The sequence below is a fragment of the Lacticaseibacillus sharpeae JCM 1186 = DSM 20505 genome (assembly GCF_001436225.1).
GTDB classification, from domain to species: Bacteria; Bacillota; Bacilli; order Lactobacillales; family Lactobacillaceae; genus Lacticaseibacillus; species Lacticaseibacillus sharpeae.
This window is the reverse complement of sequence record NZ_AYYO01000055.1, coordinates 1-57,671: the sequence shown is the minus strand read 5'-3', so window position 1 is coordinate 57,671 and position 57,671 is coordinate 1. Positions and strand designations below refer to the sequence as shown.

General features: G+C 55.1%; 45 protein-coding genes (1 of these 45 running past the window's edge). 32 read left to right on the top strand and 13 right to left on the bottom strand.

All coding sequences use genetic code 11. The features are described from left to right. Both FC18_RS10025 and FC18_RS10020 read left to right on the top strand, forming a co-directional pair. Positions 1–214 carry the 3' portion of an NAD(P)H-binding protein gene (locus FC18_RS10025; RefSeq protein ID WP_054677040.1) on the top strand. It extends 407 nt beyond the left edge of the window, so 214 of the gene's 621 nt are visible here — the last part of the coding sequence; its start codon lies beyond the left edge, outside the window; the stop codon is at positions 212–214. Between the two features lie 234 nt (positions 215–448). Continuing rightward, positions 449–5,896 (top strand): MucBP domain-containing protein, encoded by a 5,448-nt coding sequence (locus FC18_RS10020; protein WP_082620502.1) that lies wholly within the window; start codon positions 449–451, stop codon positions 5,894–5,896. 71 nt (positions 5,897–5,967) lie between these two features. On the opposite strand, the gene FC18_RS10015 is transcribed toward FC18_RS10020, so the two are convergent. Next, complete coding sequence (locus tag FC18_RS10015) at positions 5,968–6,369, bottom strand: winged helix-turn-helix transcriptional regulator (RefSeq protein WP_056976206.1); 402 nt, start codon at positions 6,367–6,369, stop codon at positions 5,968–5,970. A gap of 145 nt (positions 6,370–6,514) precedes the next feature. Between FC18_RS10015 and FC18_RS10010 the strand changes: the two genes are divergently transcribed. Next, a complete protein-coding gene (locus FC18_RS10010; protein ID WP_054677058.1) occupies positions 6,515–7,492 on the top strand; it encodes an aldo/keto reductase in 978 nt (325 codons plus the stop codon). Positions 7,493–7,569: 77 nt separating this feature from the next. Here FC18_RS10010 and FC18_RS10005 read toward each other — a convergent pair whose 3' ends face one another. The 3 genes from FC18_RS10005 to FC18_RS09995 form a co-directional block, all read right to left on the bottom strand. After that, positions 7,570–7,917, bottom strand: a complete 348-nt coding sequence (locus FC18_RS10005) for a helix-turn-helix domain-containing protein (protein ID WP_054677061.1) — start codon at positions 7,915–7,917, stop codon at positions 7,570–7,572. A gap of 144 nt (positions 7,918–8,061) precedes the next feature. Next, positions 8,062–8,889: an NAD(P)H-hydrate dehydratase gene (locus tag FC18_RS10000; RefSeq protein WP_054677064.1), complete on the bottom strand. Its 828-nt coding sequence runs from the start codon at positions 8,887–8,889 to the stop codon at positions 8,062–8,064. A gap of 87 nt (positions 8,890–8,976) precedes the next feature. Further along, the gene (locus tag FC18_RS09995) at positions 8,977–9,495 is read right to left on the bottom strand and encodes a GNAT family N-acetyltransferase (RefSeq protein WP_054677067.1); all 519 of its coding nucleotides are present in this window, start codon (positions 9,493–9,495) and stop codon (positions 8,977–8,979) included. Between the two features lie 130 nt (positions 9,496–9,625). Here FC18_RS09995 and FC18_RS09990 point away from each other — a divergent pair, with 130 nt between their 5' ends. The 13 genes from FC18_RS09990 (at position 9,626) to FC18_RS09930 (ending at position 19,969) form a co-directional block, all read left to right on the top strand. Beyond that, entirely contained in the window at positions 9,626–10,486 is an 861-nt protein-coding gene (locus FC18_RS09990) for an AAA family ATPase (RefSeq protein ID WP_054677069.1), read from the top strand. 13 nt (positions 10,487–10,499) lie between these two features. Beyond that, positions 10,500–11,450 carry an NAD(P)-dependent oxidoreductase gene (locus FC18_RS09985; RefSeq protein WP_054677072.1) on the top strand — a complete coding sequence of 317 codons (951 nt, stop codon included), beginning with the start codon at positions 10,500–10,502 and terminating at the stop codon, positions 11,448–11,450. Then, positions 11,450–12,025: a uracil-DNA glycosylase family protein gene (locus FC18_RS09980; protein WP_054677075.1), complete on the top strand. Its 576-nt coding sequence runs from the start codon at positions 11,450–11,452 to the stop codon at positions 12,023–12,025. Before FC18_RS09985 ends, FC18_RS09980 begins: the two co-directional genes overlap by 1 nt. 87 nt (positions 12,026–12,112) lie before the next feature. Next, complete coding sequence (locus tag FC18_RS09975) at positions 12,113–12,394, top strand: bacteriocin immunity family protein (RefSeq protein WP_054677077.1); 282 nt, start codon at positions 12,113–12,115, stop codon at positions 12,392–12,394. Between the two features lie 127 nt (positions 12,395–12,521). Then, positions 12,522–14,462, top strand: a complete 1,941-nt coding sequence (locus FC18_RS09970; protein ID WP_056976204.1) for an elongation factor G — start codon at positions 12,522–12,524, stop codon at positions 14,460–14,462. Between the two features lie 11 nt (positions 14,463–14,473). Then, entirely contained in the window at positions 14,474–15,073 is a 600-nt protein-coding gene (locus FC18_RS09965; protein WP_054677082.1) for a YdcF family protein, read from the top strand. A gap of 88 nt (positions 15,074–15,161) precedes the next feature. Next, complete coding sequence (gene pepI / locus FC18_RS09960) at positions 15,162–16,040, top strand: proline iminopeptidase (protein ID WP_054677085.1); 879 nt, start codon at positions 15,162–15,164, stop codon at positions 16,038–16,040. 139 nt (positions 16,041–16,179) lie between these two features. Continuing rightward, positions 16,180–16,467, top strand: coding sequence for a hypothetical protein (locus tag FC18_RS09955; protein ID WP_054677088.1), 288 nt, complete (start codon positions 16,180–16,182; stop codon positions 16,465–16,467). Positions 16,468–16,469: 2 nt separating this feature from the next. Then, on the top strand, positions 16,470–16,802 hold the full coding sequence (locus FC18_RS09950) for an ASCH domain-containing protein (RefSeq protein ID WP_054677150.1): 333 nt from the start codon (positions 16,470–16,472) through the stop codon (positions 16,800–16,802). A gap of 3 nt (positions 16,803–16,805) precedes the next feature. Then, complete coding sequence (locus FC18_RS09945; RefSeq protein ID WP_054677090.1) at positions 16,806–17,354, top strand: hypothetical protein; 549 nt, start codon at positions 16,806–16,808, stop codon at positions 17,352–17,354. A 201-nt stretch (positions 17,355–17,555) separates the two neighbouring features. Further along, positions 17,556–18,446 carry an ABC transporter ATP-binding protein gene (locus FC18_RS09940; protein WP_054677093.1) on the top strand — a complete coding sequence of 297 codons (891 nt, stop codon included), beginning with the start codon at positions 17,556–17,558 and terminating at the stop codon, positions 18,444–18,446. A 16-nt stretch (positions 18,447–18,462) separates the two neighbouring features. Then, positions 18,463–19,242: an ABC transporter permease gene (locus FC18_RS09935; protein ID WP_054677095.1), complete on the top strand. Its 780-nt coding sequence runs from the start codon at positions 18,463–18,465 to the stop codon at positions 19,240–19,242. 52 nt (positions 19,243–19,294) lie between these two features. Then, positions 19,295–19,969 (top strand): TVP38/TMEM64 family protein, encoded by a 675-nt coding sequence (locus tag FC18_RS09930; RefSeq protein ID WP_056976202.1) that lies wholly within the window; start codon positions 19,295–19,297, stop codon positions 19,967–19,969. Positions 19,970–20,022: 53 nt separating this feature from the next. On the opposite strand, the gene FC18_RS09925 is transcribed toward FC18_RS09930, so the two are convergent. The 3 genes from FC18_RS09925 to thiD form a co-directional block, all read right to left on the bottom strand. Then, complete coding sequence (locus FC18_RS09925) at positions 20,023–20,931, bottom strand: hypothetical protein (protein ID WP_054677100.1); 909 nt, start codon at positions 20,929–20,931, stop codon at positions 20,023–20,025. A 66-nt stretch (positions 20,932–20,997) separates the two neighbouring features. Next, positions 20,998–21,516: a sigma-70 family RNA polymerase sigma factor gene (locus FC18_RS09920; RefSeq protein ID WP_054677102.1), complete on the bottom strand. Its 519-nt coding sequence runs from the start codon at positions 21,514–21,516 to the stop codon at positions 20,998–21,000. A gap of 249 nt (positions 21,517–21,765) precedes the next feature. Continuing rightward, positions 21,766–22,578: a bifunctional hydroxymethylpyrimidine kinase/phosphomethylpyrimidine kinase gene (gene thiD / locus FC18_RS09915; protein ID WP_054677105.1), complete on the bottom strand. Its 813-nt coding sequence runs from the start codon at positions 22,576–22,578 to the stop codon at positions 21,766–21,768. A gap of 156 nt (positions 22,579–22,734) precedes the next feature. Between thiD and FC18_RS09910 the strand changes: the two genes are divergently transcribed. Both FC18_RS09910 and FC18_RS09905 read left to right on the top strand, forming a co-directional pair. Next, positions 22,735–24,141, top strand: coding sequence for an aminotransferase-like domain-containing protein (locus FC18_RS09910; RefSeq protein ID WP_054677108.1), 1,407 nt, complete (start codon positions 22,735–22,737; stop codon positions 24,139–24,141). A gap of 130 nt (positions 24,142–24,271) precedes the next feature. Next, on the top strand, positions 24,272–24,550 hold the full coding sequence (locus FC18_RS09905) for a hypothetical protein (protein ID WP_054677110.1): 279 nt from the start codon (positions 24,272–24,274) through the stop codon (positions 24,548–24,550). A 57-nt stretch (positions 24,551–24,607) separates the two neighbouring features. On the opposite strand, the gene FC18_RS09900 is transcribed toward FC18_RS09905, so the two are convergent. From FC18_RS09900 to FC18_RS09890, 3 genes are read right to left on the bottom strand one after another with little or no spacing between them, the layout of a single operon-like run. Then, on the bottom strand, positions 24,608–25,222 hold the full coding sequence (locus FC18_RS09900; RefSeq protein ID WP_054677112.1) for a histidine phosphatase family protein: 615 nt from the start codon (positions 25,220–25,222) through the stop codon (positions 24,608–24,610). Between the two features lie 12 nt (positions 25,223–25,234). Further along, complete coding sequence (locus FC18_RS09895) at positions 25,235–25,963, bottom strand: DUF4097 family beta strand repeat-containing protein (RefSeq protein WP_054677113.1); 729 nt, start codon at positions 25,961–25,963, stop codon at positions 25,235–25,237. Then, on the bottom strand, positions 25,960–26,574 hold the full coding sequence (locus FC18_RS09890) for a TetR/AcrR family transcriptional regulator (protein ID WP_054677115.1): 615 nt from the start codon (positions 26,572–26,574) through the stop codon (positions 25,960–25,962). Before FC18_RS09890 ends, FC18_RS09895 begins: the two co-directional genes overlap by 4 nt. A 449-nt stretch (positions 26,575–27,023) precedes the next feature. Between FC18_RS09890 and serC the strand changes: the two genes are divergently transcribed. The 6 genes from serC (at position 27,024) to FC18_RS09860 (ending at position 32,276) form a co-directional block, all read left to right on the top strand. Beyond that, a complete protein-coding gene (gene serC / locus FC18_RS09885; protein WP_054677117.1) occupies positions 27,024–28,100 on the top strand; it encodes a 3-phosphoserine/phosphohydroxythreonine transaminase in 1,077 nt (358 codons plus the stop codon). Between the two features lie 12 nt (positions 28,101–28,112). Then, positions 28,113–29,285 (top strand): phosphoglycerate dehydrogenase, encoded by a 1,173-nt coding sequence (locus FC18_RS09880; protein ID WP_054677120.1) that lies wholly within the window; start codon positions 28,113–28,115, stop codon positions 29,283–29,285. A 284-nt stretch (positions 29,286–29,569) separates the two neighbouring features. Next, a complete protein-coding gene (locus FC18_RS09875; protein WP_054677121.1) occupies positions 29,570–30,100 on the top strand; it encodes a helix-turn-helix domain-containing protein in 531 nt (176 codons plus the stop codon). Positions 30,101–30,161: 61 nt separating this feature from the next. Beyond that, the gene (locus tag FC18_RS09870; protein WP_056976199.1) at positions 30,162–30,605 is read left to right on the top strand and encodes a GNAT family N-acetyltransferase; all 444 of its coding nucleotides are present in this window, start codon (positions 30,162–30,164) and stop codon (positions 30,603–30,605) included. A gap of 115 nt (positions 30,606–30,720) precedes the next feature. After that, positions 30,721–31,419 carry a hypothetical protein gene (locus FC18_RS09865; RefSeq protein ID WP_054677123.1) on the top strand — a complete coding sequence of 233 codons (699 nt, stop codon included), beginning with the start codon at positions 30,721–30,723 and terminating at the stop codon, positions 31,417–31,419. Next, positions 31,416–32,276: a sce7725 family protein gene (locus tag FC18_RS09860; protein WP_054677125.1), complete on the top strand. Its 861-nt coding sequence runs from the start codon at positions 31,416–31,418 to the stop codon at positions 32,274–32,276. Before FC18_RS09865 ends, FC18_RS09860 begins: the two co-directional genes overlap by 4 nt. Positions 32,277–32,300: 24 nt before the next feature. Here the strand turns inward: FC18_RS09860 and FC18_RS09855 are convergent, their stop codons facing one another. Then, complete coding sequence (locus FC18_RS09855) at positions 32,301–33,095, bottom strand: hypothetical protein (protein ID WP_054677127.1); 795 nt, start codon at positions 33,093–33,095, stop codon at positions 32,301–32,303. Positions 33,096–33,310: 215 nt separating this feature from the next. Between FC18_RS09855 and FC18_RS09850 the strand changes: the two genes are divergently transcribed. Then, positions 33,311–35,539: an ATP-binding cassette domain-containing protein gene (locus FC18_RS09850; protein ID WP_056976196.1), complete on the top strand. Its 2,229-nt coding sequence runs from the start codon at positions 33,311–33,313 to the stop codon at positions 35,537–35,539. A 697-nt stretch (positions 35,540–36,236) separates the two neighbouring features. Here FC18_RS09850 and FC18_RS09845 read toward each other — a convergent pair. Then, positions 36,237–37,046 (bottom strand): putative ABC transporter permease, encoded by an 810-nt coding sequence (locus tag FC18_RS09845; RefSeq protein ID WP_056976194.1) that lies wholly within the window; start codon positions 37,044–37,046, stop codon positions 36,237–36,239. Positions 37,047–37,398: 352 nt separating this feature from the next. Between FC18_RS09845 and FC18_RS09840 the strand changes: the two genes are divergently transcribed. From FC18_RS09840 to FC18_RS09830, 3 genes are all read left to right on the top strand, one after another. After that, a complete protein-coding gene (locus FC18_RS09840; RefSeq protein ID WP_054677129.1) occupies positions 37,399–40,947 on the top strand; it encodes a KxYKxGKxW signal peptide domain-containing protein in 3,549 nt (1,182 codons plus the stop codon). A 361-nt stretch (positions 40,948–41,308) separates the two neighbouring features. Continuing rightward, positions 41,309–47,422, top strand: coding sequence for an Ig-like domain-containing protein (locus FC18_RS09835; RefSeq protein ID WP_056976192.1), 6,114 nt, complete (start codon positions 41,309–41,311; stop codon positions 47,420–47,422). Positions 47,423–47,540: 118 nt separating this feature from the next. Continuing rightward, positions 47,541–48,755, top strand: coding sequence for an Mbeg1-like protein (locus FC18_RS09830; protein ID WP_054680573.1), 1,215 nt, complete (start codon positions 47,541–47,543; stop codon positions 48,753–48,755). Between the two features lie 49 nt (positions 48,756–48,804). Here the strand turns inward: FC18_RS09830 and FC18_RS09825 are convergent, their stop codons facing one another. Next, on the bottom strand, positions 48,805–49,467 hold the full coding sequence (locus FC18_RS09825; RefSeq protein WP_054680570.1) for an EAL domain-containing protein: 663 nt from the start codon (positions 49,465–49,467) through the stop codon (positions 48,805–48,807). 256 nt (positions 49,468–49,723) lie between these two features. On the opposite strand from FC18_RS09825, the gene FC18_RS09820 reads away from it, so the two are divergent. The 4 genes from FC18_RS09820 (at position 49,724) to FC18_RS09805 (ending at position 57,620) form a co-directional block, all read left to right on the top strand. Continuing rightward, on the top strand, positions 49,724–51,202 hold the full coding sequence (locus FC18_RS09820) for an MFS transporter (RefSeq protein WP_156660907.1): 1,479 nt from the start codon (positions 49,724–49,726) through the stop codon (positions 51,200–51,202). A gap of 625 nt (positions 51,203–51,827) precedes the next feature. After that, complete coding sequence (locus tag FC18_RS09815; protein ID WP_056976190.1) at positions 51,828–55,433, top strand: SpaA isopeptide-forming pilin-related protein; 3,606 nt, start codon at positions 51,828–51,830, stop codon at positions 55,431–55,433. 1 nt (position 55,434) lies between these two features. Beyond that, positions 55,435–56,607 (top strand): pilin N-terminal domain-containing protein, encoded by a 1,173-nt coding sequence (locus FC18_RS09810; protein ID WP_054680561.1) that lies wholly within the window; start codon positions 55,435–55,437, stop codon positions 56,605–56,607. A gap of 2 nt (positions 56,608–56,609) precedes the next feature. Next, on the top strand, positions 56,610–57,620 hold the full coding sequence (locus FC18_RS09805) for a pilin N-terminal domain-containing protein (RefSeq protein ID WP_056976187.1): 1,011 nt from the start codon (positions 56,610–56,612) through the stop codon (positions 57,618–57,620). Positions 57,621–57,671 lie beyond the last annotated feature (51 nt).

Sequence of the window (57,671 nt, the reverse complement as noted above, 5' to 3'; positions counted from 1 at the left end):
CACCAAGCTCGCCTACACAATTTTGCAGCCAGGGACATTGGTTGAGGCGGCGGCCACGGGTACGACGACGTTCGCACCTGAAGCGGGCAAAAATGCCATCGCTGACGTAGCGGATGTACTCGCTAAGCTGGCGCACGCAGGCAACACGGTGGGGAAGGTCATCATCATGCATGACGGCAAAACGCCAATCGCGGATGCGGTGGCGCAGGTTTAACGATTAATGAACGTAGCGCGGTGACGTTTGGTCGCCACGCTATTTTTTTGCCCAAAATTGCCGTCAATTCTCTAACTTAAGCGATAAGCCCACGCCAATCATTCGGCAGGATAGCCGAAAACGCTTTGGGATTACTGACCGTTGCAACGCACCCGCTATGATTATATTAATAGTGGATGTGGTTGTTGCGAATATGCAAATTTATTGTTGAGCATGGCTTAAGGAGGGGTTAACATGCACAGAACGCACGGAGAGCAAATAACCAGCGAGACAAAGTTACGTTACAAAATGTACAAGGCGGGCAAGCTATGGCTGTTTGCGGGCATCAGCACGGCTTTGATGCTGCTCACGCTGGGAGCTAGCCCGGTAGCGGCGGCGACGAATACGACTGCGGACACTGCCACGACGACGGCCATTGGCGCAACGAATACCGCGGCGTCGGAAGAGACAGCCACGGAAGCAGACCCAGCCGCATCGACGCCGGACGCAGCAGAATCCACCACGCCGGCAGAAACACCAGCACCGGCAGTCACACCGCAAACAGATGCAACGCCGGCAGCGGCGGAAGAGACGCAAACGGAAACGCCGACTGATCAGAATCAGACTGCACCAGAAACGAGTCCGGCAACCAAGACCTGGACGCCACCGGTTGTGATTCCGGCGGACACGACCCGGGCGAGCATTAAGCTGAGCGCGGAGCAGGCGACCATTCAGTCCGGAACCACGGCGACCTTCGACCTGAAATTGGACGTGACGGGGATTGCGAGCGACGGTACACCGCAAAAATTAATCGTCAACTTACCCGCAGATTTCGCCTTATCTGCCGATACTGACCTCACGATTAACGGGGTGACGCCGACTCTGGACAAGGCGAACCATCAATTGATTTATAACTTCACGGAGCCACAAAACGGGCTTAGTGTCAGCAAGCAGCTGCACTTCGCCACCACGTCTGGGGCCATCGTGAACGGAACGCAGCTGACGGTATCTGCCCAGTGGGTGCGCGGGGACGAGACGGTTAACGTGAACCCGGCAACGGTCACGGTGACGTCCAAGGCCGTCTACGGTGTGACCAACCAGTTCGATGGCGTAATGCCGGCGGATGATGATGGCAACCTGGTCACGGATGCCGCGGGGAACGCGACGATTGATCGCAGCAAGCTTAGTGGCCGGGCCGGCGACCTCGTGGTGTACACGTTCGGGGTGTCCGCACCGAAGAAGGCGGCTGGGCAAGCGTACTTGGCGGAAGGGACACCGGTGCAGGTCGCATACATGCTGCCGAAGGGCCTGACCTTCATGGGCGTCGACAATAGTACGCAAAAGCCAGATTCCGTGGTGGTTGACGCTAACGGGAACACGACGTTGCGCTTTTACTTTGCCGCACCAAGCATTGCTGATCAAGTGGCAGCTACCACTAATCTTGTCAGCAAACAATTTAACGTGCTCGCCCGCATTGATGCGGACACGCCGTTCAATACCGTCCTGACGACGCAGGCAATCATGGGGGCCACGTCCATTAACGGGCAAGAGCAGTCGCCGATTGCAAACAGCACCATCAAGACGGTGCCGGACATGAGCAAGCTGGGATTCGCCACTGACGGCGAAACTTTCTACTTCTACAACTGGGGCCCCAAGGATGGTGTCGGACACGTCACCGATAATTCGCAGGACAACACGGACCCACAAGTTAACGCTAATGCAGACCTGTCCTTCCTCATCATGGCCGGGTCAGCCGACTTTAATTACCAGCAGGACAAGCATGACCCGCAATACTTCGACGACACCGCGCTGCTCACCAATGACGGTTGGGTGCGAACCGTGCAGAAGTACGTGGTGACCTATGACGTGGACGATCACCTGAACGTTAACAACATGTCCGTGGGCGTGCCGTATGCGGTCATTAAGGGCAATACGCTGGCGCTGGACGAGGCGCCGAAGTTTAGTTTGTTCGTGAAGTATCAAGATTCTGATCAATACGAAAGCACGCCGATTCTCAGTGACATTACCGACACTCAGGGCCAGCTAGTTGATTTGACCGACTTAATCGACAATGCACGCGGCGTCGACAAGCTCCAATTCGTGTGGACCACGCCGGTTGCGGGGATGTCGTATGACAATATTCGCTTTGGTATGAGTCCGAAGTCCGGTTATTACGGAACCGTGGGGAATGCACTGACTGCCAATATCGCGGGGTTCAACGGCCTGGGTTGGGTCGAAGTTGAGTACAGCGAGAAGGGCGCATATGTGGTGAAGGAGGGCGTTGCTGGGCATTCATCAGTAGGCCACTTGGGTGAAGAGATTCACATGCTGGACGAGACGGGGAACTTGGTCGCAGAAGGTAGTGCCGGTGATTGGCGGGCAGCGTACAATCAGTTCATGACCACCAAGACCGCCGAAATCGTCCCGCCAGCCAAGAACACGCCGCGGGTCATTAACGAAGACCTTGGCTACACCGGGGTCACGAACGGTAAGGTTGATGTTGGCGCCAACCAGTTGGTGGTGCGGGTTGAAAACAACAAGGCATCACTGCAGAGCTTCACCGGATTGACCAGTTACGTCACCCTGCCAGAAGGGGTCACGTACACCGGTAGTAATGCACAGGTGACCGCCAAAGTGGTTGGCAAACAGACGCTACTCACGATTAATTGGGACCGCACTGAACTGGGACCGAATGAAGCAAACAACATCAAGCTCGACATTAACGTGAACGACACGCTCGATTTGCCAACGGTGGCGGTGGGCCTCTACTCCATCGTTGATCAGAGCGATACGGTGGTGCCCAAGTCGATTGACCCGGCACTGGATTCCGACGTGCGCGTGCTTCTCGGGGTGGATTTGCCTGGCCTCAGCATGATGCGTTCCGTTTACGCACTGGAAACGGTGGCGGGGGTGTACCAAGCGGCCGGACATCAGGTGCAGGCGCTGGCCGCAGCTGCGAACAACACTGGCGACCAGGGCGCGTTGGTCACGGTGCGGGCAAATGAGGATGGCCAGTACATTCTCAGCCTGGCAAATACCAGCGACAACGCCCTGCAAAATTTCCGCTTAACCGCCACAATGCCGCAGCTCAATGACCGGTCAGTTCTGCACAGCGATTTACGCGGGTCGACCACTGATGGTGTGCACATGACGGGGCCGATTGAACTGCCAGCAAGTTGGACGGATAAAGCCAATATCGACGTGCGCTACACCACCAAGGACGACCAGTTTGGGGTGCCCGCAGCGCAGATTGCCGACTTCAGCACGGTCACGGGCTTCGTGGTCACCTTTGTTGATCCGGATGCCTACCTGGATGGTGGGCTGCAGTCGCTGATTGTGCCTGTGCACGTGGACGGGGATGCAACACCTGGTACCCAAGCGTTTATCAGTTACTCGCTGATGGCAAATGACCTTACGATGACTGAGGGGCTAAAGGCAGGCATCGAAGTTGGTGCGCGGCAACAAGCCAGCGCCACGGTCACCTACCACGACGACACTACGGATACGGACCTGCTGGTGGTTGATGCTGCAGCTGATCCGAGCTTGACCGGGTTTGTGGGCGGCACGAGCACGTATAATAGTACACCCGTAATTGCTGAATTTAGCGCGCAAGGGTACGCACTAGTTAGCGATGGCACCAAGCAAGCTGATGGGACGTCCGCGATTACCTTCGATACGGACGGCGCAACCACTAATTATGTCGTGCACCTGCAGCACACGTACACCGTCGCCGCACCGCACACGCTGACGCGGACGATTCATTATGTGGCTAAAGGCGGCAAACAACTGGCTCCAGACCACGTTGACGCAGCCAGCTTTGCGGTTGTCACCGACAACGTCACGGGCGCGGCAACGACCTACGTGGCAAACGGGCAGGTGACGTCAGCGACACTAACTAACGGTGTGCCGGATGCAGCATGGCAGCGCGACGATTCAGCAGTTTTGCCGAATGTGGTCAACCCTAAGATTGCCCAGTACGTTGTCGCGCAAACCACTGACCCGAGTGGCGACCTGGAGCAGACCCCAAGCATGGTGGTAACGGCGAAGAACACTGATACCGTCGTGACGGTCACTTACACCCGCGCAGTAGGCCAGGTGGCGCAGAATCGCGATGCCCAGCTGACGGTGCAGTATGTTGACAAATATGGCAAAGAGTTGCGGCCGACCCTGACTAAGGCGGGCTTCGTGGGTAATGGCTACACGGTCACCGCGCCGGACATTGCGGGTTACACGCTGACCACTGACCGGACGGCGACGGGTAAATTTACCCCAGATGGTCAAATCGTGACGTTCGTTTACGACTTCACGCAGGGACAAGTGGAAATTAACCAGCCGGCCACACTGACGGTGCGGTACGTCAGCAAGTATGGGAAGGAACTGCAGCCAACCATCACTAAAGAAGGTGCTGTGGGTAACGGCTACTCAGTTACCGCGCCAGACATCGCGGGCTACACGCTGACCACTGACCGGACGGCGACGGGTAAATTTACCCTGGATGGTCAAACTGTGACGTTCGTTTACGACTTCACAAAGGGCCAAGTGGGCACGAACCAACTTGCTAAGTTGACAGCGCAATACGTCAACAAATACGGCAAAAAGTTATTAACCAGCAAAACCAAAATTGGCGTGGTTGGTAATGGTTTCGCGGTCACAGCTCCGGATATTACTGGTTACACGCTAACCTCTGAGCGGACCGCGACAGGCAAATTTACGCCGGCAGATCAAACCGTAACGTTCGTGTACGACTTCACGCAGGGCCAGGTGGGCATTAATCAGCCGGCTACGTTAACGGTGCGGTACGTGAACAAGTACGGTAAAGAACTGCGGCCAACCATCACGAAGGACGGCGTTGTGGGCAACGGCTACACGGTTACCGCACCGGATATTGCGGGTTACACGCTGACCACTGACCGGGCGGCGAAAGGCAAATTTACGCCGGATGGCCAAACTGTAACGTTCGTTTATGACTTCACAAAAGGTCAAGTGGGCATCAATCAGCCAGCTACTTTGACGGTGCGGTACGTGAACAAGTACGGTAAGGAACTGCAGCCAACCATCATGAAGGAAGGTGTTGTGGGCAACGGCTACTCAGTCACGGCCCCAGACATCTCGGGTTACACGCTGACCACTGACCGGACGGCGACGGGTAAATTTACCCCGGATGGCCAAACTGTGACATTCGTGTACGACTTCACGCAGGGCCAAGTGGCGGCAACTCAGCCGGCAGCACTCACTATCCGCTACGTAACCGAAACGGGGACCGAACTGCAGCCAGACAGCAATAAAGCGGGCTTTGTGGGTAACGGCTACGGGGTTACGCCACCGCTACTTGCGGGCTACACTTACATTGGCCTCGGGACTGTTTCCGCCCAGTTGACGGGCAAAATGACGGCGGAGGGCACAACTGTGGTGCTGGTTTACCGGCTGAATGCTCTGCCTGACACCGGAACGGAATTGCCGCCACAGAAGGATTTGCCAGCAACCGGCGGCACAGACACGCCGGCGAAACCGGGTCAACAAACTATCACCCCTAAGCAAACGGGTCTGCCAGTGACCGGCGGCAGCGCGACGCCAGCGGCAACGGGCCAGCCAGGATTGCCAGCAACCGGTGACGAGCACGCCGGGGCACTCGCAACGCTTGGTTTCGGCCTGCTCGCGCTGGTGAGTGGTGCGTGGTTCCGGCAGCGCAAAGAGCAAGACTAATTAATTTCCTTATGTAAAATTAAATGCCCCGCAACGGTTAGCAAACTGTTGTGGGGCACTTTTGATGTCAATCATGCGCGTGGCTGGATGGTTTCATCGACAGAAAATTCGGCCGCGACCTGCCACTCCTTAATCCGCGCTTTGCCCCAGTCGCACATCGAGTTCACGATGGGCATGAGCGACTGTCCGAGTGGCGTGATGCTGTAGTAGACCTGGGTCTGCTTGCCGGCGACCACTTTGCGGGTGATCAGCCCGTCCTGTTCGAGTTCGCGCAGCTGGCTGGTCAGTACCTTGTGCGTGATTTTCGGTAGTAGCCGGCGCAGGTCGTTGAAGCGGTACGTGCCGTCGTTTAGGTGACAAATCAGCGGCAACTTCCACTTGCCAGAGAACATCGCGAGGGTGAATTCCTTCTCGCAGCTGTAGTCGCCGTCAGCGAGGCGGGTGAGAACGTCTTTGCGGATTACGTCAGTCATGATTATGGTTCCTCCTGTTAGGTATTAGTTTAATTGTAGTGGTGCCAGTGCAAGGCACCCATAAGTGCGTTATTGTGCATGTTTCTCGGTAAGTATAAATTAGATACCTGTAAAGAACAAACGGCATAATGGAGGATTATTATTTATGAAATATCGTAAGTTAGGTAAAACTGGCTTCAACATCAGTGAAGTGTCCCTGGGCACATGGCAACTTGGCGGAAAGTGGGGTGCACCATTTGACCGCGCCGAGGCGGACGCCACGCTGGAAGCAGCATACGAACACGGCGTGAACTTCTTCGATACCGCGGATGGTTATCAGGATGGCGAAAGTGAAAAGGCGGTCGGGGCGTTCATCAAGAAGCACCCGAATGTGCACTACACCACTAAGATTGGGCGCAAAGAGACGCCGCTGAGTGATGCGCACTTCACGCCCGCAGCATTGCGCCGGTATGTGGATGACTCGCTGCAGAACATGGGCGTTGATTCTCTCGACCTCGTGCTGCTGCACTGCCCACCAATGGCCAAGTTTTACGATCCCGAGATGTTTGCGGCGCTGGATGCCATGCAGGCGGAAGGCAAGATTCAGCATTACGGCGTGAGTGTGGAGCGCGTTGAAGAAGCAATCAAGGCGCTGGATTACAACGTGGCGGCGGTCGAAATCATCTTCAACATGTTCCGCTTACGGCCTGCAGAACTATTCTTTAAACTGGCTAAGGCGCACAACGTCGGGATTCTGGCGCGAGTGCCCCTGGCAAGCGGCCTGCTGACGGGGAAGATGACCGCCGACACCAAGTTTGCCCCAACTGATCAGCGGAGCAACAACCGCCACGGCGAACTGTTCGACAAGGGCGAGACCTTCTCCGGCGTGGACTACCTCACCGGGGTCAAGGCCGCGGCCGAGCTCAAAGAACGCCTGCACACCGACAACCTCGCAGGTACGGCGCTGCGTTACATCCTGATGTACGACGCCGTTTCCGCCGTAATCCCAGGTGCCAGCAACCCGACCCAGATTGAGCGCAACACGATTGCCTCCGACCTGGCGCCATTGACCCCGGCACAAATGGACGTGGTCGCGGATGTTTACAACAAGGAAATTAAGAATCCTGTGCACTATCTCTGGTAAACAATGTGGCGTAAATCAACTAAATAACAGCAAAAATCCCCGGAACATTGATAATCGTGTTCCGGGGATTTTGCGTATTATCGGTTCAAAATATTGCCAACCGATGTTTTCGAGATGTTCAGTAGTGCCGCAATCTTGCGGTAGCTTAGCCCTTGATCGCGCAGGGTGACGATTTGTTTTTGCACGGCAACGGGGATGCCGCGGTGTTTGGTGGCATCTGGGTTGAAGGCCAGCGGCGTTAGGTTCAGTGCGCACGCCTGGCCGCCAGATTGGTGCGCCACTTTTTGTGCATCGAGCTGGCTGGTGGTGACCCACATGGCGTGAATGTCGCGCGTCCATGACGGTAGCAGCAGCAAGTTGTCGGATTCAAGGAACTCGCCGCGGTCGTTGACGACGGTGTACTGGTTTAGTTCAATTGTTGTCATGTGTGGTCGCCTCCCGTAGTTATTAACTTCATTATAGCGCTTTTACGGCCGAAAAATGGCAAGAAAAATGCCCGGTATGACTGGAATTAGGGTATACAAAAGCCAGTTATGCCGGGCGTAATATTTAATGATTAATCGGAGCAACTATTGCTGACTTAGACGCCGCATAATCTTGGGCACTGCGGCAGCAACCTGCGATGGCACAGCGACGTACTGGTCCGCGGCCAGCAAATCAGCGGCGGCGCTGTGGGTCCACACCGCGGCGGCGACAACGTGCACATTAAAGCCAAATTGCCCGCAAAATGCCGCGATGACGCCGGTCAGCGTGTCGCCCGTTCCGCCGGTCGCCATGGCGGGGCCGCCGCTAGTGTTCCGGAATGCGGCGTGATCGGCGATGGTGCGGGTTGGCGCCCCCTTGGCCACCAAAATGCCGGGCAGTTGGTCGTGGGCCACGACTGGGAGCACGATGTCGGTTTGGGCGGGTGGGGCCAGTTGCACCAGCCGCTGTAGCTCAATCGGGTGCGGGGTCCAGATGGTCTGCTGATGCAGCACCTTAATGTGATTTTCTGCAATCAGGGTGATAGCTGAACCATCGATGATGAGCGCAGCACTGTCAGTGACCGCACTGAGGACCAGGGACAGGATGCCGAGTGCGGCAGCATCAACGCCGAGGCCGGGGCCGACGACGATGACGTCGGCCTGGCGCAACAAAATCGGCAGGTTAGCGTCAGCCCAGTCGATGACCATTGCTTCGGGGAGCCGGGCGTGCAGTGGGGCGTGGTTCTTAGCCGCCGTGGCGACGGTGACCAGACCGGCCCCAGCGTAAACTGCAGCTTGCGCACTCATGATGGCCGCGCCGCCGAAACGTTCGTTGCCAGCTACGATGACGATGTGGCCGTTTTGGCCCTTGTAATTCGCGTTGTTGCGGGGCCGCACCACCTGGGCCGCCATTGATTCCGTGAAGTCTTGCATGGCAATTTCCTTTCTCAATCAATCTACGTTAAGTGTACTGCTAACCGGAATTATTGGGCAGATTTTCACGCGGATAATGCGCCCAAATTACGCCTGCGGATTGGCTACGACAAAGCCGAAATGCGGCATGTCGATTCCGTAGTAGTGCTTCACGATTTTGCCGCGCACCAGCATCCCGTTCCTAATCGCTACGTTCATCGAGGCCAGGTTGTTGTCGCGGATGATGGACCAAACTTCCGGGACGTGGAGTTCATTAAAGGCGTACTCCTTGGCACCGCGGGCCGCTTCGATGGCGTAACCCTGGTGCCAGTAATCGCGCTGAAGCAGGTAGCCGATTTCAACCACGCGCTGACCGGCGAAGTCCTGCATGGTGAGTCCGCACTGGCCGACGAACTGGTCGTCAGCTTGGCGGATGACGGCCCACAAGCCGAAGCCGTCTTCGCGGTAGCGCCGCAGGTTGTTGGCCAGCCACGCATCCACTTCGGCATCCGTGAACGCGTGGGCGTAGGCGTACATGGCCGTCTGATCCTGCAGCGTTTTGCGTAGCGCTGGGACATCGGCAGCGGTCATTTCTCTGGTGTAAAGGCGCGCAGTGGTGTAAATCATGGCAATTCCTCCCTGGTGGCGTTGCTGTTATTGTAGCATTTCGTCGGCACCTGATTCGGGTGAGCATGCAATAATAATGGCGTATAATCAACTAATACATAGTTTACCGTTATGGAAGGAGGCTGCCGCCATGGTTTACCTGGAGGATTTCACGCTGGCCAATGAGGATCAGGAGTGGGAGTTTTTCATCGCGCAGAAGAGCCGTGCGTACTCGAATTACTATCCGTTTCAATTGTTCCCTGTGAAACAAGTGCCGACGCTGACCTTTGAACCCATCACGATTCTTTACGGGGACAACGGGTCGGGGAAGTCGAGTCTGCTGAACGTGATTGCTGAAAAACTGGGGCTGAAGCGGGGCGCACTGTACAACCGTTCCAGCTTTTTCGAGGATTACCTTGCTCTGTGCAATTACACGATGCATGTGCCGTTGCCGGAAGATTCGGCCATCATTACGAGTGACGAGATTTTCAACTACATGCTTGATTTGCGCGCCCTGAACCAGGGCATCGACAACAAGCGCGACGAAATGTTCAAGGACTACCTGGACCACAAGTTCGGCACGGTTGAATACCATGACCTCAGCGATTACGACGAGTTGAAGAAGACACTGGAGACGCGGCGCAAAACGCAGTCGCGGTACGTGCGCGATAACTTACAAAAGAATGTGGTGGAACATAGTAATGGCGAGTCAGCGATGCAGTTTTTCACTGAGCGCATTCAGGACAATCAGTTGTACTTGCTGGACGAACCAGAGAATTCACTGTCCCCGGCGCGGCAACAGGAATTGGTGCAGCTGCTAACGGACAGCGCGCGGTTCTTCGGCTGTCAGTTCATCATCGCGACGCACTCGCCGTTCGTTCTGGCGCTGCCCGGCGCGAAGATTTACGACCTGGACACTGTGCCGGTGGTGACGAAGAAGTGGACGGACTTGCCTGAGGTACAGGTGTACGCGGAGTTCTTCCGCAAGCACGCGGACCAGTTCGAGCAATGAGATGGAGGCAATTATGGCAAAAGTAGTGGTGTTGAACGGTGATGTTGTCAACTACGACGGGCAGATTGACTGGCAGGCCTTGGCGGATGATGTGACGGTGTACGGCGTAACGGCGACGGACGAAATTCTGGCGCGCGTGGCGGGGGCTGAAGTGGTGGTGACCAAGGAAATGCCGTTGCCGGGCGCGATTGTCCGGCAATTTCCCGCCAGCGTACGCCTTGTGGTCGAAGCCGGGACGGGCTACAACAATCACGACCTGCACGCACTGCGAGACATGGGTATCACCTTAACCAACATCCCCGCCTACAGCACGCAGCGGGTTGCCCACACGGCAATCATGTTGATGCTGAACCTGGCCAGTTCCATGCAGGTGCAGCTGCGGATGCTGGCGCGCGGCGACCACCGCAACTTTAGTAATCACCTGCTTGTGCCGCACGTGGAGTTGAACGGCAAAACGCTCGGGGTGGTTGGCTTTGGCCATATTGGCCGCGAAATCATCAAGGTGGCCCAAGCACTGGGGATGCACATCCTGGTTGCCACGCGCACCAAGCGGGCGGATCGGGATGGCATTCACTTCACGACGCAGGCGGAATTACTGGCCCAAAGCGATTTTGTTTCGCTGAATTTGCCGTTGACGGAGCAAACGCGGCACATGATTAACGCGGAAACGTTGGCGCAGATGAAACCGAGCGCGTTCCTGATTAATACCGCGCGCGGCGGCCTCGTGGATGAGCCGGCGTTGATTACGGCGCTGCAGGCTGGAACCATTGCGGGGGCTGGCCTGGATGTCCAGGAAGTGGAACCCCTGCCCGATGACAGTCCGCTGTTTGACCTGCCGAGCGTGATTGTGACGCCGCACATGGGCTGGCGGGGCCTGGAGACACGGCAACGGTTGGCCCGTTTGGTGGGCGCAAACATCACGGCGTTTCTTGCCGGTAAGCCGATTAACGTGGTGGGGGACTAATGAAACAAACAGCTAACGATATTTTCAACGCAATCAAAAATGATCCGGATAACGCCGAATTCACCGCGGCTGGCATTGATCCGCTCTATCATTTTGAACGGGACGCCACGATTCTGATTGTTAGTCAGGCACCCAGCCGTTCCGCTCAGGCCGCCAATACCTACTGGCGGGACGCTTCCGGTGACCGGCTGCGCGCGTGGATGGGCGTGACCAGTGATGAATTTTACAATGCTGGCAAAATCGCGGTGGTACCCCTAGATTTCTACTATCCAGGCAAGGGTAAAAGTGGCGACTTGCCGCCGCGCAAGGGCTTCGCGGAGAAATGGCACGCCCCGCTGCTGGCCCTCATGCCGCACGTGCAACTCACCCTGCTCATTGGCATGTACGCGGTGAAATATTACCTGCCAAACCGCGAGAAGACGCTCACGGAAACGGTGCGTCACTATGCCGATTACGCGCCGTACATGCCGCTGGTGCACCCATCCCCGCTGAACTACGGCTGGCTGCACAAGAATCCGTGGTTTGCGGCCGATGTGCTGCCGGATTTGCAGCAACAAGTGCGGACGCTGTTGTAATAGCCACGCGATTTGACACCTGAATTATGTTAACTCTTGCACAATGTCCATTTGTGACTATAATCAGTGGATATTGGAGGGGTAATTATGACACAACTTAATGCAGATAACTTAGCGGTGCGGGTGCACGCGTTGTTGGCTGATGACGCGGTGCCTACTAACGAACGCGAAATGCTCGCGGCAGCTGAGGCAGAACTAGCTAAGGGGACGAACACAGACCGCGTGGTTCGCAAATTAAGCAGCCAGCTTGGCGGCCTGGCGATGCAGCAGAAACTGAGTAAGCACACCCTGAGCTTCTTTAACGAGCTTGGCCAGGTGCAAACCGGCGTCAGCAAGCGCGGCACTGGCCTTAGTCAACTGGGTATTTAAATATTTATCAATTGCACGCTCACAGTGATGTGGGCGTGTTTTTTGTGCAGCCGCAAGTAGTCTGTCCGTTTATGACTGCGGTAATTTAGCGTATTATCAAGATAATTAATCGATTGGAGCGCGAATCATGAAGCACATCACTGCAGGCATCATCGCCCACGTGGACGCGGGCAAAACAACATTATCTGAAGCCATGCTCTACCAGACCGGCGCGGTGCGGAAACTCGGCCGGGTGGATAATGCGGATGCGTTCTTGGACACGGACAGTTTGGAAAAGAAGCGCGGGATTACCATTTTCGCCCACCAGGCTCAGGTCCAGTTTGACGACCTTGAGCTCACGCTGCTGGACACGCCGGGGCACGTGGACTTCGCCAGCCAAACCGAGCAGGTACTGAGTGTGCTGGATTACGCAATTCTGGTTGTGTCGGCAACTGATGGTGTGCAGGGTTACACGCGAACTTTGTGGCGCTTGCTTGCGCGTTACCACGTGCCCGCCTTCATCTTCGTGAACAAGATGGATGCAAGCGGCGTGGATCAGGCGGCCGTGCTCACACAGTTGCAGAGCGAATTCCCTGGAGCCGTGGACTTCACCGCGGCCGCTGATGGGCAGTTGCCAGATGCGGCGCTGGAAGAGATTGCGCTTCAAGATGAGGCATTGCTAGATGCGTACATGGAGAGCGGGACGGTGGCGCCGGCGCAGATTCAGGCGCTAATTAAGCAGCGACAAGTGTTCCCCGTGTACTTCGGTGCAGCGCTCAAACTCACCGGTGTGGATGCGATCATGACGGGGCTGGCGCAGTGGACGCAGGAACTGATGCCCGTCAGTGCTGACTTTGGCGCCCGCGTGTTCAAGATTACCCACGACGATAACGGCGAGCGGCTCACCTGGCTGCGCGTGACCAGCGGGGAATTGCAGACCAAGGCGGTGCTGAACGACGAAAAAGTGAACCAACTCCGGGTGTACAACGGGGCGAAGTTCACGGTCATTCCGGTTGCCACAGCGGGGACGGTGTGCGCAGTCACTGGGCTCACAAAGACGTACCCCGGGCAAGGGCTGGGCGCACTGGCGGCCGGCTTGACCCCCGCCATTACCCCAGTGTTAACCTACGCTGTGCAGCCACAAGACGGTGACATCCACGCCTGCCTAACCGCTTTGCGCGTGCTGGAGGACGAGGACCCACTGCTCAAGGTGACCTGGTCGGAGCACTTGCAGGAGATTCGGGTGCAAATCATGGGGACGGTGCAGCTGGAAGTGCTGCAACAGCTATTGCAGGATCGCTTTAACCTCAATGTCCAGTTCGATGCCGGCAGCATTTTGTACAAAGAAACCATTACGGACACGGTCGAGGGTGTCGGTCACTTCGAACCGTTGCGGCACTACGCGGAGGTGCACTTGTTGCTGGAACCGGGACCAGTCGGTAGTGGCGTACAGTTCGCGACGGATTTGCCGCTGGATATTCTCGGCCGCAACTGGCAGCACCAGGTCATTGCCAATCTTGGCGCCAAGGAGCACCTCGGCGTACTGATTGGCGCGCCCGTGACTGACATGAAGGTGACCCTCATCGGCGGTCGCGCCAGCATCAAGCATTCCGTCGGCGGCGATTTTCGTGAGGCCACTTGGCGTGCAGTGCGACAGGGACTGATGGAGTTGAAACAGCGTGGGGCGTGTGCGCTGCTGGAACCCTGGTATCACTTTCGCCTTGAGGTCGCCCAAGACCAGGTGGGTCGGGCGATGACGGACATTCAACGGATGAGCGGCACGTTTGCGGTCAGTGATGCGAGCGGTGATGGCAGCCGGGCCGTGTTGACCGGTGATGCACCCGTGGCCGAAATGCAAAGTTACGCGCAGGACGTGCGGGCGTACACGCACGGTCAAGGCCAGCTGGAGTGCATCGTGGCGGGCTACCGGCCGTGTCACAATGCGGATGCGGTGGTTGCAAACGCCGCTTACGACCCGGTGCGTGACCTAGAAAATACGCCGGATTCCGTCTTTTGCGCGCACGGCGCTGGTTACCCGGTGGCGTGGAATGACGTCCCGGCAATGGCGCACGTGGCGTACCGAATTTAACGGAGGAGCTTATGCTGTATTCGCAAGTTGACCTGACTAAATTGACGGACAACCAAATCACACACCTGCTCTATGACTTTCGGGATGATGGCCAAGATGGGGATATTATTCTGGTGGTTGGTAGCCGCAAAACGCTTGTCTACCGCATGCCACTTGCGGTTAACCTGTACCATGCTGGGCGTGCACCGCGGATGTTGTTATCAGGCGGTGTGCAGTGGCCAGATTGGTCCGACACTGAAGCCCACTTGATGCGGCAGTATGCGTTGGATTGCGGCGTGCCAGATGCGGCGATCACCGTCGAAAACGAGTCCGATAACACCATCGAAAATGCGGAATTTTCGGCGCGAATACTGACGAAAACGGGGATGCCCCAGCGAATTTTGGTTGTGACCAACAGCTTCCACATGTTCCGCTTGGTGGCATTGCTGCGAACGTACCTGCCAGCGTCAGTTGCGTTAACTTACTGTGCGGCGGATGACACGAATACGCGGGAAGGTAACTGGTTCAAGACTGATGTTGGGCGCATGCGGGTGGCACACGAAATGACTAGCGTGCAGGCGGGGATTGCTGCGGGTGTGATTCGGGACTTTGAGGTGGAACTGAAAGATTAATACTTGAATCCTCAAGTTCTATACGCTCCACTCCGCTCTGTGGTGTACAATCGACTCGTACATATTTCACAAAAAGGATGGCTACAACATGAAGATTGAAGAAGGCTACATGCCATTTCGCGGGTTCAAGACGTATTACCGCATTGTGGGCGAGAAGACGCCGGGGAAGGCACCGCTGCTGCTGATTCACGGTGGCCCTGGTTCCTCGCATAACTACTTCGAATTGATGGATGATTACGCTGAAACTGGCCGCCAGCTCATCATGTACGACCAGGTGGGCTGCGGGAAGTCCTCACTGCCTGAAGACGAGTCCATCTACGTGAAGGAAACCTGGGCGGAAGAACTGATTGCGCTTCGCAAGTACCTGCACCTGGACGAGATTCACATGCTGGGTCAGTCCTGGGGTGGGATGCTGGAAATGTTTTATCTGACCCAGTACGAACACAAGGGCATTAAGTCCGTTATGATTGACGGTTCGCCGGCCTCCATCAAGCTGTGGACTAAGGAACAGCACCGCCTGATTTCCTACCTCAGCTACGAAGACCGCGCGGCGATTGCTGAAGCGGAACGGACCGGCGACTTCTCCGGCCCCAAGTACCTGGCTGCCAACGACCGCTACATGGAACGCTACTGCTGGGACGACCCAACGGCAGATTCCCCAGAGCCATTGCGCCGGCCAACTAACGGCAAACGCGCCAGCTTGATTGCTGAAGGACCCAACGAATTTACCGAGAACGGCACGATTAGCGACTTCGAAGTGACCGACGATTTGCACAAGATTGATGTGCCCGTTCTGGTTACCAACGGGACCGACGACCTGTGCACGCCACTCATCGCCAAGTCCGTATACGACCACATTCCAGGCGCCAAGTGGCACTTGTTTGCAAACAGCCGCCATCTGGCCTTGCTCGATCAGCACGATGAGTTTATTTCCGTGCTGGATGGCTGGTTGAAAGCGAACGATTAATAAATTAATCAAGAGTCACGATTTACGTAAATTACGTATGTCGGGGCTCTTTTTTAACGCGTGCCATGGGTTTCCCGTGCTGCATGTTGTACACTCGAAGTAACGATTTTGCGCAAAACTATTGACGGGAGTGACCAGCATGCGGAATAAATTCGAGGCGTTTGGGTTCTTGTTCTCTGCCGCGCTTTTCGTGCCCATCATCGCGGCAAGCGGCATCGTGCTGAGCGACGTGCGCATTGCCGGGCTGAACATCCTCGACTCGATGACCTTCATCACGGTGGTCATGACCGTTGTGTATGGCGTGCGCGGTGCGTGGCTGGAGCACCGGCATAAGGAAGATGAACAGGCGCACGACAAGATAATGATGTTCTATGCGTGCTTGATGTTGGTGCTCGGTTTAGTGATTGCGGAGGTATGGACGCGATGAAGATGCAGATGGGTTTGGCCCACGACCAGTTCTTGCTGGTAGCGGCGGGCACTAAGACGGTGGAGATTCGGCTGAATGATGCCAAGCGGCGGCAATTGCAGGTCGGCGACACCATTGAGTTTGTGGATACGACAACGGAAAAGATGCAAGTCAAGCGGGTGCGGGGGTTGGAAAAATTTGCCACCTTCACCGAACTTTACACCCGCTACGGTGGCCGCCAAGTAGGTAGTGCGCCGGAAGATTCAGTTGCCAAGATGGTGGCGGACACGTACACGATTTACACGCCGGCCCAGGAACATGAATTCGGAGTGCTGGCGATTCATATTGGAGGCTAAAGTATGGACGAGAGTAACTACCGCGCCGAGCAGCTGCAGGCGCGGCTGAACGAGATGAGTCGCACGGACTTGCTGCGGGCCATCATCGCCATTGATGACTTGGCTCCGGATGCAGTCGGCCGCGTTCTGGGACTGACGAGCATTGCGCAACTGGGTGCGGAGGCCCACGCGCACCAGGACGAACTAATTGCGGACGTGCGGCAGCAGCTGGCCGACAAACACCTCGGTAGCGCCGATGCGTACGACATGCTGGATGATTTCAGTGAGCTGGTTTCTCAAGACATGCGCGTGGCGGCTGGCGGTGAGTACGCTGAGGGGATTGGCCAGATCCTTGAGATTATTCAGCTGTTCCCGTGGTTTGCGGATCGCACACACAATGTGATTCAGCCGGGCATGGGCGGCATGTGGCTCGACAGCGTGGCGGAGAACCTGGCGCCGCTGCCCGACACGGAAGACGCACAGAAGGCCAAGCAGCTGGTTGCGCGCGCGCTGGCTGATCCGCAGTTTGCGGGGATGCAGAAGTTCTTGCAGCAGTTTCAGGCAAAACTATAAACGCAGTAACGGGCTGGCGGTTGGGCGGCCCGTTTTTTTGCGCGAAATTTTACATCCGGTTGTTGACAGTTAGTGGTACCTTGTTTTAATATATACCGGTACCTAGCAAAAGAAAGTAGCAGAGAGCTAGGACGCAGATTTTGCGTGCAAGTAGGTTAGCTACCTAGTAATACAACTTAATCGATGAAAGTAGGCATAAAGATGAACGCAATTGAAGTTAACAATGTGACCAAGAGCTTCGGGCAGGTGCACGTGCTCCGGGCCGTGTGCCTGACCGTGCGCCAAGGCGAGGTCTTCACCTTGCTCGGCGAAAACGGGGCAGGGAAGAGCACGCTCATTAATATTTTGACCACCCTGTCGCGTGCAGACGCGGGCACGGTGACCGTTCTGGGCCAGGACGTCGAGCAAAATGGCAACGCAATTCGGCAAAAAATCAGCTTGAACGCGCAGGCCACGACGCTGGACGCCGAGTTCTCTGGCTACGCGAACCTCAAGCTGATTGCCCAGCTGCGTGGTGGCCGCAACTATCAGCAGCAACTGGATACCTTAATCGAGCGGCTCAGCCTGGGCGATTTCATTCAGCGCAAGGTGAGCACATATTCCGGCGGGATGCGGCGCCGGCTGGACCTTGCGATGTCCCTAATTGGTGATCCCGCCGTGATTTTCCTCGACGAACCCACAACCGGGGTGGACCCCAAGAACCGTCTGGCGTTGTGGCAAATCATTCGCGAACTGCGCGATGCGGGCAAGACGGTGTTCCTAACCACGCAGTATCTCGATGAGGCCGACCAGCTGTCCGACCACATCGCGTTCATTAAGGACGGTCAGATTGTGCGCCAGGGGACACCCGGCGAGATTAAACGCGTTGCCCAGCCGGGGTATCAGGTGCGTGTCGCCGCGGCGGATTGGGACCAGGCGGCACCAATTTTTGCTGCCCATCACGTGCCGGCCACCGTTGATACGCCCGTGGCCTTGACTGCTGAAGGGGCACCGGCAGTGTTGCAGGCGTTACTGGCAGCTGGAGTGACGGTGCAGAGCTACACGCAGGATGAGGCCAACCTCGAGACGGTCTTCATGAACATTAACCAGTAAGCAGGGGGGAAAAATCATGCACGCGATTAAACAATTATTTTTATTAACCAAACGGATCACCAAGCAGAACCTGACGAACGCGGACACGCTCGTAACGGTGGTGGCGATGCCGGTGTTCATGTTGCTGTTCTTCGTGTACGTCCTTGGGGGCAACATCGTCACTGCTTCCGGGGCCAGCGCACAGAGCTATCTGCGGTACGCACTACCAGGTTTCCTCCTGTTAACGGGGGCGATGGGCTCCGCGTACACGGCGATGCGGATTAACAACGACCAGACCAGCGGGTTCTTGAACCGCCTGCACTCCCTGCCGATTCAGCGGTGGGTGATTCTGGGGTCACACGTGCTGGCGTCCGTGTTCTTCATGCTGCTGGCAGAATTGATGGTGTTCCTGGTGGGTCTGTTAATGGGGTTTCGCCCGCATACCGACTTGGCCGCGGGACTGGGATTCATCGGCCTGTCCGTGCTCTTTGCCCTGGCCATCACGCTTCTGGCCATTCCGTTTTCGCTCAAGGCACAAAACTACGCGAGTGCGGGTGGGTTCTCCTACATTCTGCTGATTCTGCTGTTCGTAAGCTCAGCGCTCATGCCGACGACGGGGATGGCGCGGCCCGTGCAGTGGTTTGCTGAGCACCAGCCGATGACGCCCATCGTGAATGCAGCGCGCAAACTGCTCGATAGTGGGGCGGTGGTGCACGCCAGCGTCGTGCAGCAGGCCATGGTGTGGCTCGTCGCGGGCAGCGTGTTGTTTGCGGTGCTGTCTTACGTGACGTACCAGCGAGTTTACGTGCGGCGCTAGGCTGAGCATGGTAGAATTTACCCTGACGGAAGGCGGTCAGGGAGGCGAGAGGATGCACCTGTCACGGAAGCATAAAATTATTATTATCAGTGCCACGGTGGGGGTACTCCTGCTTGGGGTGCTGTTGTGGCACTATTTCCCGGCGCTGCGGCTGCTGAAACAGCCAACGTTCGACCGGGCAACGTTCATCCGTGAATTCCGCGGCCGGGGCCCGCTCGCCGCGGTACCGATTGCGCTCTTGCTGGCCGCGGTTAGCCTGATTCCGGGGGCCCCGAATTCGGTGATTGCCATCGTCAGTGGGATTTGCCTGGGTGCACCGCTCGGGTTCGTCGTCAACGTGGTTGGCTTAACCATCGGCAACGCGCTCGGGGCACTTCTGGTCAGCCGTATTGCGGAACTCAGAAAGCAGCAAAAGCCGTCCCGAATTCTGGATGATTTGCTCAAAATGCGCCACCCGAAGCTCGGGATTGCGCTCGGGTATTCGGTGCCGTTCGTGCCCAACACCCTTGTGCACATCGCGGCGGCCGACCTGAAGATTAACCGGCAAACGCTGCTCGGCCTCATCTTCGCGGGCAGCATTCCCACCGCGTTCTTCTACGCGTTCGGTGGGGACGCGGTGCTGCACCTGAACGTGAAGCGACTGGTCTTCGTGGCGGTGTTGATTGCGGCATCCGCGGGGGTAATCAGCTTGATTCGCCGGGACCGGAAGCGGGAAAAGACGAATTAGTGTACATTAAAACGGCCATTCACCTGTAACTAGCGGTGAATGGTCGTTTTGACTTACCATGCTGCGTTTTCTGTGTCGAAACCCAGGTGCTCGGCCTCAACCTTGGAGATTTTCGTCATTTCCAGCACGATACTGCCGGCGGGTACGGCATCTAGACCTTGGTTGGCCTTGCCGGTCATGTCGTATGCGGCACCGATGTCCGCAATGGTGAGCGGGTTGTTGTCGGCAAGCTGAATCACTTTGTCGCCTGCATACTGCTTTGCGCTGCCCATGTCGAAGGTAATCCCGATACTGCGGGTGTCGCCAATCACCACGTCAACGTTGTGGCTGACAACGATGTGATACTTGGACAGCTTGGTGTTAACGTGCACCTTGTAGTAGCCGGCGGGAATCTGAGTGCCAACGTTGTAGGATCCAAACGGACTGGCGATGCGGTACTTGCCGTTAGTTCGCGTCAAGTGCTTGAACTTGGCCGGCGTGAAGCGTGCCACAGTCCCTTGAGGCAGGTCATAAAGCGCGTTTTGGGCGCGGACGTACATGCCGGTGTATGTGGCGCCGGCCGGGATGAGGCTACCCATAACGTTGGTTGATTTGGTCGAAGTGTTGGTAATATCGTAGAACCCAGGAGTAATCGCCACCTGGTTCTTCGTGGCCGTGTGCTGGGCAACGTAGGTTTTTCCTGGGTGCATGGTAAATGCTTGTGCCTGCCGGTTGTGCTCAGCGTTCGGTTTAATTGGGTCATTGCGGTAAGCGTCGAGAACGTGGGGCAGTGCCTCACCGCCTAGGTTTAGGTGTCCGGTTGCCGCCCCAACTGCGGTTGCACCACTGATAACCAAGAATATGCCGAGTGCAACGGCGAACGCGCGGCTGTGCCAGAACTTACGCTTAGGTTGTGCTTTGCGGACCCCACGGTCAATGGCTTGGTAAATGGCGCGCTTGGGGATATTGTGGTTACGTGTCATGTTGTGCCTCCTTAGAAATAGGCAATAGTGTTATTCGTCCGTATGTGAAATGTTACATATTAATCATCATTCAAGTTCTGTGCGCAACGCACTCCGGCCACGAGCCAGCCTGGTCTTAATGGTGTTATCGCTGACGTCGAAGCTGGTCGCAATTTCGTGGACGGACCAGCCCTGTAGATAGTGCAAAATTAACACTTCTGAATATTTTTCATCGAGTTCGCCTAACGCCTGGTGCAGTTCGAAGTGATCCAGCGTGTTCGTGGGGTCACCGTTCGCATCAGGGAATTGCTCGTCAAGCTGCGTGCCCCGCTGTTTTTGCTGCGTCTGCAGGAAACGGATGGCTTCGTTGATGACGATGCGGGTGATCCAGGTGCCAAAGTATTTTTCTTCCTGCAATAAGTCCAGCCGCTGGACAGCACGGCAGGCGGCCTCTTGAATCACATCAAGTGCATCCTGCTTATTGTGCGTGTACTGAAATGCGGTTGCGTATAACTGCTGATAATGATACTTGAGGAGCTTGGTGAGGGCCCGTTCGTTGCCAGCCTTGGCCTTAGCGACGAGCCGTTCTTCGTGCGCGGATGTCATGTTGTCACCTCGTGTTCTCGTACTTGCAAGTACACTAGTTAGACCGGCGAAGAAGGCAAAAGGTTTCGTGGCCCGTGAAATATTTTTTGGGGGCGGACCTTTGTAATTGTGTTATGTGTGAAATGTGATGTGTGAATAACACATATGCACCGGCCAGTTTGCCCCCTCAGCATACGCTAAAAAGTGCATGGTGTATGCAAAAAAAACACGACCCGCAAATGCGCGGTCGTGCTGTTAATTCTGCAATGTTTATGGGCGGACTGGTTCGTTAGCCCAGTGGTTGATTGGGCCAAACTTGTGGCCCACCTCGATGGGGTGCATGATGGCCTCACTGACGAAGGCGCGGGCGGTGCGGATGGCACTTTCGACGTCGGCACCCTTGGCTAGTTCTGCGGCGATAACGGCGGAAACCGTGTCGCCGGTCCCGTTACGGCGGTCGGTGTCGAAGAATGGTGCGGGCAACCAGAAGCTCTTGCCATCTTCAAGCAGGACGTAATCATCGACGGTAGCGAAGTCGGCACTGCGCTGACCCTTAATCATGATGTTCTTGGCGCCGAGGTCTTGCAGTTCCTTGGCCGCTGCGGCGATGTCTTCCTTCGTCTTCAGCTTACGGTCAACGAGGTGTTCAGCTTCGTAAAAGTTCGGCGTCATCACGTCCGCGAGTGGAATCAACCGCTGTTTCAGTGTGTTGAACGCGTCAGCTTCCAGTAGCAGGGCGCCGTGCTTAGTCACAATCACGGGGTCGAGCACGAGCTTACCGAAGTCGTACTTCTCCAGGTTGTCCGCGACGGTGTTAATCAGTTCGGCGTCGGCGAGCATCCCGGTCTTGGTCGCCTTAATCTTCAAATCATCGGCGAGCACTTCGAATTCTTTAGCGATGAACGGCAAGGGCAAGGTCACACTGTCGTGGATGCCGTACGAGTTGCCGGCGACCGCCGCAGTGAGGGCGACGGTGCCGTACACGCCGCGCATGAAGAAGCTGTGCAGATCCGCCTCAATCCCGGCGGAACCATCACTGTCAGAGCCACCGATTACCATTGCTTGGGGAAATTCATTTGCCATAATTATCTACCTCGAATCTTTACGTGATATGTATTACAATCTATTGTAGCTGAGTAAGCCATACAATCAAGAAATTTATTGTATGCCGTACAATTAGCAATTGTTGTTACACGTGAAACTAAGGCCAGTGGCGCCGGCACTTTGGAGGAAAAAACTATGTCCATCAACTCATTCGATAACTACCAATTAACGTGGCGGCCGGACAAGCGCGCTCTGAAACGGCCGGTCTACGTGGCGCTCGTGACGGCAATGAAAGACGCAATCGAAAAGGGTGAACTGCTGCCGGGGACCAAACTGCCGCCGCAGCGTGAACTAGCAGATTTTTTGGACGTGAACCTGTCCACCATCACCAAGGCGTACAAGCTGAGCGAAGAGCGCGGGCTCACGTTCGGCGTGGTCGGCAAGGGGACCTTCGTGGCCCAGAACGCGACGGAATCCATCATTATTGCCAAAACTGCCAGTGCCGACGTGATTGATCTGGGGCTCGTGTCCGCGTTCGATGCGTGCAACAAGATGATGGTGCCGGTCATTCAGGCGGTGGCGGGGCAGAGCAACCTGCCCGAGCTGCTGAACTACGACGCGCCGACGGGGTTGCCGGCGCACAAGCGGGCTGGGCGCATGTACCTGGAACGCTTTGGCATCACCGACGTTAAGGACGAGAACATGGCGATTGTGTCTGGGGGTCAAAACGCGGTGACCGTGACGCTGCTCGGTTTGTTCCGGCCAGGTGATCGCATCGCCGTTGATTTTTTCACTTACGCGAACTTCATTGAAATCGCGAAGATGGCCCGGCTGAAGCTCGTGCCAATTCTGGGCGATGATGAGGGCATGCTGGCTGACGACCTCGCTGCCGCGGCGAGCCAGGGTCTGGCAGGCGTGTACCTGATGCCGGAAGGGGCGAACCCCACGGGCGTCCGGATCTCTGGCGCACGCCGGGAAGCGTTGGCGCAAGTGGTGCGTGACAACAATCTAATTCTGATTGAAGACGACTACGAAGGCTTCCTCAAGCTGGGCCTCACACCATTGCCCAAGATGTACACCCTGGCACCGGAGCACTGCGTATACCTCTGCAGCATGACCAAGCCGCTGGCGGTGGGGCTGCGGATTGCGTACATCGTGTTCGCGCCGCAGTATCGCAGTCAGCTGATGGACGCACTGATGAACATCAACATGAAGACCTCAGCCATCGACAGTGAATTTGTGGCCCGCGCCATTATTGACGGCACGGCGCAGCGCATCAGTCAGGCCAAGATTAACCTGGTCGAGCAAAGCAACGCGGCGTTTGACGAAATCTTCCCTGAGCCCGAAGCCAGCGCGGTGGATAACCGCCAGTTGTTCCGCTGGGTTGAGATTCACGATACCGGCATGACTGGACGTGAGGTTGAGCAGCACGGGCTGAACAACGGCTTGCGCTTCTACCACTCCGACCGCTTCCTGGTGGGGGCCGAAAGCGCGAAGAAGTACATTCGCGTGTCCCTGTCGAGTGCCAGCACGATGAACGAGCTGACGACCGGGCTGACACGGCTGCGGCAGTTGCTGATTGCGGGCGGCTATTACGGCTAGGATGGTAGTCGCTGGCAGCGTTTACATGCGTGGCCAGGTGCGTTAAGATGAAGACAGATATGTAACGTTTTGCGTGATACTGACAACGTTGTGTCCGCCATGATTGGCGAACGCGAGAGGATGGTGGATTATGCTGACAAGATTATCTGTCCACGACGCGGTGCACGAACTGTATAACCAAATGACCGATCCGGCGAGTCTGGCAATGTTGCTGAAGGCGGAGCGCCGGCTTGACCGGGGCGAAGACGAGAACGTCACCGCCGCCCGGATTGTGCGGTCACTGGAACAAGGCAAAATCGACCGCAGTTTGGTGATTCCGGATGGGCCCGCGATTGATTCGTTGCGGGCGGCCGGGAACCGGGCGGGTCACCTGCAGGCGGTGCGTGCGGACCTCGATGATTTGTTTTAACGCAAATACGGCAACTTGAACGGAATTATTCGCTCAGGTTGCCGTATTTTTTGCCTTTTAAATGGTTTTGGCGCCGTATACGTGCAGGAAGAACCGGTCGGCTGTGCATTCAATCTTGGTGATGCTCGTGTTGGCCGGTTCCGGCAGGCTCATCGGGTCGGCGGGCTGCAGTGCGACTAGCGCGGCCGCTTTGACCGTGAAACCGTGGGTGACACAGATGATTTGGCCGTCCGGGTGCGCGGCGGCAACGTCCTGCATGAACGCCTTTACGCGCGTTTGCACCTGCGTGAAGGTTTCGCCGCCAGTGGCCACGTTGACGTAGGTGGGCAGAACATCCTGGAGCTTCTGGTCGAACACTTCGGGGTGGGCGGCCATGAGTGCGGAGTTGAGCTGTCCGTCCCAACTGCCGTATGAGATTTCTAATAACCGGGCGTCGATGGTGACCGGCAACTGCGCGTCCTGATTGATGATTGCCGCCGTTTCACGCGTCCGGTCGAGCGGGCTGACGTATAGCTGGTCGGCAAAGCTGATGTCGAACTGCGCGTGCAGGGTTGTTGCTTGCTGCTTGCCCAGCGCGGTGAGGTGGGTGCGCTCGTCGTTGATGGTGCCCTGCTTCAGGCCCATGGCGTTAGCGTCGGTCTGGCCGTGGCGGATGAAATAGAATGTGGTCATGGGAATCCTCCGTTAATGGATGTGAATGGCGCCCGATTGGGTTGTGACGGTTAACTGCGTGCCGTGTGCGGGACCGCTAGTGACGTGGTGCTCGTCAATGCGCTTGATTTGGGGCAGATTTGCGAGCGACACTTCGCCGCTGTCTGCCTTGGCGTTAACGTGCCGGATACCGTTATCCAGCAATTGCAGGTTCACTGCGCCACTTGCGGTTTGGACGCGTGAATTCTGTTGCAGTCCAGTCGCTGTTAAACCAATGGTGCTCGATTCTGCACGCGCGGTGAGCTTTTTGACGGATACGGATCCGTGCAGCGCACCGCTCTGCGTACGTGCATGCAGGGTGCGGGCGTGTAGCTGATTAAACGAAATGGCGCCGTTTGTGGTGACAACAGTCAGGGTGCCGCGGTAGGTGCGGGGAACGCGGACAGTAATATTGATGGTGGTGGAGAACAGGTGATCCAATAAGCTGAGATGTGTTTGTCCTTGCCGAATTGTGCGTGTATTACGAGTGTTGGTTGATTTGCGGACCGCGTACTTCACGTTAGCTGTTTGCTGCACAGAGACGTTGTTGGCCTCGGTCTGCACCACCCGCACAGCGGCATTTTGCGCACGCACCTGGATATTTGCGGTGGGGGCAAACGATTCACTACTGCTAATCACAGTTCGGGCGTGCTGCATATACATCGTACCGTAAAGCCCGGCGATAATGATGGCCAAAATTGGGAACCAGATAAATTTTTTCATGAATTACTCCGAATTGTTTGTTTGAGGCCGTTGCTAAAAAGTGTGATGCAGGTATCCAGCGTGGTCTCGTGGATTGCAGTCGGGTACTGGTGCCGGATGATGGTTTGTAGGCTGTTGATAAGGCTGCTGGCGAACGTTTCGGCAAATGCTGCCGCCAGTTTGGGTTGTCCTGGGTACGCGTTGTTTAGACGTAAAATTGCGGCCGTTACCCGTTTAGTTAGCAGTGCCAGCCGGACCGCGCCGCCAGCTAGCGCACTACCATTACTGCAGTTGAGGAGCAAGTCGATGGCCACGCCATTGTGCTTGAATACGGTGAGCAACTCCTGTTCAATGTTGCTGAAGTAGTCGGGGTCGGTGGTCTGGTCAACCTGGGCCTGGGTGTATTTGGCCTCCATCGCCGTCAGTGTGGTCGAGAATGCGGCTGCTGTGTCGCCAATGCACGCGGCAAAGAGGTCTTCCTTGCCCGTGAAGTAGTTGTATATGTTGCCTTTACTAATCTGCAGTTCTGCCGCCAGTTCGCGGATTGAAACCGCGGCGAATCCACGTGCAGAAAAGGCCGCTTGGGCAACGTTTATTATTTGTTCACGCAGTTGTTCGTTATGTTGACGCATTTCTGACCACCCGTTCATTTTTGCATCAGTTTACCATCTAGATTATTAAATGTAAACCTCGCGCGCAGGCAAAGCGGTTCTAGCTCAGAATATTGTTGTTCATCGCCTGTTGGCAATGAAGGTAGGATCAGATGATTCGTCCAAATTTGTTCATTCTCCGTTGACAGCTGCCTATGAACAATGGTAAATTACTTAACAACCAAGGCCGGCACGCTTAGCCGGTCACCAGAAATCACTCACGGAGGCAGTTATGATGCAGAATATCAACGTTAACATTATCAGCTCCTCCTCTCGGTCTACCACCGCATTTGTGTAGGCCACATTTTGTGAGTCATTGGCCGCACAGATGCTAATCAGCAAACTGTGTGGCCGCGAAAGTTTTGTCATTAACGCGCCCCCGCAGTTTAGCTGCCGGGGCGCGTTTTTTGTTCAGTTAGGGAGGAAAATCAATGCCAGTTTATAATTTTGCCGCCGGGCCGGCCGTCATGCCCGCACCAGTTATTGCCCAGATTCAGCGCGAATTGCCGTCGCTCAATGGGTCGGGGATGAGTATTCTTGAAGTTTCCCACCGGGCCACCGATTTCGACCGCATCATCACGGACGCCGAAGCTGATCTGCGCGCGCTGATGCAGATTCCGGATGACTACGCCGTACTGTTCATGCAGGGCGGCGGTACTGGGCAATTCGCGGCCGCACCCTTGAATCTGGCGACGGATAAACGCCGCATTGCCGTGCTCGATAGCGGCCAATGGGCGGTTAAGGCAGCCCAAGAAGCCGCCAAGTTAGGCCGCCAAGTTGATGTTGTGGCCAGCACCAGAGCCGCTAAGTACACGCGCTTGCCCCAAATGCCGGACACGCTGCCGGCGGGACAGTACGATTACCTGCACGTATGCATGAACAACACCATCGAGGGAACCGCCTGGCACCAGGCGCCGCGTACTGGCACCACGCCGCTGGTTGCGGACATGTCTTCCAACATTCTGGCTGAAGAATACAACGTTAATGATTTCGGTCTGATATTCGCCGGCGCGCAGAAGAATCTTGGACCAGCCGGGGTCACCCTCGTGATTGTACGCAAAGATTTGGTGCACCAGGTTCCAGGACTGCCGAGCATGCTCGATTACCAGCTGTTCATGGAGAAGAACTCGATGAGTAACACCCCACCGGTCTTCAACATTTATGCAGTGGGGCTCGTGCTCAAGTGGCTCCGGCAACAGGGGGGCGTACCCGAAATGCAGCGGCGTAATGAACAGAAGGCCGGTAAGCTGTACGCCTTTTTGGATCAGTCACGCCTGTTCCATAATCCGGTTGTCAGCGCAGACCGGTCGCTGACCAACATTCCGTTCATGACGGGGGATGCGGCACTGGATGCAGCCGTAGTTCAAGCGGCGACGGCTGCTGGACTTATGAACCTCAAGGGCCACCGCAGTGTCGGCGGCTTGCGGGCAAGTCTGTACAACGCGATGCCGCTGGCCGGCGTGGACGCGCTGATTGATTTTCTGCACGCTTTTGAGCAACACCACTAGGAGGATGAATTCATGTATAACGTTAAAACATACAACGCCATTGCCCGCGCCGGCCTGGACCGCTTCACGGACCAGTACGCGCTGAACCAGTCTGATAACCCCGACGCGTACCTGATTCGTTCGGTGAACTTGCGCGACCAGGAGCTGCCGACCAACTTGAAGGTCATCGCGCGCTGTGGAGCGGGTTATAACAACGTGCCACTGCATAAGGCGACCGCCAACGGGACGGCGGTATTCAACACACCGGGGAGTAATGCCAACGCGGTGAAGGAGCTTGTGATTGCGATGCTGATCATTGCCTCACGCAAACTGTTTTCCGCGGCCAAATATGCCGGCCAAAATCGCGGTGCGGACATCAGCACGCGGACCGAGGCCGAAAAGACGCAATTCAACGGTACCGAACTGCTCGGTAAGACGCTCGCGGTTATCGGCGTGGGCCACGTGGGGGCGCTCGTTGCGCACGCCGCGAGTGACCTGGGTATGCATGTGGTGGGCTATGATCCGTATCTGTCCGCCGATGATGCTTGGCACATCCCCACCAGCACCGTGCGCGCCCACAGCCTGACAGAAGCCATCGCGCAGGCCGATTACGTTACGGTGCACGTGCCCAAGAATGATGAAACCACGCACCTGATTGGCGCCGCCGAACTGGCGCAGATGCGGCCGGGAACGGTGCTGCTGAACTTCGCTCGTCTGGGCATCGTTGATAATGATGCGGTGGTTGCTGCCCTGGATAACGGGCAGCTTGACCGTTACATGACGGACTTCGGGGACGACGCCATCTTGAACCGCCCCGACGTGCTGGTGACGCCACATCTGGGGGGCTCGACCGTGCAGGCCGAGGACAACGGTGCGGTGCAGGGTGTGAACACCATCATGAACTTTCTGGAAACGGGTAATGTTCAGTTCAGCATCAACTTGCCGACCCTGCAGGTGCCATTTTCCACCTGTTACCGCCTGACATTGATGCACGAGAACATCCCGAATATGGTCGGCCAGATTGCCACCACACTCGCGGCGAGCGGCATCAACATCGAGGGGATGAGTAACGCGGCCAAGAAGAATGAGGCGTACACGATTATCGACGTGAATGCCAAACCGAGTGTGGCCGCGATTGACCAGCTGACACAGATTGCGGCCGTCCAGCGGGTACGGCTTCTAGCCAACCCAGCTGACCTAAAATAATTTTGCGTAACCGCTTGCAATCGACTTAGGCAACCCTGTATGATGAAATTAAGGGGGAGGCGGAAAACTCCCTCGGTATTACCTCCTTTTGATGCTTCAGTTGGTGCTACAATTTCTAATTTTTGGTGATTTCATAATGATTTCCTTCTTTCAAAAAGTACACCAGTAATGCTGGTGTATTTTTTTGCGCGTAGTGAAATTATTGCCTGTTGTCGCGGCAAAATTGCTTAATGCTCTAGCCGCAACCGGTTCCAACATGTATCCTAGTACTTGAGGTGAAGACGATGGCATTTAAAATTGGACGGTACTTGATGGCGGTGCGCCAGGACAGCAATATTGATCCCGACGCGTTGGCCGGCAAGCTGCGAATTGAACGTTCCATGTTAAACAATTGGGAACTCGACGTGAGTCACCCGAACATCGATGCATTGCTGGCGGTAGCGGCGGCGATGGATGTTGATGTGCGCCGGCTGATTGGGCTGAAGACTACCACTGGCCGGTCACTGTTTCACCCCTTCGCCAAAAAGGACGCACTGCAGTGGGAGCATCAAGGTAGCGAGCGGCGCCAGGTTGCTCTCAGTATTGTGCTCACCATGGCGGCGGAAGAGGCGGCTAAGGATGAAGACATCCACGCGGCCCTTGTGAATTACTACGAACAGCTAATTCAGGAGAAGGACACGCGCACGGATATGGTGATTAACGCCAACAACATCCGTCTGGGTCAGGCCCTTGGTAAGACGCAAGTGAGCGACACGAGCCGGGACGAGTACAACCAGTTGTTGCAGCTGGCGATGGACGGGTTGCGCGGGAAGTAGAATTTGGGCACGAGTGCGCTGATAAGCTGCGTATCCGTGCTATTTTTGATTGGAGTAAAACATGCAGCCAGAATTAGTGATTAAAGACACGGCGGAACTAACGCCCCAAGAGGTGATTACCATCATGCGCGCACGCGTGGCGGTGTTCGTTGTGGAGCAGAACTGCCCGTATCAGGAAGTGGACGCCAAAGACGAGACAGCCCGGCACGTCATACTGTGGCAGGATGGTCAGCTCGCAGCCTACACACGGATCATTCCGCATGATGATGGGGTGCACATCAGCTTCGGCCGGGTACTGGTGGTCGCGCAATTCCGCCGGCAGCATCTGGGCCGGCAAATTGTGGCGGCCACAATCGCCGAGATTCAGCGGCTGCATCCGGGACGCGCCATCAAGATTCAGGCGCAGGACTATTTGCGTCAGTTTTACGGGTCATTTGGGTTCACTGCGGTGTCGGCGACGTATTTGGAGGACGGGATTCCGCACGTGGACATGGTGCTGGAATAGGCTGCACTATTTGACAACCGAATGTCTGTTCGTATAATTATATTTATCAAACACGCGCAAAGGCGACCGGATTCGATGCTTGATTCCGGTCGCCTTTGCGCCATTCGAGGTGCGTATGTCAAAAACACAGTTAACGCTTGACCTGGAGAAGACCCTGTACGCCTATTGGGAAGAACAGGGGGCCACGGCCGTTGAAGAAGTCAGCATGCCCGATGATCAGGGGATTGTCGACACGTTGGTGCTGCAAAACGACAATGGTGCGCACACGTGGCGGTGCTTCGAGCTCAAGGTGACTAAGAGCGACTTCCACAGCAGCGCCAAGCTCAGTTTCGTGGGCAATTACAATTATTTCGTGTTGCCGGCTAAGCTGTACGCACAGCTTAAGCCAGAAATTCCGGCCCACATCGGCGTGCTGACTTACCGGGCTTTCGATGCGGCTGACCTGGATGCGGCGCTAGTTCCCATAACCACGCCGGGTGCGTTGACCATTGCTAAGTCGGCGCGGTACCAGGAATTGCAGGTGCCAGAGTCCGCATTGCTCGACCGCTTTACCGCCAGTTTGAACCGGGAAGTGGTGAAGGCTAAGCAGGTGGAGAAAGGACTGGCGCAATATTCTAGTGAACAACTGCTCAAGGAAATGCGCAAGCGCAGTGCGAACTATGATGTCTACCATCCAGACCGCAACGTGTACGACCAGTTTGCCGCGGAACTGGAATCAACGACCATCACGGCCCTGCAGGATGAGGTCGACGCACTCACTGGTGAACTGGCACTGCTCAAGTTGGGGTTGGCCCACGATGAGGCGGCGCGATGAAATACTATCCGTTAATTCGCGGGCGGCAGTATGATTTGCTGGCCTTGATTGCGGCACTGGATGTGGGGCTGAGTGCGAACATCGTGCCGGTAGTCGAGCCGGTCAAAGATATTGCGGGCTTACCGCGTGTGGTGGCGGCGTTCGCCAAGGCGCAGCACCCGCTTCTCATTGTGCAGAATCCGCAGGTGGGGCAATATGGCCTGCTGAAAACACCCAAGTACGTCCTCCCCGACCCGTTGCCGGCCCCGGTGCAATTTGCCCGGTATTTTGACGGGACAGACACACCAACAGCTGTCGTGATTGCGCAGAGTGCCGCGCAGGTGGCGTTGCTTGCGCCAGACCAGTTCGCGGTCGTGCCGAACACGGCGGTCGTCCGGGCGGCAGGCCATGCGCCCGCCATTTACCTAGAGGATCATTACCCGACGCGGGCCCAGACACAGGATTATTATTTCCTGCAAGATGAGCTGTATCAGTACCCCAAGCGGTTTTTGCCTGGTGTTGGCACCGCCGATTACCCGCTAGCGACGGCTGAATATGATGAGCACGGTTATCCGCAGCGCGCCATTGCGTTGCACCTGCTACACGTGGACGCGGGTTGTTTGCGCGTGCGTCATTTCGTATCTGTGAACAATGACGATTACAGTAATCCGGGCGCGAAGTTCTTCGAGACGCTCGCACCGCTGCGGGCGTGGCTGACGGTGCACCCTGATGCCGCAACGCCAGCGACGACGGAATTACTGGCCCTTGGCGCCCGCCACCATTTTCCGGGTCTCGGTACCATCCGCAAGTTAGAACTCATGCACTGGTTGACCGTCTATGACCGGTGGCTGGCCGCTGGCGAAAATGAAAAAGTCTGAACCGCGTTGGCGGCTCAGACTTTTTTAGCTGCGGTGCGGTTTGCCAAGCAGGGAACTAAGCAAGCCCTCGCGTTTGCGTTCCGGACGTCCAGAAGCGGGGATGTCGGCGTGGTCAAGTGCCCGGTTCGTTGGTTGCGCCTTGGCGTTCTGCTCCGGCCGGTAGCTGGCGGCATCCTGCTTGCTGGCGGGCTTGTACGGCGCCGGGTCCGCCTTGCGCTTGCTGGCTGCAGCCTGAATTTTCGCCGATGGCTTGTACGGCCGCGGGTCCGTTAGCGGCTGCGGGTTAGCGAATGCGGCCAGGCCGTAGCCACTGATGAGTCCCTTTTGCTCATCACTCAACATGTCCGTCTTGGCGGGTTCCGGATGCGGGTCGGGCTTAGTCAAACCGCAGAAGCCGTTCAGCTGCAAGTAGTAGTAGTTGTCCAGCGACCACAGCGGTGATTGCGGTTCGGTGTTGAACATGTAGTAGTCTTCGCGCCGCGCGGTGGTGGTGAAGTGGAAGCAGTGCTCGTTGGATGCCTCCTCCCAGACGAATTCCTGGATGTTGGCACGTTCGACCTGGGACGGAAAGGTCATCGTGGGCGTAAGCTGGTGGAAATAGATTTGGCTGGGGCTGATAATCATCAGGTACTCAGGCTCATGGCGGGCCAGCTGCTGGTCGAACGTGCCATCCGGGTAACGGTGGAAGAGGGAAAAACTCATGGCGCGTCCAGCTGACATCCGGCGCCGCACGACGATGTAGTTATGGTCGGGCGTGATGCCCTGCTGCTGGACGAAATCAGCCACGGCATGTGGGTCATTAATGTTGATGTTAGTCATAGTTCTGCCTCCAAAGCATGGTGCACCCTTGCAACCGTTTTACTCACTGCGATTATAGCATTTATGGCGTGCAGGATGGTCGGACTTCAGTCTGAAATTATTTGCTTGCAATTAATCATGGGTGTGGTATTCTTGCCTTCCTATCGAATGTTGCTGGGGCTGCGCGAAATATCTTGCGGGGCACCATTTTTGTGTCTAACGACCAGGAGGCGTACATGTCTGAATCAAGCTACATTGAAATTCGCGGGGACCGGGAGAACAACTTGCGCGACATTGATTTGCGGATTCCCAAGCACCAGATTACGGTTTTCACCGGCGTGTCCGGATCGGGGAAGTCGTCGGTGTTGTTCGATACGATTGCCCAAGAAGCGGGGCGGCAATTAAATAGTACGTTTAGCAGTTTTGCCCGCCTGTTTTTGCCCAAGTACCGCCGGCCCGATGTCGATGCGGTGGCGAATATTTCGCCGGCTGTGGTGATTGAACAAAAGCCGCTGGGGGGCAATGCCCGTTCGACGCTCGGGACCATCAGTGACGTGAACCCGTTGCTGCGGATTCTGTTTTCGCGCTTCGGCCAGTCCAAGCACGGCACCGCCAGCAACGCTTTTTCCTTCAACGATCCCCAGGGTATGTGTGCGACGTGCCAGGGGATTGGCCGGACGTACGTGCTGAAGCTTGATGCGGCAGTTGACCAGACTAAGTCGCTGGCCGCCGGGGCGGTGCAGCTGCCAGGTTATACGAACAACGCGTACTATCAGCAATTGTTGATTAAGGCGCAACTGTTCGACAATGATAAGCCGGTCGCCGACTTCACACCTGCCGAGATGCAGCTACTGCTCAACGGTGCCGCGACGGAAGACCAGCGGAAGAAGGACAAGTTCGAGGGCATTGGCCGCCAGTTCTTCCGCCGCCTGGTGAAGAGCGATGGTGATACGAGTGCCGCGGCACAAAAGCAGCTGGACCAGTTCGCCCAGATGGACGTGTGCCCCGATTGTCACGGCCAGCGCTACAACCAGGACGTGTTAAATAGCCGGATTGCGGGCAAGAATATCTTCGACCTCACCGACATGCAGCTGGATGAACTGGATGCGCTGCTCGCGACGTGGACCGCGCCCCAGATGGCACCACTGCTGCACGATTTGCACCAGAAATTGGGTGACCTGATTGAAATCGGGTTGGACTACCTGAGCCTAACGCGCGAGACCGCCAGCTTGTCTGGTGGGGAGAGTCAGCGGGTGAAGACGGTGCAGTACCTCGGCAACGCACTCACCGACATGCTCTACATCCTGGACGAGCCCAGTACCGGCCTGCACCCGCGCGACGTGCACCGTCTGAACGACTTGCTGGCGAAGTTGCGCGACAATGGCAATACGGTGCTCGTGGTTGAACACGACCCAGACGTGATTAAGGTGGCTGACCACATCATCGACATGGGGCCGGGGGCCGGTATTCACGGCGGGACGGTCACGTTCACAGGCAGTTACAGCGAACTGCTGGCCAGTGGCACGCTAACGGGCAAGGCCCTGCGGCAGCACTTGCCGCTAAACGCGCACCCGCGGCCGGCGACGACCTTCATTACCAGTCGCCCCAGCTCACTGCATAATTTAAACAATACCCAGCTGTCTGTACCGACGGGGCTGTTCACCGTCATCACGGGCGTTGCCGGGTCGGGGAAGAGCACCCTGGTCGAGCAGGTCTTCGCTAAGGACCATCCCGAAGCCGTGATTATCGATCAGGCGCCGCTGCACGCCAATAGTCGGTCCAGCATCGCGACGTACACGGGCATTCTGGACCGTCTGCGGCAGATTTTCGCCAAGGAAACCGGCAAGCCCGCGGGTTTCTTCTCCGCCAACAGTACCGGTGGCTGCCCTGAGTGTAAGGGTAAGGGCACGGTGGAACTCAATCTGTCATTCATGGACAACGTGAGCGTCGAATGTCCCACTTGCCACGGCAGCAAGTTCAAGGCGGAGGTGCTGGATTACAAGATTCGCGGGCTGAGTATCGTCGACATGATGCACATGACCGTTGAAGAAGCTGTGGCGTTCTTCAATGACAAAAAAATTAGTGCTAAGTTGCAGGCGGTGGAAAACGTGGGTCTGAGCTACCTACAAATCGGCCAGACGCTGGACACATTGTCGGGTGGTGAAGGTCAGCGGCTGAAGATTGCGGCGGAACTGCTGAACGATGGTAACCTCTACATCCTGGACGAACCCACAACCGGGTTGCACACTGCGGATACGGCCAACATGATTCGGATTATTAATGATTTAGTGGATCAGGGGAACACCGTCATCGTGATTGAGCACAACACTGACGTCATGCGCGCAGCTGACTGGATTGTTGATATTGGGCCTGATGGTGGGAGTCGCGGCGGTCAGATTGTCTATGCTGGCCCCGTTGCTGGAATTAAAAATATTAAAGATTCTATTACCGCCGAATATATTTGAAAATTGGGGTCAACTCGAATGAGAGTTGACCTTATTTTTTGTCCAGAAACTGCCAGACTTTTATTTGAACGTGCTCATTATGGCATTATGTAAAATGTTCTGAAAACGTGGTCTTTTGTTCACAATATACAGACACTGAATATTGTGGATTTTGCGCATTTGCGACTGAAAATGCGACACAAATGCCAATGTGCTGCGATTGGCGTGCAATCACCCGCTTGTGACACATGTTTCAGTTACTTGGGTCAAAATACTAATGTCGCAGGATTATGAACATATCCAAAAATGAGAAGGCCTTGGGCACATTCTGGGAATAGTGCTCATTGCGTGCTTAGTTAACCCCCGATAATGAGTGAATTGCTTTTCTGAAACTGTCTAACTTCTTACCTAAAGCTTAGCGCATTATTCTTGCTGCAAGGCCGCGAACTCGATAATATAATAGATGAAATCAAACGGAACCAGAAGCACAGTGCTTCTGGAAAGACACACGATTATCAGATGCTAGGAGGAATTGAAGCATGATTTTGGTTATTACCGCTGTTGTTATTTTGGGATTGGTTGCACTTGCTAGTGACCGCATGGTTGATGATGTGGAGACTCCAGCTGTGAACGACTGGATGTTCACTCGTTCTCTGTAATCCATTAAATCAATAAAGAATCGCCCAGCATTCGCGTAAACGAATGCTGGGCGATTTTTTTACTTGTTTTTGGCCTTTTCCCGGAGCAAGTTGACGAGGGCCTCGACATCCTTGGCCGCCGTGTCCGTATCGTGGAAGGTGAGGTTCGGGAAGCTCTTCAGCAAGCGCCGCTGCACGTAATTGAGGCGGGGCAGCTTGGTGTTCTTCTTGCTGGCGCGATAGTCGTCCAGCCACTCTTCGCCGCGTTCAGCAATTGGGTGATCGGCAATCCGGTCAGCGATTTCCTTCTTCTTATCGGCGATGGCGTCCCCGATGCGCTTGGTGGCCGCGCCGAATGCAAGGGCGTTGGCCAGGGTGAAGCCGACATCGAACATGAACAGGGCGAGCAAGACGAGGACGGCGAACATTCCGTAGCGCATATCGAGGTGGGTCACGAAGCGCGCAACGAACGGGTGGATGACCTTGACGATGAAGACAACGCCCAGCCCCCAGAAGGCGGAGATCGGCAAGGCGACGCGGCCGTTCAGGTTGAGGGGTACCTTGCTGTAGTCCCACCAGCGCGCGTGGAACAGCTTTTCCATCCCCCAGCCCGTGACGTACTCGATGACGGTAACCACGAGGGCTGACAGGAGGTAGAGCAGGATGAGGTTATGCGCGAACGGTTGCACCACGGCGAGCACGGCGGTCATGCTGAAGCCGTAGACCGGAATGATGGGGCCGTTCAGGAAGCCGGAGTTCACCCACTTGTGCTTTTGCCAGCTCACGTAGCAGCTCTCCCAGATCCAGCCGACGAAGCCATACGCGAAGAAGTACAGCATCCAGATGTCGAATTCCTGTTGCAAATAGATTAGTTGACTTGTGTAGTTCATGTGCGCGCCTCCCAGTCATGACCTTTGCCTGCTACATTTATGTTAACACGCAGGGCCGTCCGAACGCGATGAATACGGCCGCAACAATCTGCGGGCTTTGTTGCAGCAGCGTTCACCGGCACGATTACGGTCTTAGGTTACGTCACGGTGCATTTTTCGCAAAAATAATATACGAAAGTTGAGTTAAATGTGGCGGACGCGGTGGTTATGCTATGAGTGGTTAGTGTTGGTAGCGTTGACCTGTTGCTTGGGTAGGGGATAGTTCACCCTCATACCCGTGATTTTGGCAGCAGGCTTTTTGCGTTCACTGGAAAAGGCTGCGGCCATGCCCGATAGTGAGGAGCAGGTTTCGATGAATCAACACAGACAGCAGGCGATGAAGGAAGCACGAACTGTGCACTTCAAGATGTACAAGGACGGCAAACGCTGGGTCGTTGCGGGGATGTTCAGTGTCGCGCTCGCAACGGTCTTTTTGGGCGGCCGGCACACGGTGGCGGCAGCAACGGATGATGGCGGCGCGGTGCGGGTAGCCGTAGACAAACCGCAGATGACGGAAGCAAACGCGGATACAGATGCGGTGGTGACCCAGGCGGAAGCTGAGCAGGCACCGGCCGCTGAGCAGCAACCGGCAGTCGCGGCCGAGAAGACGCCAGCAAAGACGACGCCAGCAAAGACGACGGCACCCGTTAAGGAGCAGGCGGCCGCGCCGGTTACACGTGAAACAAGCACGCCGCTGACGGTAACCGCGCAGAACACGCAAAACGCGGCGGGGATGACCACCATCAGTGGCCAGACGGCAGCTGGAGCACAAGTGACCGCGATTGCGGACTCCGGCTACCAGGTGGGGGTGACGACGGCCGACACCACGGGTAAGTACAGCATCAATACCCGGGTTAGTGGCACCATCACGCTCACCGCGACGCAGGCAGATCAGCACGCGGTGGCCACCGTTCAAGTGGCTGCGGCAAGCGTCGAGCAAAAGCAAACGGCCCGCGCTGGGAAGCAAGAACTGGCGGCGAAGGGTCGGGATGCACTCATTTCTGCGTCAATTGCGTCGCACTCGACGACCAGGCTCGACACGGACGACATCGCGGTTGAAGATACCGTCCTTTCAGATAGCGCGATTGGCACCGAATTTACCAACCTCAATGATGAGGCTGATACGTTGCAGACAAGCGGGGTTGGGGAAACCCCCAGCAACGCAATTCAGTTTACAGACGTTGACCAAACCGCAGACGTGAATGTGGTGACGTCAAGCAGTACGCTGGCATCTGGGAGTGTCTTGGGTACAGATGGCCAGTACGACGTAATCCAGCTCGGGGATGGCTTGCAGGGGCAGATTCGGGAAATTAACGGGCAGCAGGTGGCCGTGGTGACCACCGAGTTCACGATGAGTTTGGCCGATATGATTCCGTTCTACGATGTTGGTCAAAGCCTGGTCAGCCTGATTCCAATCTTTGGCGGGATGGCCGACCGCACGATGCAGGCACTGGAAGACATCGCGACGATTACCACTGTTGCGCCGGTGCGGGGTGTGGAATCCTCCAAGACGGCCGATGGTGATTACACGCAGTTCTATGTCGATTTGTCTAAGGTCAACTTGGCGCAACTGGCCGCGGATAAGGTGAACGCCACGATGTCCAGTGAGGAAGGCAAGACGCTGTCGGATGCGGATCAGCAGACGCTGGCCGACCAGATGGCAACCCAGTTTGAGGGTGGCTTCTCGGCCAAACTGCTGGGCAGCACCACGGTGGTTACGCCGCTTTCCGTGCGGCCAACGGCGGAGATTGACCAGACCACCAATCAGCAGGACATCAGTATTGCTAGTGCCTTTTACAGCGACAATATCTTCCAGTTCGACTTCGGGCGCAGTGAAGACGGCACTTTTTATCCCCTCTACGTCCAGACGCCAGACCGTGATGGCAACGGCACGCCTGATTTGACCGACGCGCGTAATGGCGGCGGCACTAGTACCGGGACGGAGACGGGGACCGAAACTGGGACGGGGACCGGCATCGACATCGGGACCGGCACGACCACCACACCAGAATCCGGCCAGCTGACCGTGCAGGCCGACCTCGATGACGATTTGAACGTCGAGATCACCGGGACGGGCGCAACACCAGGCAAGTTTGTCATGCTCTTCAATGGCAACAACTTGGGAACTGGTGAAGAGGCAATGGTTAAGGGCGCGGAGAGCAAAATAACCCGTGTAACTGCGGATGAAAATGGTAATTATACGTACACCGTGCCTGCAAATACGGCAAATACCTTTAACCCTGCACTTTACGGGGGCCACGTCACGGTTGTCGACGTTGAAACTAATCATCTAGTCGTTGCTGACGTCGAAAATCCCGTCGTCACCGCCAGCCTCGGCGGGGTGGTCACGGTCGAATGGAATAAGACTCCGCAGCAGGTTAAAGACCAGACGCATGCGAATGACCCGCTATGGACCGAGCTGGAAAGCTACTACAGTGACCCGGCGAACGCAAAGCTGAACGTCTCCGTGGTCGCGATGGGCAAGACGCAAACAATTGACTTGCCGACTACAGACCTTTTCACCTGGGAACCAGGTAGCTTCTACAACGGCGTTAAGGACCACGGCGAGCAGTTCGTGCTCACGGATAAGGGGAAGCAGTACGTTACGGAGCAGGTAACCAAGCTCTATCCGGACTACATTTTCGACGCTAACGCCATTACTCCGGGCGGGACGCTGCGGATTCTGCCTGCTGAAGTGACCATTACCATGGATGCCGGCAACTTCACCGCGGATGCGGGCAGTGCCACGTTCGCCGCGGACCTGCTCAATGCCAGCGATGGCCAGGTGACTGCGCACCTGACCCGCGGCAGTGACACCCTGGGTGAGACGGTGCAGCTGGTTGCCGGAACCGACTATGTCCTGGATTCAGGGGTGGAGCAAAAGATTGGCAGTTACAGCGATATTTTCCGCTTGACGGCAAATGGCCTCGGCAAGCTGCAGGGGCAGCTTGACACGAACCACAAGCTCGGCGGCGACGTCAGCGAGGTCCGTGCCGGGACCGCGGATGTGTATGAGAATAAAACGGTGCGTTACAGCGTTACGTATTCCGGGGCGGGTGCTAAGACACCGGCAGCGAACGGTGAAGACGTTACCTGGCACGGCAGTCTGGGTAGCGACGGGACCATTACGTGGACCACGGATGACATTCATGAAATCCCAACGCCAGTGGTGGCCGGCTATACCGCGGACAATATGCACCCATTCCAGGGCGTCGCGGGCACTTCGAACGGTCGGCCAAGTGACTGGCCAATTCAGGTAACCTACACCCTAGGCGAACTGGGGTTGAATACGCCGGTCCCAGAAGGTAAGTATGTACCAATCAGCGGCACCACGGCACCAAACTTGTCCGTAACCGTAGCAACCGCAAACGGCGAGCCAATCACCACGACGGCCGATGATCAGGGCGGGTTCGACGTGATTACGACGCTTGCCGACGCCCCGGTTGGTTCAACCGTGACCGCCACTGTGACCTCTGGGGATAAGCCGCAGAGCAAGACGTCGGTTGTGCAAGCGAACGTACCGAACGCCCCGACTGCCACCATCAAGCCAATCATGAACAAGGTGTCCACCATTTCCGGTAAGGGTGAGGCGAATGCCGACATCAAGATTTACTTGCCGAACGGCACGGTGGCTGCAGAAGTGACGGCGGATGACAGTGGACTGTACACCGCGACCGTCACGTCAACGGTGGCACCACCGCACACGATGCTGGCGGTGACCCAGACGACGCCGGGGGGCACGAGCCTGAGTGCGACGGTGGAGACGAGTCGGCCAGGGCTGAGCAAACCAACCATCTCGGTGCGGGTGAACACGCCGAACATGACGATGAGCGATGAGGCAACCAGCGCGAACGAAATTTAGCTTTTAGGGGTACCAATATTAATTTATTGCAGGGTCAATTATGCGGGCAGGCGCGCGGTTGACCCTGCTTTTTTGTATTGGTATAGGCATGTAAAATGCGGGCAATGTGCAATTTTCCAAAAATTAAATTACAAAATCTGATTCATGGTCGGAAATTCAATTTGTGTGTATGGTTATTTTATATTCGGTATCAATATTAAAAAATTAGTTTGCAAAAATTGACTAACGGCCATTAGCAATCTGTTTAATAATGTCCTTGTTGGATGAATGGCCGATGTAGCCGCGTTTAGGGGTTAATGCTACCAACATTGCATTGACCATTCAAAGATTAATTCTGCACTTATAATTTGGAGGCTTTGTTATGAAAATCGGTGGATTTAAGCATACAGCATCACAAAATATAACGAAAGAGTCAAAGCTGCACTACCGGATGTACAAGGACGGTAAGAAGTGGGTTGTTGCCGGCATCATGGCAGTAACCATGATGCTTGTCCCGATGTTCGCGGGTAATAGCGTGAACGTATTTGCGGCGGAGGATCCGGCGCAGACCACGGAAATTGTCGAAGGGGTGAACGGCAATGTGTTCTGGGGGTACGCGAAGGATGACAACGGCGTAGTTCCAGACACGGACGTGACAATTGTGCGTCTGGCGAAGACCGATGCGGATGGTAAGGAAGTAATTATCGGAACCAGTAAGATTGACGCAACTGGTTACTGGGAAGTTGCGGCGTCGTACGCGGACGCGCCTCAAGGGTCAACGGTCTACAGCTACTCAACTTACACGGATGATGAAAGTGTGAAGAGTCAACGTGCAGACCGAGTTGTTCCGTACGAAATGCCTGCACAGCCGACTGCCAATCTGACACCAACCGATACGGGCGCAATCATCACCGGGAAGAGCACGCCAAACGTTGACATCGAAGTCAAGGATGATGGCGGCAATGTTGTGGGCACGGGCAAGACTGATGACAAAGGGATTTACAACGTTAACCTGCCTAAGGATGCAGCCACTCCTGGGGCGAAGCTGGACGTCACGGCGGTTAACGGCGACAAGACCAGTCAGCCAACTGCTGTTTCCGTGCCAATGGCCAAGCCAGATGCGCCAACCGTCAAGGCCAATGAACCTGGTGCCGATGGCGTCAAGGTTACCGGTAAAGCTGAACCGGGCGCGGATGTTGACCTGACAACGGCGGATGGCAAGAAGACCACCGCGGTTGCTAATGATGATGGTGATTACAACGTTACTATTCCGGCAACCAGCGCCAAGGAGGGGAGCGACATTACCGCGACCCAAACCGTTGCGGGTGTAACTAGTGACGCAAGCACAACGGCCGTTCCGTACCATACCCCAGCAGCACCAACCGTTGACGCTGGGACACCAGCTAACGATCAAGTGCCAGTTAGTGGGACCGGTGAACCGGGTGCAACTGTGACGTTGACGCCCGCAAATGGCGCGCCAGTTGAAGCAACGGTGGGCGACGATGGCACATTTACCGCCAACGTTCCCCTGACAGACGCACCAGAAGGCAGCGACATCACCGCCACCCAGACTAGCCACGATAAGACCAGCGAACCTAAAACTGCACAGGTGCCATACGCTCAGACTAAGACACCGGTGGTTGACAAGGTAACTCCAACTGAAGACGGAACCACCGTTGAAGGAACCGGCGAACCAGGTGCCACCATCACGGTAACGCCTGAAGATGGCGACCCGGTCAGCGCCAAGGTTGACCCAGACGGCAAGTTCAAGGTTAGCGTTCCAGAAGGCGTTTGGCAGCCAGGTGAAACGGCGGACATTACGGCGAAGGGCAACGGTGACCCAAGCGCGCCAGTTCAAGAAATCGCACCGCTGCACGCCCCTGAAGTTGAAGTAGGCACACCAGTTGACGGTAACGTGCCGGTAAGCGGGACCGCTGCACCGGGTGCAGAAGTGACGGTTACTCCCACAAATGGCGACCCAGTGACCACCACGGCAGATGACAACGGCCACTTTGAAGCTCAGGTACCTTTGACCGACGCGCCAGAAGGCTCAGACATTGATGTGACACAGGACCTGCCGAATACCGATCCGAGTCCCGCAGGCAGCGGCCAAGTTCCGTACCACACACCAGACAAGCCAACGATTGCCGCAACTGCACCAGACACAGACGGCAATGTGGCCGTAACCGGGAAGGGTGAACCGAACGCAAGCATCACTTTGACAACCGATAACGGCAAGGAGTACACCGGGACGACGGATGATAATGGTGACTACACGATTAACATTCCCGCAACCGACGCCCCAGCCGGCAGCGACATTACCGCCATCCAGACGGCACACGGTATCGATAGTAAACCAAGTAAGGATACCGTGCCTTACGCTAAGCCAGGCAAGCTAACCGACGTGACTGTGACCCCAACTGAAGGCGGCACAACCATTTCTGGTAAGGGTGAACCGGGCAACACCGCCACCATTACACCAGAAAACGGCGACCCAATCACGGTGCCGATTGATAAAGACGGCAACTTCCGGACACAAGTACCTGAGGGCGTTTTGAAGCCGGGTGAAACGGCGGATGTAACCCAGAATGGTAAGGGTGGCGCAGGTGACCCAACCACAGTGACGGCCCCACTCCACGAACCATCCGTGACGGTTGGCGAACCAACCACTGACGGCAACGTGCCGGTCTCTGGTGAAGCTGAACCAGGTGCGGAAGTCACGATTACCCCCGCAAACGGCGACCCAGTGACCACCACGGCCGATGACAATGGCCACTACGAAACCGAAGTGCCACTGACCGACGCGCCAGAAGGTACTGACCTGGGTGTCACGCAAGATTTGCCAAACACGGATCCTAGTGGCACGACAACTGCCACCGTACCTTTCCACACACCAGCTGCACCAACCGTTGACCCGGCAGCGCCAACTGACGACGGTAACGTCAAAGTCACCGGGACTGGTGAACCAGGCGCCACGGTTACGGTTGTGCCTGAAAACGGGACTGCGGTTTCCGCACCAGTCCTGGACGACGGCACCTACACGCTGAACATTCCGGAAACTGCCGCACCGGAAGGCTCAACCCTGACGGCAACCCAGGACAAGAACGGCGTGGACAGCCCTGCAAGTACTGGCGAAGTGCCTTACGCTAAGCCAGCTAAGCCAACCGACGTGACTGCTGAGGAAACTCCGGGCGGCACCATCATCAGTGGTAAGGGCACGCCTGGCAGCACCATTACCGTGACTCCGAAGAACGGCGGCAGTCCTGTGACCGTGCCTGTTGATAAGGACGGTAACTTCCGCGCCATGGTTCCAGACGGCGTGCTTGCACCAGGTGCAGACGCAGATGTCACCGAGAACGGTAAGGGTGGGACCTCCGACCCAGCAACCGTCACCGCGCCATACCACACACCAGCTGAACCAGAAGTCGAAGTTGGCGAGCCAGTTGATGGCAACGTGCCCGTTAGCGGGAAGGGTGAACCAGGCGGTGAAGTAACCATCACCCCAGAAAATGGCGACCCAGTGACCGTGCCGGTGGACGAAAACGGTGATTTCAAGACCGAAATTCCGGAAACGGACGCACCACAAGGCAGCAAACTGGACACCACCCAGACGAACCACGGCAAGACTAGCAAGCCAGTCGAGAGCGACGTCCCATTTGCCCGCCCAGTGGCACAGACACCAACCGTTGCGGATCCAAGTGACGGCACGGTGAAGGTCACCGGGACCGGGGTGCCAGGTGATACCATCACGCTCACACCAGAAAACGGTGGCAGCTTGACCGTGCCTGTGGACGACCAGGGTAAATACTCTGCGGACATTCCACTGACCTGGGCCCCATATGGCAGCACCATTACCGCAGTTGAAAACGGTAAGGGCGGCACCAGCGACCCAGTCACAGCCGACGTGCCCGAACTTAAGTTGGACGCACCTGCTGGGACTGCAACGGTGCCAGTTAAGGGGATGGTGACCGTCACCGGGACGGCTGCACCGAATGCAGAAATCACGTTGACCACCACTGATGGCCAGATTTTCACCACCACATCCAATGCGGCCGGCGAATTCGAACTGGCTGTGCCAAGTACCAGTGCGCCAATCGGGTCTGACATCACGGCAGTGCAAAAGGTTGGCACCGTCACTAGTCCGGAAGGCATTATTACAGTGCCGCACCGTGTTGGCCTCAGCAAGCCAAGCATCAACGTGCGCGTAACGACACCGAATATTGGTGAGGGCGATGAAGCAATTGAGTCGGCTCAGGAACGCATGAAGTCAGTTGCTGATCACCTCAAGCGCTACTCCGGGAATTTAATTCCGCAAGCTTCCCCTAATGGTGAAGTTTGGGAAAACCCCCGCATCCGTCTTTACGCTGACCCAGAAGGCAAGAACCTGATTTGGGAAGAACCCGTTACGAATGAGGACCTGAGTTACAGCTTCACGGTTCCTCTGAGTGAACTGCCACAGGGTGGAACGATTTACTACACCGCAGTTTGGCACGTAACGATTCCTGATGATGTGCAGCTGGATGAAGAGTCCCTGTCGTACCAGGACGAGAACGGTGATTTGATTTCCGGCTATGATCCACTTGTGGTTGGTTTCGTTAAGCCAAAGGCACCAAATATTTTGGACACTGACATTAAGAATGATGGTGAAAACTTCACGGTCTCCGGGCTTGGTGATCTGGGCAGCATCGTTACGGTTAAGGGTCTGGATGGCGGTGACCAGAGCTTCACGGTTGATTCTGCTAGCCAACACTTCGACATCAAGTTGCCAAGTTCCGCGGTCACCCCAGGCATGAGCCTCGATATTGTGGAAGTAAATGGGGATAAGACTAGTGATGCGACAACGATCACTGTGCCGGAACCAGTGAAGGCCGAAACGACAAGCGAGCCAGAAACTGACCCAACGACGGAACCAGAAACCGACCCAACGACGGAACCAGAAACCGACCCAACGACGGAACCAGAAACCGACCCAACAACTGAGCCGGAGACTGACCCAACGACGGAACCAGAAACCGACCCAACAACTGAGCCGGAGACTGACCCAACGACGGAACCAGAAACTGACCCGACTACCACCCCAGATGACAACGCTGCGGCGCTGCAGGTTGAAATCGACAAGCTCACGGGCGAAATTGGTGATTTGAAGACCCAACTTGGCGACGCACTGGCGCACGCTGACGATAAGGATACCGAGATTAGCAAGCTGAATGATGACATCACGAAGCTGAAGACGGACCTCGGTAACGCAACGTCCACGACCGGCGACAAGGATGCGGACATCCAGAAGCTGAACGACGAAATCGAGCAGCTGAAGACGGACCTCGGTAACGCGACCTCCACGACCGGCGACAAGGATGCTGAAATCGACAAGCTGACCGGTGAAATCGAACAGCTGAAGACGCAGCTGGGTAACGCAACTTCCACCAGTGCCACCGATGGAGATATTCAGCAGTTGAACGACGAAATTGAGCAGCTGAAGACGCAGTTGGGCAACGCAACGTCCACGACTGCAGCCAAGGATGCTGAAATCGACAAGTTGACCGGCGACATCACCGACCTGCAGGACAAGCTGGAACAGGCAATCACGGACGGCGGCACGAGCACCGACCAGATTGACAACCTGACTGACGAAATCGAGCAGCTGAAGACGCAGCTGGGTAACGCAACGTCCACAGCCGGCGATAAGGATGCGGAAATCGACAAGCTGACCGGTGACATCACCGACCTGCAGGACAAGCTGGAACAGGCAATCACGGACGGCGGCACAAGCACCGACCAGATTGACAACCTGACTGACGAGATTGCGCAGCTGAAGACGCAGTTGGGCAACGCAACGTTCACAGCCGGCGATAAGGATGCGGAAATCGACAAGCTGACCGGTGACATCACCGACCTGCAGACCAAGCTCGACAACGCAATTGCCAAGGGCGACACGACGGATGGCGACATTGCCAACCTGAATGACACCATCACCGAGTTGCAGAACCAGCTCGACGAAGCAGATCAAGCTAACACTGACGGCCAGACCCAGATTACTGACCTGACCGACAAGATTACCGACCTGCAGAATCAGCTGGAAGAAGCGCAGACGCCTGCAGCAACTGATGAAGGCACAGATACCGGGACGCAGATTGACCTGCCAGTAACCGGTGGCGATACTGATACCGGCGAGCAAATTGACCTGCCAATTACTGGCGGTGATACGGACGCTGCGCCGAAGCAGATTGACCTGCCAATTACTGGTGGGGATGCGGTTGAAACACCAGCAATCGCGGAAATTGATGCTGATGCAGCGCCAGTAACGCTGGCAACGACAACCACCAAGACGGCAACAACCACCAAGGCGCCGGCGGCAAGCAAGAACTTGCTGCCAAGCACCGGCGGGCAGATGCCACAGACAGGTAACGAGCAGAACAAGTCATTCACCATCGTTGGTGCGCTGGCTGCAGTACTCGGAATCTTCGGTCTGGCGGCAACCCGGCGGAAGGAAGATTAACCGTCAGTAGGTAGTACCAAGCAGCGCCATCCACAAATAGTGGGTGGCGTTGCTTTTTGGTTTGCCGCCAAATATGCCGGACACCGTGCTACAATTTAGGTAAACGGAGGTGGCGAACATGCGCAAATCAAAGGACGGCTTGGCTGAATACGTGCGACGCGAGGGCAACGTGTCGTTTTCCCGCCGGAGCTTAAACGCCGTGGACGCGGCCATCTTCACCCAGCTGGCATACTTGGATTACGCACTAGTGCCCCTGGATGTGGAACCGACCCTGGCGACATTGGCCCAAACTGATCTGCTGCCGCTCATGACGCGCGGTATCTGGATGAGCGACCTCTTTGACGAACTGTTGGCGGAACTGGTTAAGAGTGTGCGGTTTAAGGATGTGCGCTGGCAGAACGCCGTCAACACCGCCGACCCGGACGCCGAGCTGCAGTTCGCGGCGCTGACCTTCGAACTGACGCCGGATGAGTATTTTGTAGCCTATCGCGGGACTCAGGCGACGTTGCTGGACTGGAAAGAGGACTTCAACATGACGTACATGCACACGGTCCCGTCCCAGAAGCTGGCTGTGCGCTATCTGCAGCACCGCATCACGTCATTTCCCGGGAAATATTTCGTCGGTGGCCACTCCAAGGGCGGCAATTTGGCGGTGTACGCCCTCATGCGTAGTGGTATGGGGACGCAGCGGCAAGTCCAGCTGGCCTTCAACTTCGACGGTCCGGGTTTCAAGGAGCCGGTGCCGATTAATGTCCGGCAGAAGGTGCGCAAATTCGTTCCGGAATCGACCATCATCGGCTTGCTGCTGGAGCCGGAGCAGGATTACCGCGTCGTGCAGAGCAACGCGGGCGGCATTAACCAGCATAACCTGTTGACGTGGCGGGTCCAGCGCCGGCACTTTGCGGCGGCAGAAAAATTGCGTTGGACGGCCCGTTACACGCAGCGTGCAATTGATGCGTGGCTGGCAGAATTGACGCCGACGCAGCGGAAAGAAGTGCTGGATTCGTTCTACGCCGTGCTCGCTTCCAGCGACATTGACGACTTGAACGCCATTGGCGATGCGTTCCCCGAAACGGCCAAAACGGTGCTGAGCCAGGTGCGTGCCACGGATCCGGCGGTGCGCAAACAGTGGGAGTCCGCGTTCGGTGACCTGCTGAACGCCATGCGCGTGGCCGCCGTGCGTGCGGACGGGCCGCAGAAGGTGTTGACCGGTCTGCGCAACCGCCGCGCCGAGGTGATTAAGCGGCTGGGCATTACGCCCAAGGCCGATGCTCCGGCCAAGAAGGCTGCCCAACCGGCATTGCCCGCACCTGAGGATGAAGACAAAGCGTAAAAAACTGCCCGCACGCCGAAAATTTCGGTTGTGCGGGCAGTTTTTGTGTTTATGCGAACTGTTCTGGTTCCAGTGGCCGGGAGAAGAAGTACCCCTGGCCGCGGGTGATGCCGAACTTGCTGGCAATGGCGAGGTCGGCTTCGCTTTCGATGCCTTCGAAGGTGAAGAGCATTTGCTGGGCTTCGGCTTCGTTGAACCAGAAGTTGAGTGCTTCAATTTCTTCTGGCGTTGCTGTTTCGCCGAGCTCGCGCATGTTTTGCAGGGCGAACTTGACGGTGTTGACGTACGGGAGCAGCTCCTTGATGTCGACGTAGAGGTTGTCCGACCCCACGTCATCGATGGCGAGCATGATTCCGGCGGCGCGGTACTTGGCGCTCATCGCTTTGAGCAGGTCGTGTTCCGGTGCGGCCACCAGTTCCACCGTAAGCTGGCGTGGCACCATGTTCTTGGTCGCAAAGTCGGTGAGGGCGTGCAAAATGGTGGGGTCGGCGAATTGGGCGTTGGTGAGATTAATGCTGACGTGCTTGTCGTTCAGCTTCTTGATGGCGGTCTTGAGCAAGTCGAGCATGGTGGCAGCGTCGAGCTCGTATTGGGCCGGCGTGCCCCACGTCTTAGTCTGCTCGTCCCATTCACGCAACAGGAGTTCGTACACGATGACGTGCTTGGTGGTAATATTTTCAATCGGTTGTGCGAAGTAGCTGTATTTAGTCACGTAAAAATCTCCCAGAATGCCAGTTTAACCCGTCCATTTGTGGCCAGTGTACATTTATTATCGCACCATAAGCCGAATCTGGGTAGGCGAACCGCGGGAGACCACCGGAAAATTAGCGTAAATTTACAGAAACCAGCTTCTGTACCTTGTGCAAAAGCAGACCGGGGCGCAAGATGGATAATGGTCTAACGCGTACTGCAGCCTTTGGAAACAAAAAAGGTGCAGTACCTGAATTTATGTAGAGAGAAGTCTAACCGTGTCCAAACGTAATATCGCCATTGTCACCTTCGCCCTCCTGCTGTCCAACGCAATGGGGGGGATTGATAGCACCATTGTTAACACCGCGATGCCGGCGATTATTGCCGACCTGCACGGGATTGAGCTCATGGGCTGGATTGTCGCCATCTTCCTGCTCGGCACCGCCATCAGCACGCCACTGTGGAGCAAGCTGGGCGAACGCATGGGCAACAAGCTGGCCTACGAATTGGCCGCGCTGTTCTTCGTGGTTGGTTCGTTCCTCCAGGGGATGGCGCCGAACATGTGGTTCCTGATCATCACGCGCGCCATCGCCGGGATTGGGAACGGGGGCATGGTGTCGCTGCCGTATATCATTTACGCCGAATTGTACGCCAATCCACGCAAACGCATGCAGGTGCTCGGCCTCGTGTCCGCGAGCTTCTCGACGGCGACCATCATCGGCCCGCTGCTGGGCGGCTGGATTGTCGATACGTTTAGCTGGCACTGGATTTTCTACATTAACGTGCCCATCGGTCTGCTTTCGGCACTGCTCGTGCAGGCGTTCTTCAAGGAAACGCGGCGGGCGCACCGTGCCAGCAAGGTGGATTACGCCGGCGCCGTGCTGTTGTCGTTGGGGTTAGTGCTTCTGTTGACGGCCACGGAAATGATTGGTGCAACAGACGGCAAGACGCTCACGGGGATGTTCGTGGGCGCGGCCATTCTGCTGGGCATTCTGGTGCGCGTGGAGGCACGGGCAGCCGACCCGATTATTCCGGGCCGGTTGTTTAAGAACAAAGACCTGATTATGGACTTCCTTCTATTTACCATCATCTGGGGTGCGTTCATGGGCTTCGTCGTCTACGCGCCAATGTGGGCTCAGGCGCTGCTCGGCGTCTCGGCGCTCGTTGGTGGTGCCACCCAAATTCCCGGTTCGTTCACGAACTTCGGTGGTTCCGCACTGGTGGCGCCGCTGCGCAGTTACTTGTCGCCGCAAAAGGTGATTGCGTTGGGTACCTGGACGCTGGTCGGCACCTTCATCATCATGACGCTACTCGGCGAGCATGGTTCGTACTGGTGGCTGATGCTTGCGGGCGCGCTGGAAGGCTTCGGGAACGGGATGTGCTTCAACGAGCTGCAGATTAAGGTGCAACAGGATGCAGAAGTTCAAGACGTGCCGGTTGCGACCTCCTTCAGCTTCCTGATTCGCATGCTCGCCCAGACCTTCGCCACGGCCATCTTCGGGATCATCATGAATAACGCCCTGCGCAGTGGGGTCCAAGCTGCGAATGGCAGAATCACCATCAAGATGATGAACAAGCTGAGTGATGCGGGCAGTTCCGCGTCGCTGCCGCAGAATCTGTTGCCGAAGATGCGCTCCATCATGTTCACGGGGCTGCATAATATAATGATTTTGGGCCTGATTTTGATGCTCGTCGCTGCTGCTTTGAACCTCTGGGCCCTGAGGCGGGAAGGTCAGCAGAAACGGGCACAGGCGTAATTTGTTCTTTTTATAGTTAGCTGTGATTGATATTATTTATAAGCCGGTTATTGGGCGATTGTGAAAACAGCACTTTGTTTGCAAAAGTATAGTCTTTGCAAATTCCATTTTAGTATCAATTGGTAAGTGAAGTGCATAACATCAGTATCTAACCGTATGCGACAAATGTGGGATAAATGTTGTGCAAAGGGTAGAAAAGGCTCAATTATGAGTCGACTTATTTAACGTATAAGTGAAATCGAGCCACTCTATAAAAATATTTTTGTTTTTTTATCGTCGCTGGTCTAAACCAAGTAAGCGGAATAAACGTTATTGTTTAAGGTTTTTGCGATGTCTATACCAATTATCGCCGGTTATTTATCAAATAACGCCGTTGATTCCTAAATGCCGTCATGTTAGGCTTTAGGTGTTGGCTCGGGGGAACCAACGGGAGCGTTGCGACGCATGATGATTCTGCGGCGTATTATATTGAGTTATGAAACTGACGATTGAAAACAATCGGGAGTAAGCCAACACGTGTGGCGGACTCCCGATTTTTGTTTATCCTAAAAGTTGTATACACATATTTGCGTTTACATATACCAGTTGATGGCGTTGGAATTTTACCAAGGAGGGGGGATTATTCTTGAATAACTTCAGAAAGTCAGCAAGCATCGTGACTGCTTTGATGGTTCTGTTTATTTTTGTGCAGATTATTGCTGGCTCTGCGCCAGGCCGTAAAGCGGGAGCAAGCGATGCTCATGACATTAGTAGTGAACAAATTGTTTCTGGAGCAACAACCACTTTTTTTAAGAATAATCAGGAAATCAAACCTGATTCAGATGGTAATCTCTCTATTGATTCAAGCGACTTGGTTAAAGTTGATTACACTTGGGCGTTGCCGACAGATCATCACATTCAGGCAGGCGATTACTACACATTTAAGCTACCTGACTCAATTACGCCGCAGAAAACAGATGGGGAATATCCACATGGCGATTTGACGTCTGCTGACGGACAAACGTATGGGACGTTTAAAATTGCCGACGATGGGACAGTCACTTTGACTTTTAACCAATTGGCCGCCGATTCGGATGACGTTACAGGCGATTTTTTCTATACGGGAGCATCACTCAATCTTAAAACGTTGGGTAAGCAAAATATTGAAATTCCAGTATCACAAACGACTACACAAAAAGTGCCGGTCATTGTGACACCTGCAAAACAGTACATGATTGATAAAACCGGACAACAGACATCTGGTGGGAAAATTAGTTGGACGATTAGTTTGAACAATGAAGGAAAAGAAATGGTTAATCCTTCAGTTCAAGAAGAAATGCCCGCTGGATTGTCGTTTGATAGCATTAGCATTCAGGAAGCATCAGTGAATGTTGATGGTACCCTAAGCCCTAATGGGACAAAGCTCGTCGAGGGTACAGATTTTACGTTTAATAAAGATACGAATTTAATCACGTTTATTGGAAAGTATAATGACACTAAGGCGGCACTGTCTGTTACGTTTAATACCGTTCTAACTGATTTGACGCAAAAGGTTGATACCGATTTTATTAACAAGGCGAAGCTTAATTATGGGGATAAAACTGAAGAGACACCCCCTGTTACCTCTCATTTAAACTATGAACCGCATGAAGTAATCAAGAAGTTGTTTGAGGGAAGTTCAGGGAACACCGCTAGCTGGAAGGTACAGTACTATCCAGGAAAATCATCCAAGGGCATAACTTTGGTGGATACACTTGATGATAATCAGCATTTTGATGAATCTGCCCAGATTTCCGGCTTTATCGACGCAATTGATGGTAACAATAATTTCAATACCCATACATGGCTGAACCCTGACACGGATTTTAAGGTTACCTACCCAGATAGTAAAACCATGGAGATTACTATTAATGTAGATACGGATATGCCTGTTGAGTTTAGCTATACCTCAGTTCTAAACGATGGTGTAGCTGACAGCAAGAAAACTGTTAACAATACAGTGACTGACAATAACGGGCATACGACTACTGGACACGGTGAAACTGGAAATTCCAACACGACAGGTACACCTAACTTAGTTAAGAAATCAACGGGTATTGTTGATGAGGCTAATAGTATTGATGGGTGGCAGGTTGATATTAACCCTAACCATGAAACACTTAGCAATTACTGGATGAAGGATACGTTACCCAACGGATTAACATTAGAATCCGGATCAATGCGTATGAAACTTGTTGATCTTGATACTGGATTAACGGTTAGTTCCAATGACTATAAACTGTCCACAGATGAATCTGGCTTTAAAGTAGAGTTTCAAAACAATTTGGCCACAACCAAGGATCATTATCAGTTAACCTATAACACAAAATACGACACTTCAAAGGCAGGTTCATTTACTAACGATGTAAGCGACAGTAACAATGACAACGGCCACGGTGACTTTACTCCACCGCGGAACACTGACAATAAGAAATTTAGCTACTATCCATCCACTAAGCAATTCAGCTGGCACATTACCGTTAACACGCTCAACAAAAAATTACAGTCTGCCTCAGTTGTAGACCCAATTCAATCTGATCAGGTTTACGTTCCGGGCACCGTGCGTGTATTCAAAATCAATACGGATGGAAATGGCAATGTCGATACAGCACACACTTATGGAGATGAGGTTACTGACTCTGTAAGAATCGATGAGCCAAGCACAGAGAACAACCAGACGCTTACAGTTAAATTACCCGATGGCGATACCAGTGCATATATGGTTGTACTTTCAACCAAGCCGAAAAGCATTGCACACGACACGACCGACCCGGCAAATTATGGCGGTAAAATGTATAAGAATACCGCTAGTTTTGACAATGGCGGTGATGAAGAAGATTTACCAGCAAATGGTGATTATTTTCAGGGCACGGGTCAACTTATTTCTAAAAAAGGTAGTACTGATGGTGGTTCCACCGTTAATTGGAACATAACTGTTAATAACCTGCAGGCTCATTTGAGAAGGGTAGTTATAACTGATATCTCTAGTCCGAATCAATCGGTTGATATTGGCTCAATCAGCATTGATAGAGCATTCCACTCTGATATGCCCTATGATCAAGACAGTCTTACGACAAGTAGTCAGGCATCTGATCAGGACAGCCTTACGACAAATAGTCAGGCATCTGATCAGGACAGCCTTACGACAAGCAGTCAGGCATCTGATAATGTTCTGAATGATTCACTTGATGTGTCTGATGACGAATCTAGTGATACCTCAGCTTATTTACCAAATACAGATAAGTTAAAACTTGGTACGGATTACACTGTTGACAAACAAACTGCCCCTGATGGAACAACAACCACTACTATCACATTCAATCCGAATATTATTATTGATAGCACATATATTGTGAGCTACCAGTCTCATGTAATTTCATCCAATGGTAACGGTGATCTGATAAATGAAGCTAAAATGACTGCAAAAGAGATTGTTGGCACTCAAGATACAGGTAATGTCGCTGCTTCTGGTGGAGTTGCAGGGGGCTCAGCTTCCGGGAAAATTGGTTCTGTAGAGTTAACAAAGCAGGATAAGCAGTCCGGAAAGAAGCTCGCAAACGCTGAATTCAATATTAAGTCAGAAAATGGCTTAATTGACCGGCCGGGGACAACTGATGCTGATGGGACATTAACTTGGTCAAATATACCAAGTGGGACGTATCATATCACCGAAACGAAGGCTCCTGAGGGGTATGATATAAACCCTGAATACACTGGTGAAGGGAAAACAATCACAGTTGACAATTCAAAGTCTAGTGACAGTAACCCAGTTACCAAGGTTGATATGTATGACAGCAAGCTTGGTGCCTTCAAGCTCACCAAGACCGATGTTGACAGCGGCAGTCCACTCCAGGGTGCGCACTTCGCACTCTACGCGAAGGGCAGCGATGAGCCGCTTAAAGGCTACGAAGATATCCAAACCGATAGCAAAGGTGTTTACGAAACGAAAGATTTGCCACTTGGCGAATATACGTTGAAGGAAACCAAAGCGCCGGCAGGCTATCAGATGAACGCAAATAACAGTTATGACTTTGAGGTTAAGGCAGGGCAGGATTCATCCAATCCCGTCACTCTCACCGTCACCAACGCTCCCGCGACCATCCTTCCCCACACCGGTGGCCCTGGCACCTGGCAATGGCTCGCGTTAGGGCTGACAGCACTAGCGCTTGGCTTTACTGCTTGGCACTTCCGCAAGAATTGGGAGGTGATGTGATATGCAAGCGTTGATTAAGCACATTCGCATCACCGCGTTCGCCGTCATGGCCGCGTTCTTGCTGGCACTGATTGCGACGACGCCGGTGCGCGGGCAGGCGGCGACTGATGATGACGTCACCGTCGTGCTGCACAAGCTGGTCTTTGACGATGGCAACCTGCCGGAGTCGACGAGCAACGACGGCAAATCCTCGCCGTTCGGGGATGCCGGCACACCGCTGAATGACGTGACGTTCAAAGCGTACGATGTCACCGCTGAGTTCTGGGCGCAAAACCCCAAGACGGAAGCGGAGATGGAGGACGCGCAAAACGCCTTAGCTGCTAGTGATACGCCGCGGCAAGAAGTGGCGACGGAGATCACGAGCGGCGCAGGCACGGCGACATTTACCCTCCCACGTCACAGTGGCGGGCAGTACGCCGTCTATCTCTTCCGCGAAACGGCGCATCCCAGTGGTGTGTCTGATGGGCAGAATCTGGTGCTGGTTCTTCCAGTTTCGGGAACTACGAACCAGGTTGACCTCTACCCCAAAGATGAGGCGACGGTCACCCCGGTTACAACCGGTGGTCAGCAGTTCGTCAAGATCGACGCTGACGACCACAGCACCAAGCTTGCGGGCGCGCAATTCGTCGTCCGCAGCAGGGCCGGGAAGTATCTCCGGCGCAGTAATAACCAAAACAGCTGGGAAGTTATTTCGGGGGAAATAACTACGAGTTACAAGCAGGCCAAACTGCTGGTGCTCACAAGCGATTCGGATGGGCAGTTTGCGATTAACGGTCTACGGGCTGGCCAGTACGAATTAGTTGAGGTTAAGGCCCCGGACGATTACGTTCGGAGTTCTAAGGCGGTGGCCTTCACAGTCACCCCAGGCAAGTTTAGTAGTGCGACCGACGCTATCCAGGTAGCGAACGTCCACGAAACCGTTCCACCCGATGATGATGGTTATCCGCCACTTCCGGATACCGGATTCTTCGGCAAAATAGTCCACCACTGGCACCATTTCACACACCACATACATCACGTCATCAAGCACCTGCTTCCGAACACGTTCGTCGGCATGCTGCCACAGACGGGTGGCGCGCGTGCCATCTGGTTAACACTGCTGGGCATCTTCATCTTGCTCAGCATCGCGATAACAACGTTCCATAAAAAATCCAAACCACATGAGGGAGAATAATCATGAAGAAGAACGCATTTTTCAAAAAGGCACTGACGTTTATCAGTGCCGCCGTAATGGCCGGAGCTATTGGGCTCGGGGCCGGAATTGGGAGTAAGGTTAGTGCTGCTGATGGCGATGGGAGCACAACGCCTTCATCGGATAATGGCGCAAGTGATACAACAACTATTATTCTGACTAAATATGCTGTTGCGAAAGACACCGGATTAACTACGCAGAAAGATTTGACTACCGAACCAGATTCATCCAAGGACCGTGTTCAAGGTGCAGTGTTTACATTGTATGATGTGACCGATCAATACTGGAAAGATGTCGCACCAACTTTGACAGGCAAAGGAACAGCCGAAGACACTACCGATGCTGATAGCTTAACGGCAAACGAACACAAGTACGATCTCAATACCGCTACGAAGATTGACCCTGAGACTGGCTCTGCTGTAACAGAAGCTACTAAAACAGATACTGCTAAAACAGACGCCAACGGTCAAATTACGTACAAAGATTTGCCAAATTACAATGCTGCAGGTCAATACAAGGTATACCTGTTTCACGAAGAATCTGCTCCAACTGGGTACACACTGTCACCAGACTTTGTCGTTAGCCTGCCTGTAAAGGGGGCTGATGGTACAGTTTACGTATACCCAAAGGATGAAGTTACAGGTGCCTACCAGCTTAAGTTCACGAAGATTGACGCTAACAGTGAGACTAAGCTTGAAGGTGCAGTATTCTACATCAAGAACGGTGACCAGTATGCCCAAGTAAATGGGCAGTATGGGGAAAACAACCAAGTTGTTGGCTTTGATAAGAATCCTGTAACTGTAAAGTGGGTTAATACTGAAGCAGAAGCAACTCAATTTAAATCTAAGGCTGATGGTTCGTTTGGTTTTTCTGCCACAACTCAGACTATAAAAGACGGTGTGACATACGGTCTCACAACGGGTACTGAGGATAAACCTCAGCAGTACACGATTGAAGAAAAAACAGCTCCAAATGGTTACAAAATTGACCGGTAAATTTCAAGTACAAGTTAGCCACTTCTGAAAATAACATCTAAATCAATGCGT

Coding starts and splice junctions, on each gene's coding strand:
- FC18_RS10020 (WP_082620502.1), top strand. CDS start 449: ATGCACAGAACGCACGGAGAGCAAATAACCAGCGAGACAAAGTTACGT.
- FC18_RS10015 (WP_056976206.1), bottom strand. CDS start 6,369: ATGACTGACGTAATCCGCAAAGACGTTCTCACCCGCCTCGCTGACGGC.
- FC18_RS10010 (WP_054677058.1), top strand. CDS start 6,515: ATGAAATATCGTAAGTTAGGTAAAACTGGCTTCAACATCAGTGAAGTG.
- FC18_RS10005 (WP_054677061.1), bottom strand. CDS start 7,917: ATGACAACAATTGAACTAAACCAGTACACCGTCGTCAACGACCGCGGC.
- FC18_RS10000 (WP_054677064.1), bottom strand. CDS start 8,889: ATGCAAGACTTCACGGAATCAATGGCGGCCCAGGTGGTGCGGCCCCGC.
- FC18_RS09995 (WP_054677067.1), bottom strand. CDS start 9,495: ATGATTTACACCACTGCGCGCCTTTACACCAGAGAAATGACCGCTGCC.
- FC18_RS09990 (WP_054677069.1), top strand. CDS start 9,626: ATGGTTTACCTGGAGGATTTCACGCTGGCCAATGAGGATCAGGAGTGG.
- FC18_RS09985 (WP_054677072.1), top strand. CDS start 10,500: ATGGCAAAAGTAGTGGTGTTGAACGGTGATGTTGTCAACTACGACGGG.
- FC18_RS09980 (WP_054677075.1), top strand. CDS start 11,450: ATGAAACAAACAGCTAACGATATTTTCAACGCAATCAAAAATGATCCG.
- FC18_RS09975 (WP_054677077.1), top strand. CDS start 12,113: ATGACACAACTTAATGCAGATAACTTAGCGGTGCGGGTGCACGCGTTG.
- FC18_RS09970 (WP_056976204.1), top strand. CDS start 12,522: ATGAAGCACATCACTGCAGGCATCATCGCCCACGTGGACGCGGGCAAA.
- FC18_RS09965 (WP_054677082.1), top strand. CDS start 14,474: ATGCTGTATTCGCAAGTTGACCTGACTAAATTGACGGACAACCAAATC.
- pepI (WP_054677085.1), top strand. CDS start 15,162: ATGAAGATTGAAGAAGGCTACATGCCATTTCGCGGGTTCAAGACGTAT.
- FC18_RS09955 (WP_054677088.1), top strand. CDS start 16,180: ATGCGGAATAAATTCGAGGCGTTTGGGTTCTTGTTCTCTGCCGCGCTT.
- FC18_RS09950 (WP_054677150.1), top strand. CDS start 16,470: ATGCAGATGGGTTTGGCCCACGACCAGTTCTTGCTGGTAGCGGCGGGC.
- FC18_RS09945 (WP_054677090.1), top strand. CDS start 16,806: ATGGACGAGAGTAACTACCGCGCCGAGCAGCTGCAGGCGCGGCTGAAC.
- FC18_RS09940 (WP_054677093.1), top strand. CDS start 17,556: ATGAACGCAATTGAAGTTAACAATGTGACCAAGAGCTTCGGGCAGGTG.
- FC18_RS09935 (WP_054677095.1), top strand. CDS start 18,463: ATGCACGCGATTAAACAATTATTTTTATTAACCAAACGGATCACCAAG.
- FC18_RS09930 (WP_056976202.1), top strand. CDS start 19,295: ATGCACCTGTCACGGAAGCATAAAATTATTATTATCAGTGCCACGGTG.
- FC18_RS09925 (WP_054677100.1), bottom strand. CDS start 20,931: ATGACACGTAACCACAATATCCCCAAGCGCGCCATTTACCAAGCCATT.
- FC18_RS09920 (WP_054677102.1), bottom strand. CDS start 21,516: ATGACATCCGCGCACGAAGAACGGCTCGTCGCTAAGGCCAAGGCTGGC.
- thiD (WP_054677105.1), bottom strand. CDS start 22,578: ATGGCAAATGAATTTCCCCAAGCAATGGTAATCGGTGGCTCTGACAGT.
- FC18_RS09910 (WP_054677108.1), top strand. CDS start 22,735: ATGTCCATCAACTCATTCGATAACTACCAATTAACGTGGCGGCCGGAC.
- FC18_RS09905 (WP_054677110.1), top strand. CDS start 24,272: ATGCTGACAAGATTATCTGTCCACGACGCGGTGCACGAACTGTATAAC.
- FC18_RS09900 (WP_054677112.1), bottom strand. CDS start 25,222: ATGACCACATTCTATTTCATCCGCCACGGCCAGACCGACGCTAACGCC.
- FC18_RS09895 (WP_054677113.1), bottom strand. CDS start 25,963: ATGAAAAAATTTATCTGGTTCCCAATTTTGGCCATCATTATCGCCGGG.
- FC18_RS09890 (WP_054677115.1), bottom strand. CDS start 26,574: ATGCGTCAACATAACGAACAACTGCGTGAACAAATAATAAACGTTGCC.
- serC (WP_054677117.1), top strand. CDS start 27,024: ATGCCAGTTTATAATTTTGCCGCCGGGCCGGCCGTCATGCCCGCACCA.
- FC18_RS09880 (WP_054677120.1), top strand. CDS start 28,113: ATGTATAACGTTAAAACATACAACGCCATTGCCCGCGCCGGCCTGGAC.
- FC18_RS09875 (WP_054677121.1), top strand. CDS start 29,570: ATGGCATTTAAAATTGGACGGTACTTGATGGCGGTGCGCCAGGACAGC.
- FC18_RS09870 (WP_056976199.1), top strand. CDS start 30,162: ATGCAGCCAGAATTAGTGATTAAAGACACGGCGGAACTAACGCCCCAA.
- FC18_RS09865 (WP_054677123.1), top strand. CDS start 30,721: ATGTCAAAAACACAGTTAACGCTTGACCTGGAGAAGACCCTGTACGCC.
- FC18_RS09860 (WP_054677125.1), top strand. CDS start 31,416: ATGAAATACTATCCGTTAATTCGCGGGCGGCAGTATGATTTGCTGGCC.
- FC18_RS09855 (WP_054677127.1), bottom strand. CDS start 33,095: ATGACTAACATCAACATTAATGACCCACATGCCGTGGCTGATTTCGTC.
- FC18_RS09850 (WP_056976196.1), top strand. CDS start 33,311: ATGTCTGAATCAAGCTACATTGAAATTCGCGGGGACCGGGAGAACAAC.
- FC18_RS09845 (WP_056976194.1), bottom strand. CDS start 37,046: ATGAACTACACAAGTCAACTAATCTATTTGCAACAGGAATTCGACATC.
- FC18_RS09840 (WP_054677129.1), top strand. CDS start 37,399: ATGAATCAACACAGACAGCAGGCGATGAAGGAAGCACGAACTGTGCAC.
- FC18_RS09835 (WP_056976192.1), top strand. CDS start 41,309: ATGAAAATCGGTGGATTTAAGCATACAGCATCACAAAATATAACGAAA.
- FC18_RS09830 (WP_054680573.1), top strand. CDS start 47,541: ATGCGCAAATCAAAGGACGGCTTGGCTGAATACGTGCGACGCGAGGGC.
- FC18_RS09810 (WP_054680561.1), top strand. CDS start 55,435: ATGCAAGCGTTGATTAAGCACATTCGCATCACCGCGTTCGCCGTCATG.
- FC18_RS09805 (WP_056976187.1), top strand. CDS start 56,610: ATGAAGAAGAACGCATTTTTCAAAAAGGCACTGACGTTTATCAGTGCC.